Source organism: Pseudoalteromonas sp. BSi20311 (assembly GCF_000239875.1).
Taxonomy (GTDB): domain Bacteria; phylum Pseudomonadota; class Gammaproteobacteria; order Enterobacterales; family Alteromonadaceae; genus Pseudoalteromonas.
Window position 1 is genome coordinate 1 of sequence record NZ_BADU01000115.1, and the last position, 45,210, is coordinate 45,210.

Consider the following 45,210-nt stretch of genomic DNA (forward strand, 5'->3'; position numbering starts at 1 on the left):
TGTATTAGAAGAGGGTTTAGACGGTTGAGCTTGAGATTTCTTGACCCATGCTCTAAGTGTTTCTGGGGTACATCCCAGTTTATCTGAAATCGATACTAGCGCAGCCCAAAGAGAAGGGTATTCATGCTGTTGTGTGGTAACAAGCCTAATTGCACGTTCACGAAATTCTGATGTATAGCGATTTGATTTTTTCATAGTTCCAGTTTCTCAAGTTATTGAGTCTCTGGCAAACACGGGGCGATTCAAAGTGATTCATCACTTGCTCCACTTAAATTTAAAAATAACGAATGAAAACGATTAAATTTATAAGCAGATAGATGACAAAAAGCTAAATAACTAGATTTTAAATACACCTATCCTGTGATTATGCAGACATAGGAGGACGATAAAGAGAACGTGCAAAGTTAGGTTGATGCTGCATTACAGCATGTTGCACTTTTTCAGAGGGTAATTTGGAGGCTATAAATAGTGAGTTTACATGCAAGACTGAATGCGAACTACAAGCACTCATAGGACAACTGCAATCTTGGGTTAACGTGCCTTGCTCACTGCAGCAATCCATAGACATGGTTGTTGTATCAGCGTCGTTGCTCATTGCCATATCGCTATGCTGCATAGATGCATGGGTTGCCATGTTCATATGCGGCATATCACATACCATAGATACAGACGCAACGGCTTGACCCACAAAAGTGAGTAACAAAGTTAGCGTGAGTAAAATACAGTAAATACGTTGCAATGAATTAACCTAAAATAAATAGACATTTAAAGTTTATGGTAACTACGTTTAAAACTCAATAATTAACTGGTTTTTACCACTGGCTTTATCAAACTACTGGCTGCAATGGCGAATAGACAATAGCCGGTAAAATACCAAAAACCAGTACCAAACTCAGCATGCATATTAAGTAAGTCTTCTGAGTTCGCGTTTGCATTACCAGCCATGTAAGCCACGATTAATGCAATAACAAACACATCCACCATACTCCATTTACTTAAAGCGATAATCACCTTACCAAGCTTGTGTTTAAATGAAGTCTCCTTTAATACACAATACAACAATTGAAGCAGCAGCTTAATTGTTGGGATCACCATTGAAAAAAACGCTACTAATATCGCCACTAAGTAGTTTTTGTTATCGGCTAGTTCGTTAACGGTGCCCCAAATACTGCGCGTTTTTTGATAAGCGCTGATCTCGCCTTCAAGTTTATCTAACCCCAACATACTCGAGATCATCATTAGCATATTACGGGTGTTTTGATTCCCTTCATCTGCCAACATTTCAATGCCCGCCTCAGCAAGTTTAGACTTATCAATTTTACCTTCCATACTCAGTACGGGCTGAGTCACCCCGGGAATTAATAAAGCTAAGGCAATTAAAATAGTGGTAATAGGTAAAAATAAACGCATGGTGTAATACTAAGTAAAATCAATATGTGCCAATCATACCCAAACGTTTTGCGTTAGTCTTGCTCAATAATGGTGGCTAATAACTCATCCGCATATTGGCGTGCATCTAACATGGCGCTAAATACGGTCTCAATATTCGAGGCTGGGCGAATAGTCTCTAACAACTTTGTAGCTAATTGCCAGTTATCTTCCTCTACCGCTTTGACTAAATGCAATGAGTTACCCATCATGCCTTCAAAACTTAATAATGCACCAGATAACTCAGCTCCTAAACTAAACTCTTTAGCAATAGCTTCCAGCTCCATATCTAAAATAGCATCAAGTACCGACATTAAGCCGACTAAATAACCTTGTTCTGCAATGACTTTTCCGCCAGGCTCTAAAATTATTTGCATAAACTGCGCTCGACATAAGCCTAAACGAGTAAGTTCACTGGGCTTATCTGAGCCAAGCTCACTAAGCGCTAAAACCCGTACAAACTTTCTAATAGAGTCTTCCCCTAAATACACAACCGCTTGAGGAATAGACGTAATCACTAGATTTTTATTAGCTGAGCGAGCATTTACTAATTTAAGAACACGTGCAGTTAAACCCACATCTTTAGAAATACGTTGATTAATTTCATTAAAATCTAAGTCTGTGCGTGATGTGCAACGCAGTAAATCTAAAACTGCCATTTTTAAGGGTTCAATATTGCTGTAACTGAGCATTTCTGGATGTGCAAAAAAGAACCCTTGAAAATAATCGCATCCAGCCTCTTTCAGTTGCCTGAACTCTTCATAAGTTTCAATTCGCTCTACCACTATTTTAATATTAGGAAAGTTGCGTTTGAGTTTTTTCAGCAGCATGCTGGTTTTTATTACCGGTTCTTCAACTTCAAGCTTTATAAAATCTACCAAACCGAGCAAAGGTTGCCATTTTTCGTGTGCGTCGTAATCATCTAACGCAAATACATACCCTTCCTTCTTTAACTCGGTTACTCGTTGAGCAACCAGCTCTATATTTTCAGTGCGCTCAACAATTTCAATTACGGTATTTTCTGGCTGTAATAATTTAGGTAAATCCTCTAAAAGCCCCTCACTCGATAAATTAATAAACGCAGTTTTATTGAGCGTTAGCTTTTCAATACCAACCAGCATTAGCGCATTAAAAAAAAGTCGTCCTGTAGCTTGCCCGTCAGTTGTTCCTACAGGAAAAGCATTATTAACTGAATCGCGATAGAGCAACTCATAAGCAAAAATGCTTTTATCACCGTCAAAAATTGGTTGCCGAGCAATATATTGAGTGACCAAAATAGATGAATTTTTTACGTCTGAAATATTTGGCATTAACCTTCCTGCTTAACAGTGATGTCATCATTATTTTTATTATTTAATCAGTATAGTGAAACTTTAAATACTTGCAGTAATTTTAATTAGATTAAAAAACAAGCAGGTAAGTTTAAATTTATACACTTAAAACCAGCAGATTAGTATCCTTATTTTTTATAAGGTTTTATTGCTTGTCGCCGCCCTGAGCATACCCAAAACCTGTGCTTATAAGGTATAATATAGGCACTATTTACTTATAAACTCACAAGAGCCACCAAAAATGAGCATTGAACAAGCCTTAATAGAGCGTAGCAGTAACCAATGTGAACTCTGCGCAGCAACCAACAACTTAACTGTTTACGAAGTCCCTCCTGTTACAGAAGCTCATTCAGATAAATGCATTTACACCTGTCAAACATGTAAAGATCAAATAGAGGGCAATAGCGATTTAACCCCAACCCATTGGCATTGCTTAAATGACAGTATGTGGAGTCAAACACCGGCGGTACAAGTTGTGGCTTATCGCATGCTGACTCAGTTAGCAGCTGATAACGGCTGGGCACAAGACGCGCTTGATATGATTTACCTTGAAGAAGATACATTAACATGGGCGCAGCAAGCACTTGCTGAAGATGATGATATTAAACACATTGATAGCAATGGTGTGGTACTACAAGCTGGCGACACCGTCACGTTAATAAAAGATTTAGATGTGAAAGGTAGTAGCTTAACAGCAAAACGCGGTACTGCCGTTCGCAATATTGGCTTAACCAGCAACCCTGAACATATTGAAGGGCGTGTTGATGGACAGCGTATTGTAATTTTAACTAAATACGTAAAAAAATAAGTAACGAATCAAGGCGCGTAGCGCCTTTTTTTATATCTCAACTTTCTTTATTTGCTGTATTTGCTAGTTAAGCAATGATTAAGCAATGATTAAGCAATTCAACCGTATGCTAACGACCATATACCATATTCCATTAAGGAACTACTATGTTCTCATCTAAGCCAAATTCAATGTTAAAGTCGATTGCAGGCCTGTGTTTTATATCAAGTGGCGCACTTATGCTGAGCGCATGTAACGACGATACCGCACAGCAAACTAGCGCTGTGGCGCAAACAACAGCGACCTTACCGGTGCAAGTTAGTTACTTAGATCGCAGTCTATTAGCGCCTAATTCACAGCTAACCGTTACCTTGGTTGATGTGTCAAAAATGGATGTGGCAGCAACCGTAATTTCTGAGCAGGTGATTGATTTAGTGGGCGCACCGCCTTACCAAGTAGAGCTTGAGTACAACCGTGAAAAAATTGACCAAACTCACCGCTACAGCGTGCGTGCAACCATTAATAATCAAGGGAAATTAATTTACACCAGTACAACCAGTAACTCGCCTTTTGCTGATACTAGCTCATCTGAACCTTTAGAGATTATTGTTTCAAAAGTAGCGCCAAAGCCAGATGTTGATTTAGTAAATACCTACTTCAAAGCGGTTTCAATCGACGGCAACCCTGTTGTAGTGAATACCAAAGAGCCATTTATTCAGTTTAATAGTGATAACACTGTGCACGGCTTTTTAGGGTGCAATAACTTTAATGGCGGTTATGAAGTATCGAAGCAAGCAGTGACTTTTACGCAGTTAGCTACCACGCAAAAAATGTGTCATGACAATATGGAACAAGAAAGCGCGATGGCGGCTGTGCTTCAGGCAGCAACGCAATGGCAAATTAACGGTGAAAAATTAGTATTACAAAATGAGGCAGGCAAACAACTTGCAACCTTTAACGCTGTTTACTTTTAATTAAGCGTAACGATACTCCGCATCTAAGTAGATCAGTATAAAGCCCAGTTAAACTAGGGTCTGTTGATCTTTCAAGGTTAAATTTGCAGCAGTCTGTTTGGTATTTAGGCAAGGCAGAGCCTATGTGGTGTGGTTATTCCCCATAAATAGGCGATAACGCAGCATCAATGCCAAACAGGCGCTGCCCGAAGGGTTCTGCCTAGGGGCGATTTACTCTTTGTTGCCTACATGGATGTAGGTAAGGGGCGTGAGCAGGACGCGGAAGCTTTGCTTGGTTTTTACTTATTCTTACATGGATGTAAGCCAGTAGAATAACGCAGGAGCAGTTATCGAGCCCACTAGGTTACAAACCTCCTGCCGCGATTAAACCGCCCCTAGTTTGAACAAATTTTAATCCGCAAAGGTCAACAGACCCTAGGCTTTTTTATTTTTATTCGGCGACTAACTGCTCGCTACGGTAAAAACCACTAGGCTTACTCAACAAGCTTACTAGTTCAGGTAACACGTCATCCATAGTTTGTTTCAGCTTCCATGGTGGATTTATCACTATCATTCCAGAGGCGGTCATACCATGTACTTCTGTATCTGCTTCGGTACCTAATTCAAATAATTGAATATTTTTAATTCCCGCGTCAATTAAACTCTGCTCCATATTATCAATACGTTCTCTGTCCACAACCGGATACCAGATCATATATGTACCCGTCGCAAAGCGTTGGTGGGCTTTGACAATGGTTTGTACTACCGTATTGTAATCGTCTTTTATTTCATAAGGTGGGTCTATTAACACACAGGCTCTGCGCGAAGCTGGCGGTAATAAACCAATTAAGCCCGCAAACCCATTTTCGCCGCGTACTCGAATAGAGCGCTTACCTTGCATGTTTTCTTCAAGTAATACCAAATCTCGCGGATGCAACTCAAAAAACCAGCCCTTATCTTGGCGGCGCAAAAAGTGTTCGGCGATTTTTGGTGAACCTGGGTAAAACGCCAGAGACGAACTTTCATTAAACGATTTTATTAACTCAATGTAGTCGTTTAAGGCACCGTGCTGACTGGTATGTTGCCAAAGTTTTTCTATGCCATCTTGGTACTCTTGGTTTTTTTGCGCGTCCGGTGCTGCCAGCTCAAAAAAACCAGCACCCGAATGCGTATCGATATAGTCAAGCGGCTTATCTTTTATTGTTTGATAACCCAGCACTTGCGCTAACACTAAATGTTTAAGTACATCGGCAGGGTTACCCGCATGAAAGGAGTGTCTGTAACTAAGCATTATTTATTTTCGCCATACGCTGTTTAATAAAATTAGTGAACCATAAAGCACACTGCTTTGGCAATCGTCACAGCAAAAGCGGGTGTTTACGTGAACCATTTCTGAATGAAAAAGCCAATAGCATGAATTATCCCTTAACATAGAATAAAAATCACCTAAAACCAGCGTAAATGCTGGCAAATAAACACACTTTGCTTTACATTTGCATGACATTAATTACAGTTATATGAGCGCATTTATGAACAACAATACTCTTCAACAACTCGAACAACTGATCGACCAACTAATTACCCGTAATAATCAGTTGCAAACTGATATTACAGAGCTTAAAGAGCAAAACAGTAAACTGCTTGATGAAAATGAGTTATTACAGTTAGAAGCCCTTGAAAATGAAGAAAAACAAAAAGATGCAAGCACCACCTTGTCGTCATTATTAGATAAATTACAAAGCGCACAACAGGCAAGCTAATGTCTGAGCTGCAAAACCAGCGAGTCACTGTTGAATTGCTTGGTAAAGAGCAGCAATTTGCTTGTCCGGCTGGGCAAGAAGAGGCACTAAAAGCGGCCGCCAAAAATCTGAATGATTTAGTTGAACAAATGAAACAACGTTCAACTGTCAGAAACGATCAAAAAGCATTACTTATGGCTGCTTTGAATTTAAGCCACGAATTGCTTGAAGCAAAAACTCAAAAATCAGTTGAGCTTGAATATCAAGATCAACTGATTGATAAGCTGAGTCAGTACTTAAGCTCGAACCCTGAGCACATTAAATAAAAGCGCATTTTGCGCTTTTATTGTTTTTACCGTCAAAATACAGCTAGAGAAAAGATGAAACCATTTTTAACTAAAGCTCAAAAAATAGGTAAGTGCTTACTGCCTTTAATCGGCCTATTTATACATACAAAAAGCAATGCAGCAGTTGAGTGGCAATCGTTATCGGCTAATATTCAATTTATCCAGCAGCCAGATAGGTTACGTTTTTACGACTCTAATCAAGTGTTAATTCAGGGCAGTGAATGTGCCTTACTGATAGATGCCAGTGGTAACTTTGCGGCGGTAGAACAACTGGTAACTGAGCTAAAACAACGTCTAAAGACGCCTTTGTGTTATTTAGTTGCAACCCACTTTCATGACGATCACTTACTGGGGATGGCGGTTATGCAGCATTACTTCCCAGACGCAAAACTTATTACTCACCAACAAGTCGCTAACGATTTTTCCCGTTATCAGCAAGCATTAACAGACAAGCTAGAGGGGTTCGAGAAAAGCATTGAGCTGAGCTATCAGCGATTAGCCACCTTACCCGATGCTGAGCAAACTCAATGGCGAGAAAAGCTCACTCGCGCTAAAACACGCTTATTTCGCTGGCAAGGCTATCAACTAACACCACCAAAAATGAGTATTAGTGAATCTAAAACATTAGATTTAGGTGGCTATACGCTCACTATAAGCCCGCATCAGGCACATACTAATGGCGATTTAACATTACTTGCCGACAAGGGTAAAACCTTAATAGGTGGTGATATCATTGACTGGCTACCCTACCCAGGGCATGGCGAGCTTAAGCAATGGCAAAACTTATTAAAAAAATATATAAATAATAATACGCTGTCACTTTTCATTCCTGGCCATGGCGATTTGGTAGATAAAGTTAAATTAAAACAATCACTCACGTTTTTAGAAGCAATTACGGAGCATGCTAAAAACAACCCCGACGCCAATATTGAGCAATTACAAAAAAACTTTCCAAGTGAAGCTCTAAAACCTTATCAACAAGAACCACTTGATATAAAATCAAGTAACTTATTTTTGCAATCGGGATTACTTCGCGCTAAAAACAGCCAATAACTGAACACAATGGATTGTGTTAAAATATGGAAATATATTTTTTAAAAAGGAATAAAATGCGTCACTTGATCTTATGCTTTGCCATTGTATTGCTATGTAGCTGTAAAACCACACAGCCAGAGATCATTGCGCCTGTAGTCCCTGCACCTTTAGAGCAAAAAGCCGCACAATCAAAAACGCCAACCTCTACACACACCAACAAAGTTATTAATAAAAAAACAATACCTAAAGCCCTAAAAGTGACTCAACCGACTGACTTATGGGCACATATTGCTGATAACTTACATTTACCGGTTGAGCAAAATCAGGCGTTAAAAAAACGCATTAACTGGTATTTAAAACAGCCGAATTATTTAAAAATAGTGTCTCGCCGTTCAGAGCCTTTTTTATATCATATCGTAAGAAAAGTAGAGCAAAAGCAGCTCCCCATGGAACTGGCATTACTGCCATTTGTAGAAAGTGGCTTTAGGCCTACCGCCCGCTCAAGTGAGCACGCTGTGGGTGTGTGGCAACTGGTTGCAGCAACCGCGCATCATTTTGGGGTTAAATCTGATCAATGGTACGACGGACGCCAGGATGTATTAGCCTCAACCGATGCGGCACTTGATTACTTGAGCTATTTACATAAACGTTTTGATGGTAATTGGCTGCATGCTCTTGCGGCCTATAATACCGGTGAAGGTCGAGTTAAGCGCGCTATAAAACGCAATCAAAAACGAGGTAAATCAACTGACTTTTGGGCACTAACCCTACCAAAAGAAACCGCTGACTATGTACCAAAACTATTAGCACTGAGCTATTTAGTGAAACACCCTAAGGCAAAATTTAAACGGCCAAAGCTTCCTTATAAAGCACTGACTACCTCGCTAAATGTGGCAAAACAGTTTGATTTTTCAGTTATGGCCAAGCTCTCTGGCATGGGCGCCAAACAACTGCATGCCCTTAATCGGGGTTATTTAAAAAATCAAAGCTCACCCCATGGACCGCACACTCTGTTATTACCTATAGAGCAACAAGCTTTATTAAAAAACCGCTTTTTTAAAGCCAATTTTGCAGGGGAATACATAGTCAAAAAAAATGACACGCTATACGGTATTGCTAGGCATTTTGGCTTGCCCTTAAAAGTACTAAAACAGCTCAATAATAAGCAAAATAACTTTATTGGCGTTGGCGAAAAACTTATTTTAGGGGAGCCGCAAACTTTGCCTGAGTCGCTCACTATTAACTATAAAATAAGTCCTTACTTAGAACAAAAAGAGCAAATCATTCCAACCATCGAGGTAGATTACCACGTAAAACCCGGTGATAACCTTTGGAATATAAGTCAGTTATACGGCGTTGCTCATAGCGATTTAGCGTGTTGGAATAAATTATCAGCCTCAAGCGTATTAAAACCTGGGACTCAGTTGGTTTTATTTATACCTCAAGCCGCTACGCCAAAAACTACACCGGCGAAAAAAGACCTGTTACTCGACTTACAAAATACATTAAATCATCCACGTTAAGTTTCTAAAGCGCAGTATTTCGCGTAAAATTGCCTTTAATTAATTTAAAACTCAAAGAGACAAGCATGCAAATCAGTAAAAATTCGGCCGTTGAATTTCATTACACCCTAAGCGAAGCGGGTGAACAAATCGAAAGCAGCCTAAACGACGCGCCATTAAGTTATATTCACGGCAGCGAAGGCATGCTTCCAGGTTTAGAAACCGCACTTGAAGGTAAAGCCGCTGGTGATAAATTTAGCGTTACTTTATCTCCAAGTGAATCATACGGTGAGCGTGTTGATGACTTAATTCAACGCATCCCGCTTAAGCACTTACAAGGCGATGTAAAAGTATGGAAGCCCGGTATGACTGCGATGGTGCAATCAAATCAAGGTCGCCATCAAGTGACTATCGTAAAAGTAGGCCGCTTTAATGCTGATTGTGATTTAAACCACCCATTTGCTGGTAAAACACTGACCTTTGATGTTGAGGTTGTATCAGTTCGTGAAGCAACAAGCGAAGAAATCTCTCATGGCCACGTTCATGCTGAAGGTGGTTGCGGCCACGCACATTAATTGCTAATTAAAGGAACAAGTATGTCAAAAGTTGCAATAGTAACCGGTGGCTCTAAAGGCATTGGCTTTGCTGTGGTACAGCGATTATTAACTAACGGCTATCAGGTTCATAACTTAGATATTGAGCCCAGTGAGAGTGGTGTTTTTCATCAATGTGATGTTAGTGATGTAACCGCCGTACGCCTGTGTATACAGGCTATTATTGAAAAAACACAACGAATTGATGTACTTGTTTCAAATGCTGGTAAACATTTAAGTGCCACAATTGAGCAAACCGATGAAGCGACATTCGATGCGCTAATGGCACTTAATGTTAAAGGTGCGTACGCGGCTATACAAAGCGTATTACCAACTATGAAAGCACAGCAAGGTGGCGCTATTGTGTTAATTGCCTCAGATCAGGCCATTATTGGTAAACAAAACTCATTTGCTTATAACCTGACTAAACATGCATTGGCTTCAATGGCTAAAACCACCGCCTTGGATTACGCAAGCTTTAATATTCGCGCTAATGCAGTGTGCCCTGGCACCATAGAAACGCCGTTATTTCATAATGCAATTGATGCATATTGTAAAAGAAGTGGTGCTAACAAAACCGATATTGTTGCAGAAGAAGCCGCCTTACAACCGCTCAACCGTTTAGGTCAAGCCGATGAAGTTGCTGCACTGGTAAGCTTTTTAGTAAGTGCAGATGCCAGCTTTATTACTGGCAGCTTGCAACGTATTGATGGCGGCTACACAGCACAATGAGCACTAAAATTATTGACCCGCATGTGCACTTTTTTAATTTGCTGGAGGGTCAATACACTTGGCTGCAAGGTGCTAACCCACCAGCTTGGTCTAACTTAGATAAAATAAAACAACCGATTAGCGTTGCTGAACTGATCAAAAGTACGGACTTTGAACTCGTTGGTTTAGTGCACATAGAAGCAGGCTTTGATAATAACCAGCCCGTTAAAGAGTTAAACTGGTTAGCCAACCATATTAAAACCATACCTTATAAAGCGATTAGCTTTGCAACAATTAACCAGCCAAATAACGCATTTAAACTAGCACTTCAGCAGCTAGAACATTGCTCTCTTGTAGGCATTAGAGATATCACTGAAGGTCATGATGCCGAGCGCTTATTGAGCCCACATTGCCTCGATAACCTGCAGCACTTGAGCCAATTAAAGCTGCATTTTGAAGCCCAATTTGAAGTAGAAAACCTCAACATCACCGAGCGGCTCATTTCTTATGCCAACCAAGTTAGTGACTTACAAATAATCATTAATCACACTGGGCTTGCACACAACCTTGCTAACTGGGCAGCTGCAATTGAACTACTTGCAAAGCAGCCTAATGTTGCGATTAAGTTTTCAGGTTTTGAGTTACTCATGCTTAATAGCGAGCAGCAAAGCCAATGTTTTATACATATATTAAAGCATTTTGGTATGCAAAGAGTGATGTTTGCCAGCAACTTCCCAGTGTGCCAAATTAACATTAACTACAATGAGTTATGGCAACATTACCGCACTCTCTGTGACGATACTATTATCTGGCAGCACCTGAGTTACAAAAATGCAGCGCGCCTCTATCAACTCTAAATAAAAACCGCTATATTTAGCTCAACAGTTTAAAAAACGAGCATGCGTATGGCCATTTTTAATTCACCTTCTCTTAAATACACATTACTTCCTTTTTCGCTAGCCGCCTTATTAACAGGTTGTGGCGGTGGAGGTAGCGACAATGCGACCAACCCAACAACGGATAATAGCGGCTGGACTTCAGGTGTATTTGCTAGCTCAGGACAATTTAAAGGTCAATGCCAAGCAATTAATGAAAAAAACTGGCTACGCTCTTGGAGTAACGAAACCTACCTATGGTATGACGAAATTATTGATACCAATCCGGCATTAACATCAGGCGTTATTGATTACTTTAATACTTTAAAAACTGAGCAACTGACTGAATCGGGTGCGCAAAAAGATAATTTTCACTTTAGTTTGCCGACCGATGAGTGGCAAAGACAAAGCCAATCTGGCCTGAGCTTTGGTTATGGCTTTAACATAAAAATAATTGCAGGTAGTGCGCCACGCCAAGCTATTGTTAGCTACACCGAGCCAAATACCCCAGCTAGTAATCAAAATATTATTCGTGGTTTTGAGCTTTTAGAAGTTGATGGTGTTGATTTTATTAACACCACATCATCGAGTGAGGTAGGTATTATTAATGCAGGTTTATTCCCCGAGCAAACGGGTAAAGTTACCGAATTTGTATTTAGGGATATCAGCACCAATGAAAATCGCACTGTTACGCTCACGTCTCAAAATATCGAATCGCAACCAGTAATGAATGTTCGTACCGATTTAGCCGATGGTGATGTAGGTTATTTTCAATTTAATAGCCACAACGCCATAGCCGAGACACAGCTTTACAACGCCTTTAACCAACTCGCTGCCAGTAGCATTAAAGATTTAGTCATTGATGTGCGCTATAACGGAGGGGGACTATTACAAATGGCTAGCCAAGTAGGCTACATGGTAGGGGGCAATAACACGCAGGGCAAAATATTCGAACGCACTATTTTTAACGATAAATACCCCAATACTAACCCTGTGACAGGGCAAACACTGACACCGATGCCTTTTACAAATCGTTTTGTTGGCTTTGAAAATAATCCTGCAATTGTAGCAGGCACGCCGTTACCCACCTTGAACTTGGAAAGGGTATTTTTACTCACCACCAGCAGTACCTGCTCGGCTAGTGAGGCTATCATTAACGGGCTGCGCGGAGCAGATGTTGAAATTATTCAGATAGGCGCAGGCACCTGTGGTAAACCCTATGGCTTTTACCCTACCGATAACTGCGACACCACTTATTTTACCATTCAATTTACTGGCGAAAACAATAAAGGTTTTGGTGAGTATTCAGATGGCTTTGCACCGCAAAATACTATTGATGACGCACGCCAACCTGTTCGTATTGCAGGGTGTGCTGTTGCTGATGACTTTACTAAACGCTTAGGTGATGCAAGTGAAGGCTTACTCGATACTGCGCTGAGCTATAGAGCAACTGGCAGTTGCCCAGCTCCAAGCTCGATAAATAGTGTTCTTGGTTTTGCGCCCACTATCGCCACCGATATACCAGAAGTAAAAGATATGCGAATTCAAACCATGCTAGAACAAAATACTATTCTTAGTGATAACATGAGATAAGCAATGAACATATTATTAGCAATAAGCATGGCTGCAGCGACATTAGGGCTAACGGGTTGCTTAGCGCAAAGCTCAGAACCCACACCTAAGTTGCAACATGCGTTACTGGTTGAGCCAAATAGCGCTAAAGTAGCCGAGGCTATTACGCAACTGCTGCATAGCTCGCAGGTTCAATTAGCCGATGACGTCTTTGTAACCTCAAGCACAGTTACGCTTGAGCAACTTAATCACAAAAACTCTCAGGGAAATCCGATTATGGGCAAGCAGCTTAATATGCCGGATCAGTTTGAACTGATGATTAAGGGAGAGCGCTGTTTTGTTCGCCACCTTGATAGCAAAGCAACCATTGAACTAAAACAGGTGCTTTGTAAAATAAATCCACAGCGATAAAAAGCCGGTAAGTGAGTTATCACTTACCGGCTATTCATAAATAGAGCTATTTAACCTGAACTCTGGATAATAAATCCATCTCAAGCAGAGTTCAGGTTATTTATTTTATTTCTACGCGTTGTGAGCGCATTACAATTTCATCGTTAAGTTCAATCCCAAGACCTGGTTCTTCTGATACTTCAAAAAAGCCATTTTTAGGTTGTGGATCTTGTAAGCATAATTCTCGGTTCCACTTTTTAATCGCATAAGTATGATGTTCATGGATTAAAAAGTTAGGGATCGCTGTTTCTAAGTGCAATGCTGCCGCGGTTGCAACCGGCCCACCACATACGTGTGCCTGAATACGCACGTCAAAAATATCGGCGTAATCACATACTTTTTTAGTTTCAGTAAAGCCACCACATAAACCAATATCTGGCTGCAATACATCAATACTTTGATCTTCCAAATATGGACGCACACCCCAACGGTTATATAAGCGCTCGCCGCCAGCAATAGGCACAGCCACTTTATCAGCCACTTTGGCATGTAACGAATGGTTCAAATAATTCACTGGCTCTTCAAAATACATACAGTCGAATTCTTCTGCAATCTCACCAATTTGAATTGCTGATGTCGCCCCTGGTAAGCTATGACATTCAAAAATAATATCGACTTCGTCACCCACGGCTTCACGAATAGCTTGCATACGGGCACGGTATAGTTTCATTTCTGGGCGGGAAATAATATTTGTACGATCGTAATAGGTATTGCCATCTTTATCATATTGAATTGGGTCAACTTTTACTGCATCGTAACCTTCTGCAATTGCCTTAAGCGCCGCTTCAGCATATTCTTGTGGCTGCACCAATGCTTTAAATTCGCTGTCCCAGTCAAACTGTAACTGTGATGCATAAGTACGTAGTTTGTCATTAACTTTACCACCAAGTAACTGATAAACAGGTAAACCCAATGCTTTACCTTTTATATCCCAAAGCGCCGTATCAATTGCACTCATTGCTGCATAAACTACAGGCCCACCGCCTAAACCCCAAAAGCTTTCACGCAACATACGTGACCATAGTTTTTCAGTTTGAAACGGGTCGTGGCCAATTAAAAAGGCATCGGCCATTTCTTTGATCATCGCAGCGGCAGCGCTGTGACCTAAGTCATACGCAAGACCGGCTTCACCTACACCGCTAATCCCTTCATCGGTATGAATGCGAACAAATACCGGCGTCCATGCAGGACGTTCAGGACAATGAATATCAAAGACTTCAACGCGATTTACTTTCATAAAAAATTCCTTATTAACCTTTATCGGTTATTTTGCAAAACTTGGGTCAAGACGATACGCTTTTCGTAACATGGCAGGCCATGCTAGCTGCCCCCCAGTACTGCCGCTGTGAACAACGTTCGCTTGGTTATAAATGTTATCAATAATAGCTTGTGGTACTGCAATCGCTTCTTGGACGCTTGATTGAATGGCTAACTGTATTTCACAGGCACGCTGAAGGTCATAAAAGCGCATAAACGCATCACCTACTGTTGGCCCTACCGTTAAGCCGCCGTGGTTCACCAATAGCATATGATTGGTGGTGCCTAAATCTGTTTGCAGGCGTTTACGCTCATCATCATTCACCGCTAGACCTTCATAACCATGGTAAGACAGAGAAGGTAATGAAAACATCGAATACTGACTTAACGGTAACAGCCCTTCTTTTTGTGTTGCAACTGCAATGGTTTCTTTAGTGTGCAGGTGTATGACGCAATGGGCATCCTCACGTACTTCATGAATGGCACTGTGAATGGTAAACCCCGCCGGGTTAATATCAAATGGAGTGTCGTCAATAATGCGGCCATTTAAATCGACTTTAACTAAGTTAGATGCAGTGATCTCATCAAACGTTAAACCAAACGCGTTTACTAAATAATGATCCGTACCCGGTAAGCGAGCAGAAAGGTGCGTATAAATTAAATCCCCCCAACGAAAATGGTCAACCAATCGATAACATGCGGCTAAATCAACACGTAATTGCCACTCTTGTTCTGATACTTTATTTTTTAAATCGAGCTGGGGTAAATCAAACATAACAAGCCTTTTAAAACACAGCATAGCGCTAGTGATTATAGATGTTTAGAAGTCTAAATGAGTATTCGCATGATGGCAATCACCAAATAAAAAAGCCACACAAAGGTGTGGCTCTTTTTAGATTGCGTTAGCGATTATTGTACTTTTGATAGGTAATCGGCAATTGCTTCAAATTCTTCATCAGTCACAGTCGCAACCATTGCTTTCATCGCCATAGACATACCATTGCTACGTGCGCCTGACTTGATGTCTTTCATTTGCGCTACTAAATACTCTTTGTTTTGACCATTTAGTTTAGGGTACATCGCCATAATAGGTGCTTTACCATCTGCACCATGACATGTTTGACAATTTTTAGCGGTGTAAAGTGCAGCGCCATCAGCAGCGGCTGCTGAAAATGAAAAACTTGCGGCTAAACCAATACCCGCGCCTAATAAAAGTGTTTTTATCTTGCTCATTGTATTTACTCTTCTTTTTACGGTTAAAAAAACGGTTGTGATAATTGTAGTCAATAAATCTTTAAAAAGCATACGTCCTTGATAAGGTTTGACGATCAATCAGAACAAATACGTGTATCCCTCATAAAACAAATATTAGCTTGCCTTAGCTGAGCAGATACTTAATAACACCTTACCAAATAAGATCGTCTGGCACTTCAAAATCAGCATACGGATCGTCTTCGTCTTTAGCTTTGTTCTCAGGTTCGACATGAAACACAATATACTTTTCATCAACCTCAGCCACTTTGCGTGCAGGCTCGTCTTCTAATACGTAAAACTGGCCTTCTAATACACAAATAGCTAAACGTCCGCCCGAGAGCGCCTTTTGCGTTTTTTCATTCACATCAAGCCCTTTCACTTTATTTTCATAAGTAAAGTTAAAGGTACGCTCACCGCGAATTGATTCTTGATTATGATGCTCTAGAATTTGCTTAACACGGGCTACTTGCTCGCGTTGCTTTAATTCTTCTTGGCGCGTTTTGTTAAGCTCTTCGGCTTTTTGCTGCTGCTCAAGCTTGGTTTGCTGAATATGTTTTTGCAAATCATTTGGGTTACTTGTCGCTCCCTTCTTTTGCTTTTTCTGTTGCTTGCGCTTTTCTGATTTAGCAACTTTGGCTTTATGTGATGTTGTTAAACCAGCTTGGAGCAATTGCTCTTGTAGTGACCCCATGGCGTGTTCCCACTAAAAACGAATATTAATGCTATTTTAATCACCAACGAGCGTAAATAACAGCGCTATTGGTATTAATCTAACAAACTACTGAAAACAAAGCATGATTTAGCGCAATAAAGATTAATTTATGAAAACCCTAGGATATAATGCGGTTCAACTAATAAGCAATGTTAACGGCAGTCGATGCGCTTACCTCACTTACTCTTTTGTTCTGTTTTCATTTTTTTTGTTTTATACGCACCACAGCCATTGTTAAGTTTATTTGCCACTGAATTTAATGTAGCGCCTGCCATTGCGGGCAGCTTAATGACTGCCACTATGCTGCCTTTAGCCATTGCCCCTTTGGTGTATGGGTTGTTTTTAGCCAAGCGAAACCCATTATTAATTTTACGCACTGCAATGTTATTCCTCGGTGTGGGCTGTATATTATTTATTTATGCCCCTAGCTTTGAGCTGCTGTTACTGGTTCGGTTTTTACAGGGGTTGACTTTGCCTGCCGCACTGACCGCTATGACCAGTTATATTGGTATGAGTTATCAAGCCGATACATTGCAAAAAAATATGACTCTTTATATTGGTAGTACAATTGTCGGTGGTTATTTTGGCCGAGTATTGGCTGCGCTCTTTAGCGACCTGTGGTCATGGCAAAGTTTTTATTACTTAATTGCTGCCGTGTTGATAATACTCGCGCTCAGTATTCCCCATAAACGCTTTGTCCTGAGTAACTCCAATGAGGTGTTATCACCATTGGATTATATTAAACAACTTAAAGAAGGCTCAGCACTTAAGCTCTATGGTGCCATATTTTGTATGTTTTTTTGCTTTGCAGCGCTATTAAACTACTTGCCTTTTATTTTAAAAAAGACCTTTTTAATTAATAACACCCGCGACATTGGCTTAGTTTATAGCGGTTATCTAATTGGCGCGTTAGCCTCTATTTTTACCCCGTGGTTATTAAAAAAAATGACCTCAGCTTGGCGCTTGTTGGCAGCGGTATTCCTATTTTATAACCTTAGTATTGTGTTATTAATGAGCCATTCACTGATGTTGTTTTTAGTTGCATTCACACTCTTTTGTGGCGCTATGTTTGTAATTCATTCAACGGCGGCCCCACTAGCTAATAAAATTAGTCACGCTCCACCGAGTGTTACTAATGGTTGTTACGTGTCATTTTATTACAGCGGTGGCGCACTAGGGTCATTATTACCTGGGGTGGTTTATCAAACGCATGGACAAACCGCGTTTATGGCAACACTTCTTGCGGTTTGCTTATGTGGGCTGGGGCTTATTTTGTGGGCTCAGCGCGATGGCAAAAACATTACCCGCGGCTGATGCTCAGTAAAATCAAAGAAACGCAGTAAATCAGGCTTAGTTAATAGCCATGTTTGGGTATTTATAAATGGATGGCAATGAAATAAGTCGCCAAACCAAATATCCTGATCAAGCCAGAGCGTTACATCTCGTTGCTTATCGTTCATTAAGCTGAGCATCGATACACAACCCGGTGCAACCTTTAGATACTTAGCCAAGCGCTCATTAGAGGCAAATCCTAAACGCGATAGTCCTTGTTGTTTAGAAAGTGATTTTAAATCGAGTTGTTTATCGTGAGCGGTGATCACTAAAAAATGGCGCTTACCTTCGTTATCCCGCAAAAATAGATTTTTTAATCGTGTTCCTGGGCGATTCACCATCAGCTCGTCGGCATCTAAGCTACCATGTAACGCTGGATGCTCAATTACATCATAGTTAATATCAAGCTGAGCTAACACTGCTGCTAATTTTTGTTTATCCGCTAACATACTACAAACAACGCCCTCTTAATTGCACACTTAAATCACGCCATAGCACTTCGTTTATTTCATGCTTGTCTGCACAATAGTTACGTTGTGCAAGCTCTTTATTAAGAAACTCTACCGCTTGATCTTCTAATTGTAACTTAAGCACGCTCGACTCTTCAAAATGCTCTTGTTCGGCAAAACGCTTTACATCGCTTCGGGTTAGTTTTCTATTGATATTAATTTGCTCGCGGCTCTTAGCCTTTACAGAGACCACATAGGCAAAAAGCTTGTTACCTTGCTCATCAAGGGTGTCATAAAATTGTTTATTATTAATTTCATAAGGAGGTTCATCTACCGAGCTAGCACAACCAAAAAGGAAAACCATTAAAACTAAAGCGTATTTTTTCATTATGTATTGTCGTTTTAGTAAATATTGAGGCCGAGTTTAACAAAAATTAGTTAAAACGGAAAAATTTGTGAAAAAATACTTGACCAAAAACGTAAAAATATTTAAAGTTCACCCCGCTTAAGACTCAGCACTTAAGCATTTACAGTATATGTAAATTAGGAATGTGGGGCTATAGCTCAGCTGGGAGAGCGCCTGCCTTGCACGCAGGAGGTCAGCAGTTCGATCCTGCTTAGCTCCACCACTTTCCTACCCTCTCCTTTAAGTAATATCCTTATTTTTATATTCTAAATAAACTTCTCTGTTAATAATGCTTTGTATTTTTTAATCTCTTTGTTTGCTTAATTGTTTGATTTTGCTAAATCGAGATCAAAAATGCCGAGCAAAGCCCGGCATTTTTATCGTTTATAAGGTTGGGTAAGTTATTCGCGAACTTGACCAACACCATTCACTAAATATTTTTCAGTGGTTAATGACTCAAGCCCCATAGGGCCATAAGCATGTAGCTTGGTCGTTGCAATACCAATCTCTGCCCCTAAGCCTAGTTGTGAGCCATCAGAAAAGCGTGATGACGCATTAACCATAACAACCGACGCATCCACACTACGCTGAAATAACTCTGCTGCCGCATCGTTCTTAGTACAGATAACTTCAGTATGATTTGAACCAAATTGAGCAATGTGTTCAACCGCTGCATCAAAACTTGGCACAATGCGAATTGCTAACTCTAGGTCTAAGTACTCTTCGCCAAATTCGTTATCAGCAAGTACAGTAGCGTTATCAAAGTACTCAGCCGCCTTGGCATCAGCATTAATTTTTACACCTTCTTGACGAAGCACAACTGCACACAGATTTAAAAACTCATCAGCTACATCTTGGTGTACCACTAAACCCTCTAGTGCATTACATACGCCAGTACGTTGAGTCTTGCCATTTAGCAGTAGATTGAGCGCCACTTCTAAATCAGCATCTTTATCTACATATAAATGACAAACGCCTTTAAAGTGCTGAATAACAGGGATTGTGCTGTTTTCAGTAACATAGTTGATTAGGCCTTCACCGCCACGAGGGATGATTAAGTCAATGCTATCGCGTTGTTGCATCAATTCCATGAGCAAGGCGCGGTCAGGATCTGGGATCACTGAAATTAACGCAGTTGGTAGAGCATGTTTAGTAAGCACGCTATGCATTACACTGGCAATGGCTTGTGAGCTTTTAAGCGCTTCTTTACCACCGCGTAAAATAACACCATTGCCTGATTTAAAGCATAATGCACCCGCGTCAGCCGTTACATTAGGACGCGCTTCATAAATCATACATACCACACCTAGTGGTACACGCATTTTACGAATTTTAATCCCATTAGGGCGCTCAGTAATGTCACGTAACTGACCAACAGGATCATCAAGTGAAACAATCACTTCGATACCCTCAGCCATGGCTTCAATACGCTCATCATTCAATGTTAGACGGTCTATCATTGATGCCGCTAAGTTATTGTCGCGTGCAGCACTTAGGTCACTCTCGTTTTCTTTAATTATAAATTCTTTTTGATCTCTTAATGCCGCTGCCATATCGGTTAACACTTTGTTTTTAGTCTCGGTATCGAGTAAAGCAAGTGTATGTGCAGCCTTTGCTGCTTGGCGTGATATATCCGTAATTAAACTCATGACTTCTCCAATAATGCGATATCTTTTTCTGAAATAATTGGTCCAATTGAATCCTGCATTTTTTCGCTGAATTCACTCTGCTCGTTATCTGCAATAAAGTTTAACAAGCAGCTACTGTAATTTGCTGTGGCTTTAGCTAAACGCGTACCATCTTCACTGCGCACTAAGATAGTATCGCCCACAGCAAACTCGCCATGTACTTCTCTGATCTCATCGCCACGTAAGCAGCCGTCTTCACCTTCTAATGAATCATCGAACGATCCATCTACAACAACTTCACCCTGCTCATTGGCGGTGTGTGTCATCCAGTGAATAGAATCTTGCATTGGTTTTTCATAAGGCAAGAATACACTTCCTGGGTTTTCACCGGCTAACAAGCGAGTAAAGGTTTCTTCTTTAAAGCCATTAATAATGTAAGTTGCAATACCATGTGAAGTAGCTTTCTCTGCCGCTTCAATCTTGGTTTTCATACCACCTGTACCTACCGCACTGGTAGCACATCCTGCCATAGCATAAATAGAATCATCAATTGATTTTATTTCAGGCAATAATACGGCATCGTCATGCAAATTTGGGTTTTTATCGTACAAGCCATCTACATCCGAGAAAATCATTAATGCGTCGGCATCAGCGGCTGCTGCAACCATGGCTGATAGATTATCGTTATCACCCACTTTTAAATCATCTGTTGTTACTGCATCATTTTCATTAATGATAGGTAGCACGCCATGCTCTAGCAATGTAAATACGGTTTCACGGATACTCTGGTAACGCTCACGGTCACGTAAGTCACCATGAGTTAATAATAGCTGCGCTGATGGAAAATCAAAGAAACGATCCCACATAGCCATCATTTCTGTTTGTCCTGCTGCTGCCATCGCTTTTTTCATTACCACTGAACGAGGTTGTTCTGATGGAAATAAGTGTGAGCCAGCCGCTACAGAACCAGATGAAACTAAAATAACTTCTATTCCACGTGCGCGACAGCGAACAATAAACTGTGCGATGGTTAATAAATAACGTGAACGACAGCCATCTTGATCGGGTGCAATTAAGGCACTGCCCACTTTAAGTACGATACGTCGCCAATTTAACTTTTGCATAAGTGCTCAACTTTCCATTTAATTTGTATTCATCACATTGATGAATGAAACTAGGTCGCTATGTTTATAACACAGCGTCGAATTTGTTTATCATTGCCCACACTTTTTACACACACGTACACCGTCTCTAAAACTAGCGTTTTAAATTAAGATGCAAAAATAAATAGTATTAACCCAATAAATAAATCGGATCGTACTAACTAAAAAAATATAAAGTGTTGTTTATGTATCGCTGTAAAAAGCTGTGTGCGGCCTTTTTATTAACAACATACATAGAGCCTCTTAAGTCTGGTACACCAACAGATAGGGTGATGACTTAAGGACCGAGATTTAACCGCCACGATGGGGATTAAATATTGAAAGGTAATAGTTCAACTCAAACCTTTATTTATCTGCACTGAGCAAATAAACACCTTGAGCAAAACCATACCAAAGAGTCCGGTAAATGATATTGTATGTTCAAATATTACAAAACAAAGTAAAAACAATCAGTAAGAGAGTTAAAATGTTTATATCAAACATGATTAAGTATTTAAACTATAAACTTGGTTAGATAACTAATTATTCGAACACGAAGTATAATACGTCAAAGTAGCGGCTTAGATCAAGGCTAAAATTCAAGCTAAATAGGTCCACACTGCTAAAGCGAGTGTTTTTTACATTAACTATCATACAGTTAGACTACTATAAATAGGAGTTATAGAGACTATAACTTTGATAACATTTTAGAAAATGACGTTAACACTAAATAAATAAGTATTATTTATTAGCTAAATTGAATTTACACGTGTATACCCACTGTATTACTGGTAGGTAACAGTTATACTTTTAAACATTATTAATATTAAGGAGTTTTTACTCTATGTCAGCAATTTATATAGCCGGTATTGCATTGTGTTCGGTGCTAGCCCAATGGGTCGCCTGGGCATTCAGAGTACCCGCTATTCTGTTTTTGTTGCTTACTGGGCTTTTATTAGGGCCATTTACTGGCGTATTAGACCCTGATGCTTTATTAGGCGATTTACTTTTTCCTGTGGTGTCTTTAAGTGTTGCTGTGATTTTATTTGAAGGATCATTAACACTGCATTTCCGGGAGCTTAAAGGGATCAGTAAAGTCGTAAGAAACCTCTGTTCTATTGGTATGCTTATGACCTGTGTCGTTATCAGTTTAAGCGCCTATTGGTTATTAGAGCTAAATTGGCGAGTCGCAGCAGTACTTGGCGCTGTGCTTGTTGTAACCGGACCAACGGTTATTGCGCCACTGCTCAACTCAATGCGACCCACTCAAGACATCGACCGTATTTTACGCTGGGAAGGCATAGTCATAGACCCTATTGGCGCATTATTCGCGGTATTAGTATTTGAAGCCGTGATGTTAGTTGGTCAGGGTGAAGTGCTTAGCCACACTATCGTTGCACTAGTTAAAACCGTTGGCGTTGGTTTGAGTATTGGTGTGGTTTCAGGCTGGATCACAACGCAACTAATGCGCCGCGAATGGCTGCCATTTGAGCTACATAAATTTGGCATTTTAGCGTTAGTGTTAATTAGTTTTTCGATTTCAAACCATTTAAGTCATGAGTCAGGCTTATTGGCCGTGACTGTATTTGGCATTTGGTTAGCTAATCAAGATGACTTAGAAATAGATTCGGTGCTTGAGTTTAAAGAAGATCTTTCGATGATTCTGATCTCAACCTTGTTTATATTACTAGCTGCCAGATTACAACTATCTGACTTAATGATGCTCGACAGCGACGTATTTATATTCTTAGCTATTGTGTTATTTATTGCGCGCCCATTGTGTATTGCTATTTCAACCTTTGGCACCGATTTACCAATGAAGTCTCGCTTGGTGCTGGCTTGGATTGCGCCTCGCGGTATAGTTGCTGCAGCCGTAGGTTCTGTATTTGCATTAAGTATGATAGAAGCCGGTGTAGCCGATGCACAAAAAATGGTGCCATTGATATTCACGGTTATTATTGTCACTGTGGTACTGCAAAGCTTAACCGCTATCCCTGTTGCTAAATTGCTTGGGGTGCGCCAGCCCTCCCCTAATACTATTTTAATTATTGGTGCAAACCATGTATCTAGAGCGATTGCTCGTGGATTGAAAGAACAAAACATTCCCGTTCATTTATCAGACCCTGCTTGGGAAAACTGTAAAATGGCACGTATGGATGGTTTACCTTGTTATTACGGTAACCCACAATCTGAGCATGCTGAACGCTATTTACCTTTAACCACTATTCGCAGTGTTTTAGCGCTTTCACCTAATCGCCATCATAACGCATTAGGGGTGCAGTATTTTTCTCATTTATTGAATGAAAAAAATGTATTTTCACTACGCTCATCTTCATCACATGCTAAAGCAAATAAAGACAGTGCAACGTTCTTATCTCGACAAATTTTGTTCGGTGAAAACGGCGCATATGCTCGTTTAAGTAGCGTGATAGCCAAAGGCGGCAAAGTGAGTGCAACGCGAATATCTGAAGAATTTAGCTGGCAGCAGTATTTAGAAATGAATCCTGAAGCGATCCCACTGTTTATTCTCAAAGGGGATAAAGACAGTGATGAAGACGCACCAGTGAAAATGAGGCCTTTTACCAGTGATATGGAAAAGCCACCACAAGAAGGTGAGCGAGTGGTTGCGTTACAGCCGCCTAAGATATCGCTATTAAAAGATCCGGCCAATAACAAAGCCAAAGACAATAAAAAAGACGAGTAATAACTAAAAAGCGAGATTGCCACAAAGGCATTCTCGCTTTTTATTTACATACCTGAACTCTGGTTAAGAGATTTACTAACATATTAAATCATAGTCATAATTAGGTTTATTCTCTCTAGCCAGAGATAGATTTATTATCCAGAGTTTAGGTTACATAGGTAAGCGCGCGCGGGTAACGACACTGGCTGGCATTTTTTCAGCAAGTTTTGTTAATGCTCGCTCTATTTTTTTATGTGTCGCTTTATCGGCTACCGTGGTGTTAAACAGCCAACGATAAGCATCTTCGAAATCTCTTGGACTACCATAACCTTGATTAAACAAGCCAACTAATCGTAACTGCGCTTTTAAGTTGCCTTGCGCTGACGCCTCACGTAAGTAGGTTATTGCCATGGTTTTGTCTTTTTGGACCAACTGCCCAACGTCGTAGTAGCGACCTAGTTGCTCTAATGCAGCCGCTAAGCCCTGCTCAGCCGCTTTTTTCATGTAATACACACCTAAAGCAACATCACGCTCAACACACACTTTATAAGCGAGCATATCACCGTATAGGAATTGATATGATGGCAATGCCATTTTATTGGCTCGCGCTTCTATATCTTGTACTAACTGGCAATTATCTGCCTTTACGCGGGCTAGATGAGTGTTCTCATTAATTAAAGCTATTAACTCAGATTCAGTATACAGCGGCACAGCTGCAGGACTTTCTTCAGCTAAGCTATTGCTTACATTAAATAAAGAAAGTGTGAGTAGTGATAATGACCACACAGAGCAACGAGAAGATAAACGCATATTAACCACTTTAAAAATAAACTTACCAAATAATATACAAAGATCGTTCCACTATTAATAGCGTCACTTTTCTGCAGACATAAAAAAAGCTGCACATGGCAGCTTTTTTCAACATAAACCCAATTATGCAAATGGGCTACGAAGTATCATCGTTTCAACACGATCTGGACCTGTAGAGATAATATCAACAGGTACGCCAGTGATTTCTTCAATACGTTTAATGTAATCAATTGCCGCTTTAGGTAAACCTTCAAGCGATGTTACACCCACTGTATTTTCAGACCAACCAGGCATTTCTTCGTATACTGGCGTTACTTTATCGTAACCTTCAGCTGCTAATGGCGTCACGTTTGTCACAGTGCCATCTTCAAGCTTATAACCAGTACAGATTTTAAGTGTTTCTAAACCATCTAAAACGTCAAGTTTAGTTAAACAAAATCCTGAAATGCTGTTGATTTGGACTGCACGGCGCATAGCCACTGCATCTAACCAACCAGTACGACGTAAACGACCTGTAGTAGCACCAAATTCATGACCTTTGTCACCTAAATGCTTACCTACTGGGTCTTGCTTATCAAGACCGTCGTAAAGCTCTGTAGGGAAAGGACCTGAACCTACACGTGTTGTGTACGCTTTAATGATACCTAGTACATAATCGAGGTGTAATGGGCCAAAACCCGCACCTGTAGCAACGCCACCAGCGGTGGTGTTTGAAGATGTTACATAAGGGTAAGTACCGTGATCAATATCAAGTAGTGTACCTTGTGCACCTTCAAATAAGATGTTGTCACCAGCGTTACGCGTTTGATCTAAAAGCTCAGTTACATCAACTACCATTGCTTTTAAAATGTCTGCGACAGCCATTGCATCATCAAACGTTTTTTGAAAATCCACAGCATCTACTTTGTAGTAGTTCACTAATGTGAAGTTGTGGTATTCCAATACTTCTTTTAACTTAGTAGCAAATAATTCAGGATTGAATAAATCGCCAACACGTAAACCACGACGTGCTACTTTATCTTCATACGCTGGACCGATACCACGACCCGTTGTACCGATTGGTTTATCGCCACGCGCAGTTTCGCGAGCTACATCTAATGCAACATGGAAAGGCAATATTAGCGGACATGCTTCACTGATTAAAAGACGATCACGTACAGGTACGCCACGCTCTTCAAGCATGCCAATTTCTTTCATTAGCGCTTCTGGTGATAAAACAACACCATTACCAATCACACATTTAACATTGTCACGTAATACACCCGATGGAATAAGGTGTAGAACTGTCTTTTCACCGTCGATCACTAAAGTATGGCCAGCGTTATGACCACCTTGATAACGAACTACTAAAGATGCTTTATCTGTAAGGAGGTCAACTACCTTACCCTTACCTTCGTCACCCCATTGGGTGCCTAGTACAACAACGTTTTTACCCATTGCAAATTCACTTAGAGAAAATTAGGACGAGATTTTACCAGAAAACTAAAGCAATGTTCACCCCGTTTAGCTTATTTTTTCCTCGTGCGGCTAGTAAACATCAGTGTTTAGCTAATAATCACATAAATAACAATCATTTATAGCCTTAAAATTGAGATAACAAAAAGCCCTGCAATTGCAGGGCTTTTTCAAATTTAACTAAAGCTATGATTACTGAGCTTTCGCGCCTTTCATGTATTGGAAGAAGTCGCTATCCGGTGATAACACCATCACGTCTTGCTTGCCTTTGAAAGTTTGCTTATAAGCTTCTAAAGAGCGAACAAAGCTAAAGAACTCAGGGTCTTTATTGTAAGCACTAGCGTAAATCGCAGCAGCGTCAGCATCACCTTGACCACGAACAGAACGAGCATTACGTTCTGCATCGGCAAGCATTACTGTTACACGACGGTCAACACCTGCACGAATTGTTTCGGCTTTTTCCTGACCTTCAGAGCGGTGCTCTTTAGCAACTGCAGTACGCTCAGCGCGCATACGTTGGTAAATAGAGCTACTCACCTCTTGTGGTAAGTTAATTTGCTTAACACGCACATCAAGTACTTCAATACCAAGCTCACTAGCACTTTCAGAGGCTTGTACTAACGCTTCTTCCATCAGCTCGCTACGCTCACCAGATACAATTTCACGAATAGTACGCGTACCAAAGTTAGTACGTAGCCCATTGTTTACCTTTTGCTTAAGTAGTGTTTCAGCGTATTGCTTATCACCACGTGCACGCAGGTAAAAAGAGCTAAAGTCGTTTACGCGCCACTTTACAAACGAGTCAACGATTAAGTCTTTTTTCTCGCTAGTTACAAAGCGATCTGGTGTGCCATCTAGCGTTTGAATACGTGCATCAATGCGACGTACTTGGCTAAAAAATGGGACTTTTAAGTGTAAACCCGGACCATAAACTACAGCTTGATCATCGCTGTCTTTTTGCACTTTACTAAATAAAAGCACAATCGCTTTTTGACCTTCAGAGACCACGAACACCGACGAGAAAGACATCACAATGGCGGCTAATAGGATTACTAAACTAAAGTTTTTCATTGCTCTTATCTCCCGTCGTTAAAACGATCATTGTTAAAGCGATCGTTACCACTATTAACAGTGCTGTTGCGTGACGTATTTACCTTGTTACGTAAATCGTTAATATCGCTTGAGCTTGGTAAAGCAACGCGTGTTGATGAACCCTGTTTCTCCATGATTTTATCAAGTGGTAAGTACATCATGTTATTACCGCCTTTAACATCAACCAATACTTTAGAGCTATTAGCCAGCACTTCTTGCATCGTATCTATGTATAAACGCTCACGTGTTACTTCTTTAGCTGCTTGGTATTCTGGAAGTAATTTCTCAAAACGAGCCACTTCACCTTGCGCTTCTAAAGTAATACGTTCTTGGTAACCTTCAGCTTCTTGCGTCATACGAGTTACTTGACCACGCGCACGCGGCTCAATTTCACGGGCATACGCTTCTGCTTCACGAATAAAGCGTTGCTCATCCTCTTGGGCTGCAATTGCATCATCAAACGCATCTTTAACTTCCATTGGTGGACGTGAGTCCTTGAAGTTAACGTCAGTTACGATTAAACCTAAATTATAAGGTTCGATGATTTGATTTAGCTCATCCCAGGTATTTTGACGCACAACTTCACGGCCGTTCGTCAGTACTTGGTCCATTTTTGAATGACCAACAACGTAACGCAACGCACTATCTAATGCTTCTTCAAGGCTGCTGTCAGCGTTAGTAACACTAAATTTGTACAAGTAAGGGTCGATTACTCGATACTGTACTTCAAATTCAACGCTTACTACGTTTTCATCTTCGGTTAGCATAAAACCTGATGCTGATAACGAGCGAACAGCTTCGATATCAACTGGAATAACCGTTTCAATAAAGGTCATTTTCCAACGCAAGCCTGGATCTGCAATTCGGTCAAACTTACCAAATTGAAGAACGACACCGCGCTCAGCTTCTTTCACCGTATAAATACCGCTTAGCGCCCATACAATTGCAGCGATAATAAGTACAAATGAAATACCGGCTCCGCCAAGTCCACCACCGCTACCATTGCCGGATTTTTTACCGCCAAATAAGCCGTTAAACTTGTTACTGAATTTACGGAACACCTCGTCTAAATCAGGTGGGCCTTGATCACGTCCGCCTTTGTTATTCCACGGATCTTTGTCATTGCCATTATTACCCGGTTCATTCCAGGCCATAGCTATACTCCATTGTTATCTAAATAAATTCGGAAATTGTGTTAAATCTAACAAATCTTCTGCGTTTCTTATACTAAAACCGACATTAATCTTGCAGTTTTTAATCGCAGCTAATAAAACTTTCAATTTCAGGGCCAAAATCTTTAATTAAACGGTTCCATTCAATCATAGGTAATCGTACATCAAGCAACCAATTACCTTGCTCATCAAACCGTTCATTGTGTACTGCGCTTAAATTAAATAGCGATGCTCTTAAACGCCCATACTGCGGTGCGAGTAACAGTGTTTCGTTAAGCATTTGTTTAGCGAGTAAGTCGCTGATAGCTTCACTAAGTAATTCACAGCCTTCGCCAGTTTTTGCCGATAGCCATACTCTTATAGGTTGGCCCTCGTCATCACGATCAATACGTGGCGTTACCTCATCAAGCGCATCAATTTTGTTATAAACTAATAACTGCGGTACCTCGTCGGCTTCAATCTCTTTAAGGACTTCTTGTACCTGTTCAATATTTTCTTTTCGGCGAGGGTCAGCTACATCTATCACATGCAGTTGCAAATCGGCTTCACGCGTCTCGGTTAGGGTTGCTTTAAATGCAGCCACTAAATCATGCGGTAAGTGACGAATAAACCCTACAGTATCCGCTAAAATAACGGAGCCAACATCACCTATATCGAGTTTACGTAGCGTTGGATCTAGAGTGGCGAATAGTTGATCGGCTGCATACACATCTGAATCGGTAATGTAGTTAAACAGTGTTGATTTTCCGGCATTGGTATAGCCCACCAGCGACACTGTTGGAATTTCATTACGTGTACGAGCACGTCGACCTTGTTCACGCTGTACAGCCACTTTGGCAAGTCGTGCACGAATATTTTTAATACGTGCGCGCAATAAACGTCGATCGGTTTCTAGCTGCGTTTCACCCGGACCACGTAAGCCTATCCCCCCTTTTTGGCGCTCAAGGTGAGTCCACCCACGGATTAAGCGTGTAGACATATGGCGAAGCTGCGCCAACTCAACTTGAAGTTTACCTTCATGAGTACGGGCACGCTGAGCAAAAATATCAAGAATAAGTGTTGTTCTGTCAAGCACCCGACATTGACAAACACGCTCTAAATTGCGTTCTTGAGACGGGCTCAACTGATGGTTAAAAATGACAACATCGGCATTGTGGATTTTGACAATTTCAGCTATTTCTTCCGCTTTGCCGGTACCGACAAATAACTTAGGATGTGGTGCTTGACGGCTGCCTTGCACAACCGCCAAACTACTAACACCAGCAGAAGATACCAACATTTCTAATTCATGAAGATCTTCACGATCCCCATCTTTAGGTAAGTCGATATGGACTAAAATTGCCTGTTCGCCAGATTCATAGCGGTCAAACAAGCATTACGCTCCTAATTTAAAAGTTTCCAGGTTCAGTTTCTTCAGTGTCTTCATTTCCCTGTACACCTTGGAAGTTGACTGCGCGTGCAGGTACAACTGTTGAAATTGCATGTTTATACACCATTTGATTAACAGTGTTTTCCAGTAAAATTACAAATTGGTCAAATGACTGAATTTTACCTTGTAATTTTATGCCATTTACCAAAAAAATTGATACTGGAATGCGCTCGCGGCGTAATGCATTTAAAAATGGGTCTTGTAACGATTGGCCTTTTGCCATGTTATTATTCCTTCGTTCTAGGTGTTATTATAATTAAGTGGCTGAACTAATTTAACAAAGCTAAATTTTGTCCAACTACTACTAGCTTAGCGAACTTACTACACGATGCAAGTTTTCTTCATCACCGGTTGTCAACCATGTAACGTCAGGCCAACTTCTTAACCACGTTAATTGACGCTTAGCCAATTGACGTGTGGCAGCAATACCGCGAAAAACCATTTCATCGTGATCTATTTCACCCGCAAGGTAATCCCACATCTGTCTATAACCTACACAACGAATAGAAGGCATATTGGGATGTAAATCCTCACGTAGATATAGGGTCGAAACTTCTTTTTCAAACCCCTGTTCAATCATTATTTTAAACCTTTCTGCAATTCGCTGGTGTAACTCTTTACGATCATCTGGAGCAATAGCAAATTGATGAAAAGTATAAGGTAAAGGTGGCTGTTTTTGCTTTTGCAATTCAGTCATTGTTTTACCTGTTATACGGTAAACCTCTAAAGCGCGATTAATTCGCTGTGAATCATTTTCACTCATCTTTTGCGCTGCTTGAGGATCTATTCTTAATAGCTCTTGATACAAATGTGGCCAGCCATGCTGTTTCGCCTGCATTTCAAGTTCTGCCCTTATCTGCTCATCAGCCTCAGGTAAAGGAGATAGTCCATCAATTAAGGCTTTAAAGTACATCATTGTACCTCCAACCAGTACAGGCACTTTACCTTGTTGATGAAATTTATCAATTTTTTCTATCGCATCGCGTCTAAAATCAGCCACTGAATAGGTTTCGCTTGGATCAAGTAAGTCAATTAAGTGATGTGGAGCACGTGCTAGTTCATCGGCATCCGGTTTAGCGGTACCAATATCCATACCTTTATAAACCAGTGCCGAATCAACGCTGATAATTTCAGTATTTAAATGCTCACACAGTGAAATTGCCAATGCTGTTTTACCAGCAGCGGTGGGGCCCATTAAAAATATGACCGGTAAATTACTCAACACGAATACCCTAATTAAATTGCGCTAGATAAGACTTTAATTCTATTTTAACCGCTTTTTCACGTAAACGTTCAATTGTTTGCGCATTATTTTGTAAGCGAGTTTGCTGTGCTGCAAAGGCATTACTGGCATAGAACCGTGTGGGTATTACATTTACCTGCCACGCTAACCACTTATCAATACTTTCTAATTGGGCTTTACACCCCTCAAGTAAGGCATCTACTGCGGCACTCACATCAAGTAAGTACAAGCAAACAGGCAATTTTTTAACCATAACAAACTGTTTTTCAATTAAAAGTTCAAAACCAAGCAAAGTAAACCATGATTGTTGCGCAGCCAGCATCTCAGTATCCTGTTTTGATACGTTAACCCGCACGGGTAATAACAATGCTTTGCCCTCAAGGCTGCCTTGCTCTTTAATTTGTGCAAGCCAATCATCTGCTAGCACATATTTAAAGTGTGAACAATAAAGTTGGTTTGCATCATTGAACACACAAACGCCCTGTTCAATGGTTATTATATCGACAGTGCGCAGTGCTGTATCTGATACTTGCGTCTCATTAGATTGCACAAATGCTGCCGCATTATCAAAGTGCTGCGCTTGTTGCTCATTCACGCCCTGATAAAACGCATTTACGTCATGGTAATTTTGGCTTTCGGCACGCACCTGTCCGCCTCCGCCCTGACGACTGCCATTATAAGAGGCACCGCTTGTAGATGGCGAATGACTTGGTTGTAATGACGACTTAGGATAATCAAAAAGTTCACTATTGGTCGTGTGTTCTTGGTTAAACGATGTAACCGGTGAATGATGCGTGTGAGCGGCTGGCGAATTAACAAACTCAGCTTGCAGGGGCACAACAACTTGTTTAATCGCTTGTAAAATAAAGTCATGTACTAAGCGCCCTTGATGAAAGCGCACCTCATGTTTAGCAGGATGTACGTTCACATCTACTTGACGTGGATCTATATCAATATAAATCACAAACCCAGGTAACTCTTGCTCACCACTGACCTCTTCAAATGCTTGGCGAATAGCATGCAAAATAAGTTTATCGCGCATCATACGATTATTTACATAGGTGTACTGTGTGGTATTGGCCGAGCCAACTGGCAACACCCAACCATGTAGTTGCAGCCCTGATTCGCCTGATTGGATATGTAGTCCCTGTTCAGCAAACGCTTTACCCGCGACTTGGGCAACTCGTGTAATCGCTTGAGCAGGATCGGTTTTAGCGCGATATTGCCGTACTACTTTTTCGTTATGAGTTAACGTAATTGATACATCAAAGCGACTCAGCGCAATCCGCTTTATAAGCTCATCAATATGGCTAAACTCGGTTTTTTCGGTACGTAAAAACTTACGCCGTGCTGGGGTATTAAAAAATAAGTCTTTTACTTCAATTGTAGTACCGCTGGGATGTGCCACAGGCTTTACCTCCACGGCCATATCTCGGCCTTGTGCAAAGGCTTGCCAAGCAGCTTCTTGCTGTTCGGGCTTAGAGCTTAAAGTTAAGCGAGATACCGAGCTAATGGACGCGAGAGCTTCGCCTCTAAAGCCTAGAGAACAAATATTTTCTAAGTCGTCTAGCGACTTTAGTTTACTGGTAGCATGGCGAGAGAGCGCTAATGTGAGCTCCTCTTTTGCAATCCCTGAGCCATTATCACGAATTCGAATCAGCTTATGACCACCGCGCTCAATATCTATTTGAATACGTGTCGCGCCTGCATCTAGGCTATTTTCTACTAACTCTTTAACCACCGATGCAGGACGTTCAACAACTTCACCCGCCGCAATCTGGTTTGCCAAGCGCGCAGGTAATATTTCAATACTCATAAAAACCCTAAATGTTGTGCGCTTTTAAAATTAACTCTGAGGAATATCAAGTTCTTGACCAATAAATAGCGTATTTGAACTGAGCTTATTAACCTGTTTAATTTGATTAATACTGACACCATATCGCCCTGCCAACATACTCAATGACTCCCCCGGACGTACCTTGTGCTTTGTTGGGTATTGAGACTTTAATGACGCAAACAGAGAGTCGTCGGGTGGGTTGCGCAAATAGTAATTTTTAATTGAGGTAAACATGGCTTTCGCCAAACGCTCTTGGTGATTGGCGCTTTTAAGCAGTCGCTCTTCACGAGGATTAGAGATAAATCCAGTTTCAACTAAAATAGACGGAATATCTGGCGACTTTAATACTGCAAGGCTGGCATGTTGCGGTGCCTTTTTATGCATTTTTGCTACTTTTCTTAATTCTTTTATTACTTCATCTGCAACATTAAGCCCTGTTTTCATTGAATGATCCATCGACATATCAAGCAAGGCTTGCGCTAAGTACTTTTCATTAGCAGCATCTTTAATAACATCAGCGGCCCCGCCAAGTAACTCAGAGTGCTTTTCTTTATCCTCAATCCATTTACCTATTTCTGAGTTGGCGCGTCGCAACGACAACACCCATACCGAAGCCCCATTTGGCCCTGGACTGGTAAACGCATCAGCATGAATAGAAACAAAAAAGTCGGCTTTTTTCTGGCGAGCACGATTAGTACGTGTATTAAGTTTTACAAAGTAATCGCCACTACGAACCATACGCGAAATCATACCGCGCTCAGCATCAATCATGCGCTCTAAACGCTTGGCAATTTGTAAAGTGATGTCTTTTTCGTAGGTACCTGAAGGGCCAATGGAGCCTGGATCTTCACCACCATGGCCTGCATCAATGGCAATAACAATGTCGCGTTCTTGGCTTAACTGGCGTTTTTTAGCTGCCGTTTGTGCCGGACTGACCGCCCCTTGAGGTTGACTCTTGTCGTATAAGTCGACCACTAACCTGTTTTTATAAGGCCCCGTAGGTGCCAATGCAAATACCACAGGCTTGACCGGTCCGCTTAATTCAAACACTAAACGCACGCTGTGTTCATTTTTAGGTTTTGAGTAGCGTAACTTACTAACTATTTGGTGCTTTGATGGCACACCTGGCAATGTTTTCAACTCATCCGTATTTTCTAAATCAACGACTAAACGGCTTGGGTTTTTTAACATAAAGTAACTAAAGTCGGGTTTATCGTCGAGATCAAACACCACCCGAGTGCTATCAGGTGATGGCCAAACACGCACACTATTAATAGTGTTTTGCGCCCACAATGGCAAGCTCACTGTAAAAACCATGAGGTAAATAAAAAGTTTAACTAAACCACGACTCATTTTGATAATCACTGCCTTAACTATTTTATTATCTATTATTTAGTTTTTCGACAATTGCTACACCACGCTCACTGGCGCTGTTAATAACAATTTTACGCTCGTCACCTACATAACTTAGCGTAGCATTTAGATCGGGAACAGGGATAAATTCTCCACCTTTTTCCGGCCACTCAACAATACAAATTGCCGTTGCTGAAAAATAATCACGAATCCCCATAAATTCAAGCTCTTCTGGGTCACCTAATCGATATAAATCAAAATGATAAACATTGCCACGCGCAAGTTCGTAGGGCTCAACAAGTGTATAAGTGGGACTTTTAACCTTACCTGTATGACCAAAACCTTGCACTATACCGCGAGTAAATGTCGTTTTACCTGCCCCCAAATCACCATGCAAATAAATAACTGCGCCCTGTTCTATTATGGCAGCTAATTTATTACCCATAGCAACAGTGGCATTTTCATCGACTAAATGAAAATTAAAACTACACGACATGATTACCTCAAAATTTACGAAAAGCGCATATTTGTTAATCATACCAGATTATTTATTTAAGGTGATACTGCCTCTTTTTTAAAGATAAAAAAACCGGCTTAAGCCGGTTTTAATTAGCATAGACTTTACAGCCCTAATTTCTTCTCAAGATAGTGGATATTTGTACCACCATTTTTGAAGTTTTCATCTGCAAGAATACGCTTATGCAGTGGGGTGTTGGTTTTAATACCATCGATAACGAGTTCATTAAGTGCATTACGTGCACGGGCAATAGCTACATCACGGTTTTCACCGTAAGTAATTAGCTTGCCAATCATTGAATCGTAATGTGGAGGAACTGTGTAGTCAGCGTAAATATGGCTGTCCCAACGAATACCTAAACCACCAGCTGGATGAAAACGGGTAATTTTACCAGGTGATGGAATAAAGGTTTCTGGATCTTCAGCATTAATACGACACTCAATAGCATGGCCACGAATAACCACATCTTCTTGAGTAAATGATAAAGGCTGACCAGCGGCAATTTTTAATTGCTCTTTGATTAAATCAACACCAGTGACCATTTCAGTTACTGGGTGCTCAACCTGAATACGGGTGTTCATTTCAATGAAGTAAAATTCACCGTTCTCGTATAAGAACTCAAACGTACCCGCACCACGATAACCAATTTCGATACATGCGCGTGTACAACGCTCACCAATGAACTTACGTACTTCTGCAGTAATGCCTGGCGCTGGCGCCTCTTCCACTACTTTTTGGTGACGACGTTGCATTGAACAATCACGCTCACCTAAGTGAACCGCATTGCCTTGACCGTCGGCCAATACTTGTACTTCAATATGGCGTGGGTTTTCAAGGAATTTCTCCATGTAAACCATGCTGTTGCCAAAGAACTGTTTCGCTTCTTGTTGCGTTAGCGCAATTGAATTGATTAACTCAGCTTCGTTGCGAACAACACGCATACCACGGCCACCGCCACCGCCAGCTGCTTTTATAATTACCGGGTAACCAATACGCTTAGCAATTTGCATGTTGCGCTCTTTATCATCCGATACCGGACCATCAGAACCTGGCACACACGGAACACCCGCTTTACGCATCGCTTCGATTGCCGATACTTTATCGCCCATTAGACGAATAGTGTCGCCGCGAGGACCGATAAATACAAAACCGCTTTGCTCAACTTGGTCGGCAAAGTCTGCATTTTCTGCAAGAAAACCATAACCTGGGTGGATAGCGACCGCATCAGTAATTTCTGCTGCGGCAATAATGCGTGGAATGTCTAAGTAACTTTCAGTTGCTGCAGGTTTACCAATACAGATGGTTTCATCTGCTAGCAATACATGCTTAAGATCGCGATCCGCCGTTGAATGCACAGCAACCGTTTTGATCCCAAGCTCTTTGCAGGCGCGCAATATACGAAGTGCAATTTCACCTCGGTTTGCAATGACTACTTTATCTAACATGAGAGTTGGCCTTTTACGTTGCGCTATTATTCAATGATGAATAAAGGTTGATCAAATTCTACTGGCTCGCCGTTTTCTACTAAAATAGCTTTTACTGTACCGGCTTTATCTGACTCAATTTGGTTCATCATCTTCATTGCTTCAACGATACATAGTGTGTCGCCAACTTTAACTTGAGAACCCACTTCAACATATGCTGGTGCTTCTGGAGAAGCTGCTGCATAAAAAGAACCTACCATAGGTGACTTAACTTGATGACCTGTAGGCCCTGCAGGTGCTTCAGATTCCACGGCCGCAGGTGCAGATGGTGCAGCTGCCGCTGGAGCAGGTGCTGGAGCGTATTGCTGTGGTGCAAATTGCGCGTACGCAGGACCGGCACTCATGTTGTTACGGTTAATACGTACTGATTCTTCACCTTCAGTGATTTCTAGTTCTGCAATACCTGATTCTTCTACTAATTCAATTAGTTTTTTGATCTTGCGAATATCCATAAACGGCCCGCCTATTAGTTTGTTAGTTTAAATTTAGTTTGAGTTTTGCAATCGGCTGACTGCTGCATTTAAAGCAGCGTGATAACCCATTGCACCTAATCCACAAATAACGCCTTGCGCCACATCAGAAAAATAAGAATGATGGCGAAACGTTTCACGTGCATGCACATTACTTAAGTGCACTTCAAAGAACGGAATATCAACACTTAGCAATGCATCACGTAATGCGACGCTTGTGTGCGTAAATGCTGCTGGGTTAATTATTATGTAATCAACCGCTTGCCAAGCATCATGAATGCGTTCAATGAGCGCTTGTTCACTATTACTTTGGAAATGCGTTAATGCCACACCTAAACTATTAGCAGCGCTGTTTAACTCGCTCATAATATGCTCTAAAGAATGCGAACCGTACTTATCAGGTTCACGCTTTCCTAGCATGTTTAAATTTGGGCCATTTATAACTAAAATCTTTAATTTTGCAGCCATAATACGCGATATATCCTATAAGTAATGAGTTAAGCGGTTACTAACTAGTTTTTCTCTAAAAAGTAAGCAGAAAAAAGTAAGATAGCAACAATTTCTCACGTTAACCAACTATTATAGTGATTTCGAAGTAAATAGCAGCAAAATACTGGTCTAATCTCTGTTCTGGGGACATACATTGAGGGAAGTGATATGGCACAACATTAATATAATGTTGTGCCATATAGAATGATTATTCAGCGCTGGCACGCACTGCAGCTAGGTGCTTAGCAAAATCATCCGCATTTAAAAAGCCAGTTACACGTTGTGCACTTAACTCTTCACCTTGGGTATTGAAGAATAAAATACTCGGCAAACCAAACACTGAGTATGCTTCCATAAGCTCAATTGTTTCATTATCGCTTTGGGTTAGGTCAATTTGAATCAATTGGTAATGGCTAAACTCACTTTGCACTTGCGGGTCAGGAAATGTGTAATGCTCAAACTCTTTACACGCTACACACCAGTCAGCGTATAAGTCCACCATAACCATGCGACCTTCGCTATTTGCTTGTGATACGGCTTGTTTAAGCTCGGCCAAGTTAGCAACATGTTTAAACTCATTGCTTTGCGAGGTTGTTTGCAAACTCACTGTTGGTGTTGGCCAAAAATAGTTTTTGGTTAAGTTAATTCCTGTGAGCACTAATAAAACAGCCATAAACCACAGTAAAGTTTTTAACTTACCTTGCGATTGGGCGCTTTGCCAATGATGAAAATAAAGCGCTGTAGCGATAGCTAATAAACCAGCTAATAATAAAATTATCTCGATATCGATAATTCGCTCTAGCAAAATAAGTGGCACAACTAACATAATAAAACCAAATAAAGTTTTAACTTGTTCCATCCACCCGCCAGCTTTAGGTAATAGCTTACCTCCCGATGTACCAAGGAGTAACAGTGGTAAGCCCATTCCTAGGCTAAGTACGTAAAGCGTTAGTCCACCGACTAAGTAATCGCCGCTTTGCGCTACAAATAATAATGCGGCTGATAAAGGTGCAGTGGTACAGGGTGATGCAATAAGCCCTGATAAAACCCCCATCAGGAATACCCCAATGTAATTACCGCCTTTTTGGTTATTGCTCACTTGGGTTAGTTTGTTCATCATACTGCTAGGTAATTTTATTTCGTACCAACCGAACATCGACATAGCCAACAACACAAACAATAAGCTAAAACTTATCAATACATATGGGTGCTGTAAGTAACCTTGCACTTGGCCGCCTAATGCAGCAACCACTAAGCCTAATGCAGCATAGGTGACCGCCATACCCTGAATATAAACAAATGACAGTGCAAATGCTTTTTTGGTAGACAGGTTCTTTTGACCCGCAATTAAGCTAGATAAAATAGGGAACATCGGAAATACACACGGTGTAAATGCCAAACCTACACCCACAGCAAAAAATATAGCAAGGTTAACCATTAAGCTCTGACTAGCTAGTTGCTCTGTAAAGGTGAGCTCTTTCTCAGGTGTTGCTGCAGTAACAGGTTTTTCTACAGGTTGGCTAAGTGCCGAGAATGCACTACTTGTTGCGGTATTGTCATTAGTATTATTCTCACCTGCCAGTACACTCAATGGAATGCTTATAATTTCAGGTGGATAACACAGCCCTGCTTTTGCACAGCCTTGATAACGCACCTTAACAACGCCATCTTCACTTACATTACTAAGCTTGCTGATAATACTGAGAGAATTAAAAAACACTTCAGTTTTACCAAAAAACTCATCTTCAATAACTTCACCAGAGCCCAACTCAGGCACGTCAATGCTGGCACCTTTAGCAATAATTTCTATTTTATCTTTGTATAAATAATAGTCATCAGCGATATCCCAACCAACAAATAACGTACTACCTTGCTGATCAAAATCAAATACAAACGCTTCATTTACCGGTAAAAATGTGTGCTGAGTTGGTTTAAGAAAATCATCAAGGGTATTTTGTGTTGCCCAAACAGGCGCCATTAATACGCTTAATAAAAAAAATAAAATAAAGCGCATTAATGAAGCACCTCATCCATCCAATTAAAGTAAGCCAAGTTACCGGTTGCTACATCAACGACTTGTATTTCTGGTACTTCATAGCTGTGAAGATCTTTCAAAGTTAAAAATACATCGTTCATTTTATCGGCCTTGGTTTTAATTAGCAGCTTCACTTCAGTTGCCTCGGCTACTTCACCTTCCCATATGTAAATTGAAGTCATGGCAGGTAAAATATTTACACAAGCAGCCAGTTTCTTTTCAATTAGCGCCATAGCCAATAAACGGGCTTCGTGGTTATCTCTGCAAGTGGTAAAAATAAGTTTAAATTGCGTTGTCATAGTGAACCTTTACTTGTTTACGGGGGTCTAGCCCCATAGTAGCTGATAGCGGGTATAATGTGTAGACACGAACTCTGTCAACATTTGAGGTCTTTACAGTAAAGTGACTTAAACCCACTAGCTATAACTTTACTAACATTAAAGTTTATTACTTACTCTTATTAGCTTGAAAATAGACCCGACAACCCTCACTTATATTTCATTAGCACCTTAATGAGTGTCATTTTAGAGAGTCTTATGTTTAGAATTTTATTTTTGCTGTTTATCATCATTCCTATTATTGAAATTGCCTTACTAATTCAGGTTAGTGACGTAATAGGTGGCTTCGCAACAATCGCTTTGGTGGTACTAACCGCTATTGTGGGTGCGAAAATGGTGAAACAGCAAGGGATGGGCGCATTACAAAACGTACAAGTGCAAATGGCTCAAGGGCAAATGCCGGCTAAAGAGTTGTTTACCGGTATTTGCGTGATTATTGCTGGGGTACTTTTATTAACACCTGGCATTATGACGGATGTATTTGGCTTACTGCTTCTTACTCCTGCAATTCGTAATAAATTAGCCGCAGGACTTGCCAGCCAAGCAACAGTGAGAATGAGCGCTAGTATGCACCAAACGAGTACTTCAGGGTTTTCACAACCTCATCAATCTATGCATCATGAGCAAGATGAAAACCGTCCTAATACCATAGATGGTGAATACGAGCGAAAAGATTAAAAATTTATCATTTTTTCTCTTGGAATTTTTCACTCCACCCCCATTAATGAAAGCAAATTAGATACACTTTTTTCTGTACTGTTCAGAAACTGTTAGGAGAACTAAAAACATGAACATTCGTCCTTTACAAGATCGCGTAATCATCAAGCGTCTAGAAGAAGAAACCAAGTCTGCTGGCGGTATTGTATTAACTGGCTCTGCAGCTGAAAAATCAACTCGCGGAGAAGTTGTTGCCGTAGGTAATGGTCGCGTTTTAGAAAACGGTGACGTTCGCGCGTTAGAAGTGAAAGCCGGTGACACTGTGTTATTTGGCTCATATGTTGAAAAAACTGAAAAGATCGAAGGTCAAGAGTACCTGATCATGCGTGAAGACAATATTTTAGGCATTGTAGGCTAAACCTACTTTTCGTTTAACACACATTTTAAGAATTTAGAGGAAATTAAACATGGCAGCAAAAGAAGTACTGTTTGCAGGCGACGCACGTGCAAAAATGCTAACTGGCGTAAACATTTTAGCAAACGCAGTAAAAGTAACATTAGGCCCTAAAGGTCGTAACGTTGTACTAGACAAATCATTTGGCTCTCCAGTGATCACCAAAGATGGTGTATCTGTAGCAAAAGAAATCGAACTTGAAGATAAGTTTGAAAATATGGGCGCACAAATGGTTAAAGAAGTAGCGTCTAAAGCAAATGATGCTGCTGGTGACGGTACTACTACCGCAACTGTGCTTGCTCAGTCTATTGTAAACGAAGGTCTTAAAGCAGTTGCTGCGGGTATGAACCCAATGGATCTTAAGCGCGGTATTGATAAAGCAATCATTGCTGCAGTTGCAGAACTTAAAGCGCTTTCTGTTCCATGTGCTGATACTAAAGCGATTGCACAAGTGGGTACTATTTCAGCTAACTCTGATAAAGAAATTGGTGAAATCATTGCTGATGCAATGGAAAAAGTAGGCCGTAACACTGGTGTAATCACCGTTGAAGAAGGTCAATCACTGGAAAACGAACTAGATGTTGTAGAAGGCATGCAGTTTGACCGTGGTTACTTATCTCCATACTTTATCAACAACGCTGAAAAAGGCGCGGTTGAACTAGATAACCCATTTATCTTACTTGTAGATAAAAAAATATCTAACATCCGTGAATTATTACCAACATTAGAAGCGGTTGCTAAAGCAAGTAAACCTCTACTAATTATCGCAGAAGACCTTGAAGGTGAAGCGTTAGCGACACTAGTAGTTAATAACATGCGTGGTATTGTAAAAGTATCAGCGGTTAAAGCACCTGGTTTTGGCGATCGTCGTAAAGCAATGCTACAAGATATCGCGGTTTTAACTGGCGGTACTGTGATTTCTGAAGAAATCGGCCTTGAGCTTGAAAAAGCAACAGTTGAAGACTTAGGTACAGCTAAACGTGTAGTAATCACTAAAGATGACACAACAATCATTGATGGTGCTGGTGAAGAAGACGGCATTAACGGCCGTGTTGCACAAATCAAAGCACAAATTGAAGAAGCGACTTCAGACTACGACAAAGAAAAACTACAAGAGCGCATGGCTAAGTTAGCTGGCGGTGTTGCAGTGATCAAAGTAGGTGCCGCTACTGAGATGGAAATGAAAGAGAAAAAAGATCGTGTTGAAGATGCATTACATGCAACTCGCGCAGCGGTTGAAGAAGGCGTAGTACCAGGTGGTGGTGTTGCATTAGTTCGTGCTGCTAGCAAATTAGTAGACTTACTAGGCGACAACGAAGATCAAAACCACGGTATTAAAGTGGCACTTCGTGCGATGGAAGCACCACTTCGTCAAATCGTTACAAACGCAGGTGATGAAGCATCAGTTGTTATTAACGCAGTTAAAGGCGGCGAAGGTAACTACGGGTACAATGCAGCCACTGGCGAATACAACGACATGATTGAAATGGGCATCCTAGATCCAACGAAAGTAACGCGTTCTGCATTACAATTTGCAGGATCGATTGCCGGACTAATGATCACCACAGAAGCAATGGTCGCTGAAATCCCTAAAGAAGAAGCGGGCGCTCCTGATATGGGTGGCATGGGCGGCATGGGTGGTATGGGCGGTATGATGTAATCATCCCCTAACCACTTAGCTCAAATAAAAACCCAGCTTCGGCTGGGTTTTTAGCAATAGAGATAAAATAAATTCACTAGACAACAATAAAATTACCTCAGTGTATTTCAATGCAACTGAGTTCCTGCAAGCTATACCCAGAGTAAATTTTATTTAACATGATTAAGGATATTAAGTTGAATACAAAACCTGAAATTATCATTTCATCGCTGGATGCAGATAGATTATATGCACTGATGGAGTCGTTGCCTGCAAACAGCTTTGCGGGTGAAAAAGAACTTGAAGCAGAGCTTGGACGAGCCAACATAGTTGAGCCGCATGAAGTTCCCGCAACTGTGGTAACCATGAATTCAACCGTGAACTTTGTTGTTGAATCTACAGGTGAGGAGTTTACTTTAACGCTTGTTTACCCAAAAAACATTGACTCAAGTGGTGACAAAATATCAATCTTAGCCCCTATCGGTAGTGCACTACTCGGCCTTTCACAAGGAGATCAAATTGAATGGCCTAAGCCAGGCGGTGGATTAGTTACAGTAACAATCAAAGAAGTTATTTATCAGCCTGAAAGAGCTGGTGAGCTTCACAGATAGTAGCCAAAGTAAGCAGCGAAGACATTAGCGAGTACATACAAGTCAATGCTGCTTTGACTAGCTCAATTATAAATGATTTATCAGTGCTCTTACATGAGTAAATAAATCACTAGCTAACATTCCTCTTTGTCCTGATTGTTCACAAGCCCTATCACCCGCCGTTGCATGTAACACAACACCATAGCACGCGGCATCACTGCTATTTAATCCTTGAGCCATTAACGCCCCAATTATCCCGCTAAGCACATCACCACTGCCTCCTACAGCCAAACCGGGGTTACCATTTTCACATACCCAAGTATGCTCTGTGTTATCAATTAGCGTACCTGAACCCTTTAAAATAGAGGTCGCATCAAAGTTAATTGCACATTGTCGAGCATAATAGAAACGGTCAGCTTCAATATCAGTGGTAGTTAACTCTAATAATCGTGCAGCCTCTGCGGGATGAGGCGTTAGCACGGTATTACTTAATTTATAAGAAGAAGATTGCTTAGCTAATAAGTTTAAGGCATCTGCATCAATAACAGTAGGCATATTATATTGTTGGCAATAACGGATAACTCGCTCAAAGGTTTTTTGGGCCCACTCATCTTGACCTAAACCAGGACCGATAACTACACACGTTGACCACGCTAAAGCATCATCCAAATGTTCACTAGTTACCATAAGCTCTGGTCGCCCGATACTCACAGGTAAAACGGCATGTTCATGGGTATATACTTTTACCATTCCAGCACCAGCTCTTAATCCACTTTCAGCACTTAACCTAATAGCCCCTGCAGAGCCATGGTTTCCACCTATACACAATAATTTACCATGACTGCCTTTATGACTACTCACCAAGCGTTCAGGCAATGGTCTGAAGCTGTCTATATTAATAATCTGAGCTGAAGGGGTCGCTAATTTCATAAACTGCTCGCCAACGCCTAAATCATCGAAGTGCAAATCCCCCGCATACTGCTTCCCTGTAGCCGTTGTGAGCCCTTGTTTTATCCCAACTAGTGTAACCGTTTTAGTTGCCATAATGGCTGCTCCGTGGGGGCAGCCAGTATCTGCATTAATACCTGACGGTACATCAATACTAAGGATAGGTTTTGCACTTTGATTAACTGCTTTAATCATTTCAGCAAATTTGTCATGCACGTTATTAGTTAAACCTGTCCCAAGCAATGCATCAACTATGGCATCACACTCATCAAGTAATTCCTGCGAAAAGTCACATATCTGACCACCCGCATTAATCCATTTTTTTTGCGCTTTTGCCGCGTCTCCGGTTAAGACTTTACCCGGATTAATAGCACAAACAACTACATGCCTATCAGCTTGTTTAATTAATCGAGCTACCTCATAACCATCTCCAGCATTATTTCCATTACCTGTAATAACTAACGTTTGCTTTGCATTAAAGGTTTTCCAACAGTAAAAAACAGCCTGCGCGGCGCGCTGCATCAGCGTGTATAGATCAGCGCCCTCAGCATGGGCTGCTTGTTCTTCATACTCTTTTACCTGTTTTGATAAATAGGTCCATTGTTCGCACTTAGATGACGTTAGTAGTAATGACATAAAAAGCTCAATTTAATAAAAATACTTAATTTCATTTTGGGCTTAATAAATTCTTTTTCAAGTAAAACATAGTTATGTAATCTATAAGGCTTTATTTAAGGAGCTATTAATTTTGTATAACGAGGATCACCATACAATAGAGGGTAATAGGAGATCAGTGTAAAGCAGAGCTTATTTTTTACTTAAAGCCGGATGCTTTGCACTTTTCTTGTATTTGGAGTGGGTATACTACTTCGTAGCGACAGCGCAGTAGAATGTCGTGGGGTCGGTTCTGGTCAATTCTCTTCCTTTAACCTAATACCTTTCACCTCGAACTTCTTTTTACTTTATTCCAGACGTAAAAAAGCCCGACTCTTTCGAATCGGGCTTTCTTGTA

46 protein-coding genes and 1 tRNA gene are annotated in these 45,210 nt (G+C 40.8%); 18 read left to right on the forward strand and 29 right to left on the reverse strand.

Annotated elements, in window-relative coordinates:
* The 4 genes from P20311_RS18715 to P20311_RS12735 all read right to left on the reverse strand — a co-directional run.
* The coding region (locus P20311_RS18715; RefSeq protein WP_138922260.1) for a transposase at positions 1 to 195 on the reverse strand (195 nt) is incomplete at its 3' end.
* Between the two features lie 169 nt (positions 196 to 364).
* Positions 365 to 739, reverse strand: a complete 375-nt coding sequence (locus tag P20311_RS12725) for a hypothetical protein (RefSeq protein ID WP_008113437.1) — start codon at positions 737 to 739, stop codon at positions 365 to 367.
* A gap of 62 nt (positions 740 to 801) precedes the next feature.
* A complete protein-coding gene (locus P20311_RS12730; protein ID WP_008113439.1) occupies positions 802 to 1,410 on the reverse strand; it encodes a paraquat-inducible protein A in 609 nt (202 codons plus the stop codon).
* Positions 1,411 to 1,463: 53 nt separating this feature from the next.
* Positions 1,464 to 2,738: an EAL and HDOD domain-containing protein gene (locus P20311_RS12735; RefSeq protein ID WP_008113441.1), complete on the reverse strand. Its 1,275-nt coding sequence runs from the start codon at positions 2,736 to 2,738 to the stop codon at positions 1,464 to 1,466.
* 262 nt (positions 2,739 to 3,000) lie between these two features.
* Here P20311_RS12735 and P20311_RS12740 point away from each other — a divergent pair, with 262 nt between their 5' ends.
* The gene (locus P20311_RS12740) at positions 3,001 to 3,567 is read left to right on the forward strand and encodes an alkylphosphonate utilization protein (RefSeq protein WP_008113444.1); all 567 of its coding nucleotides are present in this window, start codon (positions 3,001 to 3,003) and stop codon (positions 3,565 to 3,567) included.
* Between the two features lie 146 nt (positions 3,568 to 3,713).
* Positions 3,714 to 4,520: an META domain-containing protein gene (locus tag P20311_RS12745; RefSeq protein ID WP_008113446.1), complete on the forward strand. Its 807-nt coding sequence runs from the start codon at positions 3,714 to 3,716 to the stop codon at positions 4,518 to 4,520.
* 430 nt (positions 4,521 to 4,950) lie between these two features.
* Here the strand turns inward: P20311_RS12745 and P20311_RS12750 are convergent, their stop codons facing one another.
* Complete coding sequence (locus P20311_RS12750) at positions 4,951 to 5,790, reverse strand: 23S rRNA (adenine(2030)-N(6))-methyltransferase RlmJ (protein ID WP_008113448.1); 840 nt, start codon at positions 5,788 to 5,790, stop codon at positions 4,951 to 4,953.
* Positions 5,791 to 6,028: 238 nt separating this feature from the next.
* On the opposite strand from P20311_RS12750, the gene P20311_RS12755 reads away from it, so the two are divergent.
* The 9 genes from P20311_RS12755 (at position 6,029) to P20311_RS12795 (ending at position 13,284) form a co-directional block, all read left to right on the forward strand.
* On the forward strand, positions 6,029 to 6,259 hold the full coding sequence (locus tag P20311_RS12755; protein WP_008113449.1) for a hypothetical protein: 231 nt from the start codon (positions 6,029 to 6,031) through the stop codon (positions 6,257 to 6,259).
* Positions 6,259 to 6,564, forward strand: a complete 306-nt coding sequence (locus P20311_RS12760; protein WP_008113451.1) for a cell division protein ZapA — start codon at positions 6,259 to 6,261, stop codon at positions 6,562 to 6,564. Before P20311_RS12755 ends, P20311_RS12760 begins: the two co-directional genes overlap by 1 nt.
* Positions 6,565 to 6,618: 54 nt before the next feature.
* Complete coding sequence (locus tag P20311_RS12765; protein ID WP_008113454.1) at positions 6,619 to 7,638, forward strand: MBL fold metallo-hydrolase; 1,020 nt, start codon at positions 6,619 to 6,621, stop codon at positions 7,636 to 7,638.
* Positions 7,639 to 7,694: 56 nt separating this feature from the next.
* Positions 7,695 to 9,143 carry a transglycosylase SLT domain-containing protein gene (locus P20311_RS12770; protein WP_008113456.1) on the forward strand — a complete coding sequence of 483 codons (1,449 nt, stop codon included), beginning with the start codon at positions 7,695 to 7,697 and terminating at the stop codon, positions 9,141 to 9,143.
* A gap of 65 nt (positions 9,144 to 9,208) precedes the next feature.
* Positions 9,209 to 9,697: a peptidylprolyl isomerase gene (locus tag P20311_RS12775; protein ID WP_008113458.1), complete on the forward strand. Its 489-nt coding sequence runs from the start codon at positions 9,209 to 9,211 to the stop codon at positions 9,695 to 9,697.
* Positions 9,698 to 9,718: 21 nt separating this feature from the next.
* Positions 9,719 to 10,447, forward strand: a complete 729-nt coding sequence (locus P20311_RS12780; protein ID WP_008113460.1) for an SDR family NAD(P)-dependent oxidoreductase — start codon at positions 9,719 to 9,721, stop codon at positions 10,445 to 10,447.
* Positions 10,444 to 11,283 (forward strand): amidohydrolase, encoded by an 840-nt coding sequence (locus tag P20311_RS12785; protein ID WP_008113461.1) that lies wholly within the window; start codon positions 10,444 to 10,446, stop codon positions 11,281 to 11,283. The genes P20311_RS12780 and P20311_RS12785 overlap by 4 nt, the downstream gene beginning before the upstream one ends.
* Before the next feature lie 48 nt (positions 11,284 to 11,331).
* Positions 11,332 to 12,894 carry a S41 family peptidase gene (locus P20311_RS12790; RefSeq protein ID WP_008113464.1) on the forward strand — a complete coding sequence of 521 codons (1,563 nt, stop codon included), beginning with the start codon at positions 11,332 to 11,334 and terminating at the stop codon, positions 12,892 to 12,894.
* A 3-nt stretch (positions 12,895 to 12,897) separates the two neighbouring features.
* A complete protein-coding gene (locus P20311_RS12795) occupies positions 12,898 to 13,284 on the forward strand; it encodes a hypothetical protein (protein ID WP_036933410.1) in 387 nt (128 codons plus the stop codon).
* Between the two features lie 100 nt (positions 13,285 to 13,384).
* Here the strand turns inward: P20311_RS12795 and P20311_RS12800 are convergent, their stop codons facing one another.
* From P20311_RS12800 to P20311_RS12815, 4 genes are all read right to left on the reverse strand, one after another.
* Complete coding sequence (locus tag P20311_RS12800) at positions 13,385 to 14,560, reverse strand: mandelate racemase/muconate lactonizing enzyme family protein (protein ID WP_008113468.1); 1,176 nt, start codon at positions 14,558 to 14,560, stop codon at positions 13,385 to 13,387.
* A gap of 27 nt (positions 14,561 to 14,587) precedes the next feature.
* A complete protein-coding gene (locus P20311_RS12805; RefSeq protein ID WP_008113470.1) occupies positions 14,588 to 15,355 on the reverse strand; it encodes a class II aldolase/adducin family protein in 768 nt (255 codons plus the stop codon).
* A gap of 134 nt (positions 15,356 to 15,489) precedes the next feature.
* Positions 15,490 to 15,813, reverse strand: a complete 324-nt coding sequence (locus P20311_RS12810; protein ID WP_008113473.1) for a c-type cytochrome — start codon at positions 15,811 to 15,813, stop codon at positions 15,490 to 15,492.
* 172 nt (positions 15,814 to 15,985) lie between these two features.
* Positions 15,986 to 16,525 (reverse strand): DUF2058 domain-containing protein, encoded by a 540-nt coding sequence (locus tag P20311_RS12815; protein ID WP_008113474.1) that lies wholly within the window; start codon positions 16,523 to 16,525, stop codon positions 15,986 to 15,988.
* 186 nt (positions 16,526 to 16,711) lie between these two features.
* Here P20311_RS12815 and P20311_RS12820 point away from each other — a divergent pair, with 186 nt between their 5' ends.
* A complete protein-coding gene (locus P20311_RS12820) occupies positions 16,712 to 17,860 on the forward strand; it encodes an MFS transporter (protein ID WP_036985166.1) in 1,149 nt (382 codons plus the stop codon).
* Here the strand turns inward: P20311_RS12820 and P20311_RS12825 are convergent.
* On the reverse strand, positions 17,827 to 18,327 hold the full coding sequence (locus tag P20311_RS12825; protein WP_008113480.1) for a prolyl-tRNA synthetase associated domain-containing protein: 501 nt from the start codon (positions 18,325 to 18,327) through the stop codon (positions 17,827 to 17,829). The two genes, P20311_RS12820 and P20311_RS12825, sit on opposite strands and share 34 nt — an antisense overlap.
* Position 18,328: 1 nt before the next feature.
* On the reverse strand, positions 18,329 to 18,715 hold the full coding sequence (locus P20311_RS12830; RefSeq protein WP_008113481.1) for a hypothetical protein: 387 nt from the start codon (positions 18,713 to 18,715) through the stop codon (positions 18,329 to 18,331).
* A 165-nt stretch (positions 18,716 to 18,880) separates the two neighbouring features.
* Here P20311_RS12830 and P20311_RS12835 point away from each other — a divergent pair.
* Positions 18,881 to 18,956, forward strand: a tRNA-Ala gene (locus P20311_RS12835).
* A gap of 178 nt (positions 18,957 to 19,134) precedes the next feature.
* Here the strand turns inward: P20311_RS12835 and P20311_RS12840 are convergent.
* Complete coding sequence (locus P20311_RS12840) at positions 19,135 to 20,382, reverse strand: glutamate-5-semialdehyde dehydrogenase (RefSeq protein ID WP_008113483.1); 1,248 nt, start codon at positions 20,380 to 20,382, stop codon at positions 19,135 to 19,137.
* Positions 20,379 to 21,485 (reverse strand): glutamate 5-kinase, encoded by a 1,107-nt coding sequence (proB, locus tag P20311_RS12845; RefSeq protein WP_008113486.1) that lies wholly within the window; start codon positions 21,483 to 21,485, stop codon positions 20,379 to 20,381. The genes P20311_RS12840 and proB overlap by 4 nt, the downstream gene beginning before the upstream one ends.
* 862 nt (positions 21,486 to 22,347) lie before the next feature.
* Between proB and P20311_RS12850 the strand changes: the two genes are divergently transcribed.
* On the forward strand, positions 22,348 to 24,207 hold the full coding sequence (locus tag P20311_RS12850) for a sodium:proton antiporter (protein ID WP_008113488.1): 1,860 nt from the start codon (positions 22,348 to 22,350) through the stop codon (positions 24,205 to 24,207).
* Between the two features lie 150 nt (positions 24,208 to 24,357).
* Here P20311_RS12850 and P20311_RS12855 read toward each other — a convergent pair whose 3' ends face one another.
* The 15 genes from P20311_RS12855 to cutA form a co-directional block, all read right to left on the reverse strand.
* Positions 24,358 to 24,996 carry a tetratricopeptide repeat protein gene (locus tag P20311_RS12855; protein ID WP_008113489.1) on the reverse strand — a complete coding sequence of 213 codons (639 nt, stop codon included), beginning with the start codon at positions 24,994 to 24,996 and terminating at the stop codon, positions 24,358 to 24,360.
* A 123-nt stretch (positions 24,997 to 25,119) separates the two neighbouring features.
* Positions 25,120 to 26,433 (reverse strand): adenylosuccinate synthase, encoded by a 1,314-nt coding sequence (locus P20311_RS12860; protein WP_008113490.1) that lies wholly within the window; start codon positions 26,431 to 26,433, stop codon positions 25,120 to 25,122.
* A gap of 210 nt (positions 26,434 to 26,643) precedes the next feature.
* Positions 26,644 to 27,522 (reverse strand): protease modulator HflC, encoded by an 879-nt coding sequence (gene hflC / locus P20311_RS12865; protein WP_008113491.1) that lies wholly within the window; start codon positions 27,520 to 27,522, stop codon positions 26,644 to 26,646.
* Between the two features lie 5 nt (positions 27,523 to 27,527).
* Positions 27,528 to 28,697 (reverse strand): FtsH protease activity modulator HflK, encoded by a 1,170-nt coding sequence (hflK, locus tag P20311_RS12870; protein WP_008113492.1) that lies wholly within the window; start codon positions 28,695 to 28,697, stop codon positions 27,528 to 27,530.
* 100 nt (positions 28,698 to 28,797) lie between these two features.
* On the reverse strand, positions 28,798 to 30,087 hold the full coding sequence (gene hflX, locus P20311_RS12875; RefSeq protein WP_008113493.1) for a ribosome rescue GTPase HflX: 1,290 nt from the start codon (positions 30,085 to 30,087) through the stop codon (positions 28,798 to 28,800).
* Between the two features lie 16 nt (positions 30,088 to 30,103).
* On the reverse strand, positions 30,104 to 30,367 hold the full coding sequence (gene hfq, locus P20311_RS12880; protein ID WP_008113494.1) for an RNA chaperone Hfq: 264 nt from the start codon (positions 30,365 to 30,367) through the stop codon (positions 30,104 to 30,106).
* An 81-nt stretch (positions 30,368 to 30,448) separates the two neighbouring features.
* The gene (gene miaA, locus P20311_RS12885; protein ID WP_008113495.1) at positions 30,449 to 31,366 is read right to left on the reverse strand and encodes a tRNA (adenosine(37)-N6)-dimethylallyltransferase MiaA; all 918 of its coding nucleotides are present in this window, start codon (positions 31,364 to 31,366) and stop codon (positions 30,449 to 30,451) included.
* A gap of 10 nt (positions 31,367 to 31,376) precedes the next feature.
* Positions 31,377 to 33,203 (reverse strand): DNA mismatch repair endonuclease MutL, encoded by a 1,827-nt coding sequence (gene mutL, locus P20311_RS12890; RefSeq protein ID WP_008113496.1) that lies wholly within the window; start codon positions 33,201 to 33,203, stop codon positions 31,377 to 31,379.
* 30 nt (positions 33,204 to 33,233) lie between these two features.
* Positions 33,234 to 34,577, reverse strand: a complete 1,344-nt coding sequence (locus tag P20311_RS12895) for an N-acetylmuramoyl-L-alanine amidase (protein WP_008113497.1) — start codon at positions 34,575 to 34,577, stop codon at positions 33,234 to 33,236.
* A 28-nt stretch (positions 34,578 to 34,605) separates the two neighbouring features.
* Positions 34,606 to 35,073, reverse strand: a complete 468-nt coding sequence (tsaE, locus tag P20311_RS12900; RefSeq protein ID WP_008113499.1) for a tRNA (adenosine(37)-N6)-threonylcarbamoyltransferase complex ATPase subunit type 1 TsaE — start codon at positions 35,071 to 35,073, stop codon at positions 34,606 to 34,608.
* Between the two features lie 125 nt (positions 35,074 to 35,198).
* On the reverse strand, positions 35,199 to 36,539 hold the full coding sequence (gene accC / locus P20311_RS12905; RefSeq protein WP_008113500.1) for an acetyl-CoA carboxylase biotin carboxylase subunit: 1,341 nt from the start codon (positions 36,537 to 36,539) through the stop codon (positions 35,199 to 35,201).
* Between the two features lie 26 nt (positions 36,540 to 36,565).
* A complete protein-coding gene (gene accB / locus P20311_RS12910) occupies positions 36,566 to 37,030 on the reverse strand; it encodes an acetyl-CoA carboxylase biotin carboxyl carrier protein (RefSeq protein ID WP_008113502.1) in 465 nt (154 codons plus the stop codon).
* A 33-nt stretch (positions 37,031 to 37,063) separates the two neighbouring features.
* Positions 37,064 to 37,516: a type II 3-dehydroquinate dehydratase gene (aroQ, locus tag P20311_RS12915; RefSeq protein ID WP_008113504.1), complete on the reverse strand. Its 453-nt coding sequence runs from the start codon at positions 37,514 to 37,516 to the stop codon at positions 37,064 to 37,066.
* A 229-nt stretch (positions 37,517 to 37,745) separates the two neighbouring features.
* Complete coding sequence (locus tag P20311_RS12920) at positions 37,746 to 39,551, reverse strand: protein-disulfide reductase DsbD (protein ID WP_008113506.1); 1,806 nt, start codon at positions 39,549 to 39,551, stop codon at positions 37,746 to 37,748.
* Entirely contained in the window at positions 39,551 to 39,871 is a 321-nt protein-coding gene (gene cutA, locus P20311_RS12925) for a divalent-cation tolerance protein CutA (protein WP_008113508.1), read from the reverse strand. Before cutA ends, P20311_RS12920 begins: the two co-directional genes overlap by 1 nt.
* 237 nt (positions 39,872 to 40,108) lie before the next feature.
* Between cutA and P20311_RS12930 the strand changes: the two genes are divergently transcribed.
* The 4 genes from P20311_RS12930 to rnk all read left to right on the forward strand — a co-directional run bounded on the left by P20311_RS12930 (position 40,109) and on the right by rnk (position 43,271).
* Positions 40,109 to 40,588, forward strand: coding sequence for an FxsA family protein (locus P20311_RS12930; RefSeq protein ID WP_008113509.1), 480 nt, complete (start codon positions 40,109 to 40,111; stop codon positions 40,586 to 40,588).
* A 109-nt stretch (positions 40,589 to 40,697) separates the two neighbouring features.
* On the forward strand, positions 40,698 to 40,985 hold the full coding sequence (locus P20311_RS12935; RefSeq protein ID WP_008113511.1) for a co-chaperone GroES: 288 nt from the start codon (positions 40,698 to 40,700) through the stop codon (positions 40,983 to 40,985).
* Positions 40,986 to 41,034: 49 nt separating this feature from the next.
* Entirely contained in the window at positions 41,035 to 42,681 is a 1,647-nt protein-coding gene (gene groL / locus P20311_RS12940) for a chaperonin GroEL (RefSeq protein WP_008113513.1), read from the forward strand.
* A 176-nt stretch (positions 42,682 to 42,857) separates the two neighbouring features.
* Positions 42,858 to 43,271: a nucleoside diphosphate kinase regulator gene (rnk, locus tag P20311_RS12945; RefSeq protein ID WP_008113515.1), complete on the forward strand. Its 414-nt coding sequence runs from the start codon at positions 42,858 to 42,860 to the stop codon at positions 43,269 to 43,271.
* Positions 43,272 to 43,337: 66 nt separating this feature from the next.
* Here rnk and P20311_RS12950 read toward each other — a convergent pair whose 3' ends face one another.
* The gene (locus tag P20311_RS12950) at positions 43,338 to 44,834 is read right to left on the reverse strand and encodes a bifunctional ADP-dependent NAD(P)H-hydrate dehydratase/NAD(P)H-hydrate epimerase (protein WP_008113516.1); all 1,497 of its coding nucleotides are present in this window, start codon (positions 44,832 to 44,834) and stop codon (positions 43,338 to 43,340) included.
* Positions 44,835 to 45,210 lie beyond the last annotated feature (376 nt).

Bases quoted from the DNA above. Each gene is read 5' to 3' on its own strand.
- P20311_RS12770 (WP_008113456.1), top strand. From the start codon at position 7,695: ATGCGTCACTTGATCTTATGCTTTGCCATTGTATTGCTATGTAGCTGT.
- P20311_RS12790 (WP_008113464.1), top strand. From the start codon at position 11,332: ATGGCCATTTTTAATTCACCTTCTCTTAAATACACATTACTTCCTTTT.
- P20311_RS12755 (WP_008113449.1), top strand. From the start codon at position 6,029: ATGAACAACAATACTCTTCAACAACTCGAACAACTGATCGACCAACTA.
- P20311_RS12815 (WP_008113474.1), bottom strand. From the start codon at position 16,525: ATGGGGTCACTACAAGAGCAATTGCTCCAAGCTGGTTTAACAACATCA.
- proB (WP_008113486.1), bottom strand. From the start codon at position 21,485: ATGCAAAAGTTAAATTGGCGACGTATCGTACTTAAAGTGGGCAGTGCC.
- P20311_RS12730 (WP_008113439.1), bottom strand. From the start codon at position 1,410: ATGCGTTTATTTTTACCTATTACCACTATTTTAATTGCCTTAGCTTTA.
- accC (WP_008113500.1), bottom strand. From the start codon at position 36,539: ATGTTAGATAAAGTAGTCATTGCAAACCGAGGTGAAATTGCACTTCGT.
- aroQ (WP_008113504.1), bottom strand. From the start codon at position 37,516: ATGGCTGCAAAATTAAAGATTTTAGTTATAAATGGCCCAAATTTAAAC.
- P20311_RS12920 (WP_008113506.1), bottom strand. From the start codon at position 39,551: ATGCGCTTTATTTTATTTTTTTTATTAAGCGTATTAATGGCGCCTGTT.
- P20311_RS12950 (WP_008113516.1), bottom strand. From the start codon at position 44,834: ATGTCATTACTACTAACGTCATCTAAGTGCGAACAATGGACCTATTTA.
- P20311_RS12805 (WP_008113470.1), bottom strand. From the start codon at position 15,355: ATGTTTGATTTACCCCAGCTCGATTTAAAAAATAAAGTATCAGAACAA.
- hfq (WP_008113494.1), bottom strand. From the start codon at position 30,367: ATGGCAAAAGGCCAATCGTTACAAGACCCATTTTTAAATGCATTACGC.
- P20311_RS12745 (WP_008113446.1), top strand. From the start codon at position 3,714: ATGTTCTCATCTAAGCCAAATTCAATGTTAAAGTCGATTGCAGGCCTG.
- P20311_RS12840 (WP_008113483.1), bottom strand. From the start codon at position 20,382: ATGAGTTTAATTACGGATATATCACGCCAAGCAGCAAAGGCTGCACAT.
- P20311_RS12810 (WP_008113473.1), bottom strand. From the start codon at position 15,813: ATGAGCAAGATAAAAACACTTTTATTAGGCGCGGGTATTGGTTTAGCC.
- hflK (WP_008113492.1), bottom strand. From the start codon at position 28,697: ATGGCCTGGAATGAACCGGGTAATAATGGCAATGACAAAGATCCGTGG.
- P20311_RS12800 (WP_008113468.1), bottom strand. From the start codon at position 14,560: ATGAAAGTAAATCGCGTTGAAGTCTTTGATATTCATTGTCCTGAACGT.
- P20311_RS12855 (WP_008113489.1), bottom strand. From the start codon at position 24,996: ATGCGTTTATCTTCTCGTTGCTCTGTGTGGTCATTATCACTACTCACA.
- P20311_RS12860 (WP_008113490.1), bottom strand. From the start codon at position 26,433: ATGGGTAAAAACGTTGTTGTACTAGGCACCCAATGGGGTGACGAAGGT.
- P20311_RS12795 (WP_036933410.1), top strand. From the start codon at position 12,898: ATGAACATATTATTAGCAATAAGCATGGCTGCAGCGACATTAGGGCTA.
- P20311_RS12830 (WP_008113481.1), bottom strand. From the start codon at position 18,715: ATGAAAAAATACGCTTTAGTTTTAATGGTTTTCCTTTTTGGTTGTGCT.
- P20311_RS12780 (WP_008113460.1), top strand. From the start codon at position 9,719: ATGTCAAAAGTTGCAATAGTAACCGGTGGCTCTAAAGGCATTGGCTTT.
- P20311_RS12820 (WP_036985166.1), top strand. From the start codon at position 16,712: ATGCGCTTACCTCACTTACTCTTTTGTTCTGTTTTCATTTTTTTTGTT.
- hflC (WP_008113491.1), bottom strand. From the start codon at position 27,522: ATGAAAAACTTTAGTTTAGTAATCCTATTAGCCGCCATTGTGATGTCT.
- P20311_RS12895 (WP_008113497.1), bottom strand. From the start codon at position 34,577: ATGAGTCGTGGTTTAGTTAAACTTTTTATTTACCTCATGGTTTTTACA.
- mutL (WP_008113496.1), bottom strand. From the start codon at position 33,203: ATGAGTATTGAAATATTACCTGCGCGCTTGGCAAACCAGATTGCGGCG.
- P20311_RS12775 (WP_008113458.1), top strand. From the start codon at position 9,209: ATGCAAATCAGTAAAAATTCGGCCGTTGAATTTCATTACACCCTAAGC.
- P20311_RS12765 (WP_008113454.1), top strand. From the start codon at position 6,619: ATGAAACCATTTTTAACTAAAGCTCAAAAAATAGGTAAGTGCTTACTG.
- cutA (WP_008113508.1), bottom strand. From the start codon at position 39,871: ATGACAACGCAATTTAAACTTATTTTTACCACTTGCAGAGATAACCAC.
- P20311_RS12935 (WP_008113511.1), top strand. From the start codon at position 40,698: ATGAACATTCGTCCTTTACAAGATCGCGTAATCATCAAGCGTCTAGAA.
- P20311_RS12740 (WP_008113444.1), top strand. From the start codon at position 3,001: ATGAGCATTGAACAAGCCTTAATAGAGCGTAGCAGTAACCAATGTGAA.
- P20311_RS12825 (WP_008113480.1), bottom strand. From the start codon at position 18,327: ATGTTAGCGGATAAACAAAAATTAGCAGCAGTGTTAGCTCAGCTTGAT.
- P20311_RS12735 (WP_008113441.1), bottom strand. From the start codon at position 2,738: ATGCCAAATATTTCAGACGTAAAAAATTCATCTATTTTGGTCACTCAA.
- accB (WP_008113502.1), bottom strand. From the start codon at position 37,030: ATGGATATTCGCAAGATCAAAAAACTAATTGAATTAGTAGAAGAATCA.
- groL (WP_008113513.1), top strand. From the start codon at position 41,035: ATGGCAGCAAAAGAAGTACTGTTTGCAGGCGACGCACGTGCAAAAATG.
- tsaE (WP_008113499.1), bottom strand. From the start codon at position 35,073: ATGTCGTGTAGTTTTAATTTTCATTTAGTCGATGAAAATGCCACTGTT.
- P20311_RS12750 (WP_008113448.1), bottom strand. From the start codon at position 5,790: ATGCTTAGTTACAGACACTCCTTTCATGCGGGTAACCCTGCCGATGTA.
- P20311_RS12785 (WP_008113461.1), top strand. From the start codon at position 10,444: ATGAGCACTAAAATTATTGACCCGCATGTGCACTTTTTTAATTTGCTG.
- P20311_RS12850 (WP_008113488.1), top strand. From the start codon at position 22,348: ATGTCAGCAATTTATATAGCCGGTATTGCATTGTGTTCGGTGCTAGCC.
- P20311_RS12760 (WP_008113451.1), top strand. From the start codon at position 6,259: ATGTCTGAGCTGCAAAACCAGCGAGTCACTGTTGAATTGCTTGGTAAA.
- P20311_RS12930 (WP_008113509.1), top strand. From the start codon at position 40,109: ATGTTTAGAATTTTATTTTTGCTGTTTATCATCATTCCTATTATTGAA.